The organism is Streptomyces sp. NPDC091377, from assembly GCF_044757045.1.
Taxonomy (GTDB): domain Bacteria; phylum Actinomycetota; class Actinomycetes; order Streptomycetales; family Streptomycetaceae; genus Streptomyces.
The window spans coordinates 623,609-680,023 of the sequence record NZ_JBIVUE010000002.1 but is presented as its reverse complement, the minus strand read 5'-3'; the positions used below and the strand labels follow the sequence as shown (position 1 = coordinate 680,023).

General features: G+C 70.4%; 50 protein-coding genes, 3 tRNA genes and 2 pseudogenes (1 of these 55 running past the window's edge). 30 read left to right on the top strand and 25 right to left on the bottom strand.

What is annotated here, in order from left to right; genetic code table 11:
• From ACIQNG_RS07085 to ACIQNG_RS07070, 4 genes and pseudogenes are all read left to right on the top strand, one after another.
• On the top strand, positions 1-1,260 hold the 3' portion of the coding sequence (locus tag ACIQNG_RS07085) for a DUF445 domain-containing protein (protein WP_401482955.1). The gene continues 147 nt to the left of window position 1, outside the view; the window shows 1,260 of its 1,407 coding nt (coding positions 148-1,407); its start codon lies beyond the left edge, outside the window; the stop codon is at positions 1,258-1,260.
• A 277-nt stretch (positions 1,261-1,537) separates the two neighbouring features.
• Positions 1,538-2,938: an MFS transporter gene (locus tag ACIQNG_RS07080; protein WP_401483070.1), complete on the top strand. Its 1,401-nt coding sequence runs from the start codon at positions 1,538-1,540 to the stop codon at positions 2,936-2,938.
• Positions 2,939-2,967: 29 nt separating this feature from the next.
• Entirely contained in the window at positions 2,968-3,339 is a 372-nt protein-coding gene (locus ACIQNG_RS07075) for a VOC family protein (RefSeq protein ID WP_401433438.1), read from the top strand.
• A gap of 24 nt (positions 3,340-3,363) precedes the next feature.
• A pseudogene (locus tag ACIQNG_RS07070) lies at positions 3,364-4,135 on the top strand (GlxA family transcriptional regulator).
• A 47-nt stretch (positions 4,136-4,182) separates the two neighbouring features.
• Here the strand turns inward: ACIQNG_RS07070 and ACIQNG_RS07065 are convergent.
• The 4 genes from ACIQNG_RS07065 to ACIQNG_RS07050 form a co-directional block, all read right to left on the bottom strand.
• Positions 4,183-4,485, bottom strand: coding sequence for a hypothetical protein (locus ACIQNG_RS07065; RefSeq protein WP_401433436.1), 303 nt, complete (start codon positions 4,483-4,485; stop codon positions 4,183-4,185).
• A 78-nt stretch (positions 4,486-4,563) separates the two neighbouring features.
• On the bottom strand, positions 4,564-4,914 hold the full coding sequence (locus tag ACIQNG_RS07060; RefSeq protein ID WP_401482954.1) for a hypothetical protein: 351 nt from the start codon (positions 4,912-4,914) through the stop codon (positions 4,564-4,566).
• Entirely contained in the window at positions 4,914-5,804 is an 891-nt protein-coding gene (locus ACIQNG_RS07055; protein WP_401482953.1) for a hypothetical protein, read from the bottom strand. The genes ACIQNG_RS07060 and ACIQNG_RS07055 overlap by 1 nt, the downstream gene beginning before the upstream one ends.
• The gene (locus ACIQNG_RS07050; RefSeq protein ID WP_401482952.1) at positions 5,801-6,046 is read right to left on the bottom strand and encodes a hypothetical protein; all 246 of its coding nucleotides are present in this window, start codon (positions 6,044-6,046) and stop codon (positions 5,801-5,803) included. The genes ACIQNG_RS07055 and ACIQNG_RS07050 overlap by 4 nt, the downstream gene beginning before the upstream one ends.
• Positions 6,047-6,247: 201 nt before the next feature.
• Here ACIQNG_RS07050 and ACIQNG_RS07045 point away from each other — a divergent pair, with 201 nt between their 5' ends.
• Positions 6,248-6,631 carry a DoxX family protein gene (locus ACIQNG_RS07045; protein WP_401433422.1) on the top strand — a complete coding sequence of 128 codons (384 nt, stop codon included), beginning with the start codon at positions 6,248-6,250 and terminating at the stop codon, positions 6,629-6,631.
• Positions 6,632-6,681: 50 nt separating this feature from the next.
• Here ACIQNG_RS07045 and ACIQNG_RS07040 read toward each other — a convergent pair whose 3' ends face one another.
• The 6 genes from ACIQNG_RS07040 to ACIQNG_RS07015 form a co-directional block, all read right to left on the bottom strand.
• A complete protein-coding gene (locus tag ACIQNG_RS07040; RefSeq protein WP_401433420.1) occupies positions 6,682-7,284 on the bottom strand; it encodes a hypothetical protein in 603 nt (200 codons plus the stop codon).
• Positions 7,285-7,561: 277 nt separating this feature from the next.
• Positions 7,562-8,461 carry a hypothetical protein gene (locus ACIQNG_RS07035; RefSeq protein WP_401482951.1) on the bottom strand — a complete coding sequence of 300 codons (900 nt, stop codon included), beginning with the start codon at positions 8,459-8,461 and terminating at the stop codon, positions 7,562-7,564.
• 77 nt (positions 8,462-8,538) lie between these two features.
• A complete protein-coding gene (locus tag ACIQNG_RS07030; protein WP_401482950.1) occupies positions 8,539-9,516 on the bottom strand; it encodes a hypothetical protein in 978 nt (325 codons plus the stop codon).
• A 42-nt stretch (positions 9,517-9,558) separates the two neighbouring features.
• The gene (locus ACIQNG_RS07025) at positions 9,559-12,768 is read right to left on the bottom strand and encodes a DUF3427 domain-containing protein (RefSeq protein WP_401482949.1); all 3,210 of its coding nucleotides are present in this window, start codon (positions 12,766-12,768) and stop codon (positions 9,559-9,561) included.
• Entirely contained in the window at positions 12,749-13,756 is a 1,008-nt protein-coding gene (locus ACIQNG_RS07020) for an SEC-C domain-containing protein (protein WP_401482948.1), read from the bottom strand. Before ACIQNG_RS07020 ends, ACIQNG_RS07025 begins: the two co-directional genes overlap by 20 nt.
• A 268-nt stretch (positions 13,757-14,024) precedes the next feature.
• A complete protein-coding gene (locus tag ACIQNG_RS07015; protein WP_401482947.1) occupies positions 14,025-15,449 on the bottom strand; it encodes an MFS transporter in 1,425 nt (474 codons plus the stop codon).
• Positions 15,450-15,517: 68 nt separating this feature from the next.
• Between ACIQNG_RS07015 and ACIQNG_RS07010 the strand changes: the two genes are divergently transcribed.
• The 4 genes from ACIQNG_RS07010 to ACIQNG_RS06995 all read left to right on the top strand — a co-directional run bounded on the left by ACIQNG_RS07010 (position 15,518) and on the right by ACIQNG_RS06995 (position 18,409).
• Positions 15,518-16,057, top strand: a complete 540-nt coding sequence (locus tag ACIQNG_RS07010; RefSeq protein WP_401433401.1) for a winged helix-turn-helix transcriptional regulator — start codon at positions 15,518-15,520, stop codon at positions 16,055-16,057.
• Between the two features lie 34 nt (positions 16,058-16,091).
• Entirely contained in the window at positions 16,092-16,487 is a 396-nt protein-coding gene (locus ACIQNG_RS07005; RefSeq protein WP_401482946.1) for a DUF6412 domain-containing protein, read from the top strand.
• A 118-nt stretch (positions 16,488-16,605) separates the two neighbouring features.
• Positions 16,606-17,367 (top strand): membrane protein insertase YidC, encoded by a 762-nt coding sequence (gene yidC, locus ACIQNG_RS07000; RefSeq protein ID WP_401482945.1) that lies wholly within the window; start codon positions 16,606-16,608, stop codon positions 17,365-17,367.
• A gap of 100 nt (positions 17,368-17,467) precedes the next feature.
• Positions 17,468-18,409 carry a fumarylacetoacetate hydrolase family protein gene (locus ACIQNG_RS06995; protein ID WP_401482944.1) on the top strand — a complete coding sequence of 314 codons (942 nt, stop codon included), beginning with the start codon at positions 17,468-17,470 and terminating at the stop codon, positions 18,407-18,409.
• Between the two features lie 126 nt (positions 18,410-18,535).
• On the opposite strand, the gene ACIQNG_RS06990 is transcribed toward ACIQNG_RS06995, so the two are convergent.
• Genes ACIQNG_RS06990 through ACIQNG_RS06980 form a run of 3 tightly spaced genes read right to left on the bottom strand, consistent with a single transcriptional unit; the run spans position 18,536 to position 20,950 of the window.
• Positions 18,536-19,441 (bottom strand): TIGR03620 family F420-dependent LLM class oxidoreductase, encoded by a 906-nt coding sequence (locus tag ACIQNG_RS06990; RefSeq protein WP_401482943.1) that lies wholly within the window; start codon positions 19,439-19,441, stop codon positions 18,536-18,538.
• Entirely contained in the window at positions 19,438-19,854 is a 417-nt protein-coding gene (locus ACIQNG_RS06985; RefSeq protein ID WP_401482942.1) for a heme-binding protein, read from the bottom strand. The genes ACIQNG_RS06990 and ACIQNG_RS06985 overlap by 4 nt, the downstream gene beginning before the upstream one ends.
• 4 nt (positions 19,855-19,858) lie before the next feature.
• On the bottom strand, positions 19,859-20,950 hold the full coding sequence (locus ACIQNG_RS06980; RefSeq protein WP_401482941.1) for a Gfo/Idh/MocA family oxidoreductase: 1,092 nt from the start codon (positions 20,948-20,950) through the stop codon (positions 19,859-19,861).
• Positions 20,951-21,039: 89 nt separating this feature from the next.
• Here ACIQNG_RS06980 and ACIQNG_RS06975 point away from each other — a divergent pair, with 89 nt between their 5' ends.
• From ACIQNG_RS06975 to ACIQNG_RS06920, 12 genes are all read left to right on the top strand, one after another.
• Complete coding sequence (locus ACIQNG_RS06975; protein WP_401482940.1) at positions 21,040-22,332, top strand: ROK family protein; 1,293 nt, start codon at positions 21,040-21,042, stop codon at positions 22,330-22,332.
• A 217-nt stretch (positions 22,333-22,549) separates the two neighbouring features.
• Positions 22,550-23,419, top strand: coding sequence for a hypothetical protein (locus ACIQNG_RS06970; protein ID WP_401482939.1), 870 nt, complete (start codon positions 22,550-22,552; stop codon positions 23,417-23,419).
• Positions 23,420-23,489: 70 nt separating this feature from the next.
• Entirely contained in the window at positions 23,490-24,245 is a 756-nt protein-coding gene (locus tag ACIQNG_RS06965) for a GntR family transcriptional regulator (RefSeq protein WP_401482938.1), read from the top strand.
• Positions 24,246-24,378: 133 nt separating this feature from the next.
• Positions 24,379-25,503, top strand: coding sequence for a TIGR03364 family FAD-dependent oxidoreductase (locus ACIQNG_RS06960; protein ID WP_401433374.1), 1,125 nt, complete (start codon positions 24,379-24,381; stop codon positions 25,501-25,503).
• Positions 25,504-25,674: 171 nt separating this feature from the next.
• On the top strand, positions 25,675-26,454 hold the full coding sequence (locus ACIQNG_RS06955) for a phosphonatase-like hydrolase (protein WP_401482937.1): 780 nt from the start codon (positions 25,675-25,677) through the stop codon (positions 26,452-26,454).
• Complete coding sequence (locus ACIQNG_RS06950) at positions 26,454-27,503, top strand: ABC transporter ATP-binding protein (protein ID WP_401433373.1); 1,050 nt, start codon at positions 26,454-26,456, stop codon at positions 27,501-27,503. Before ACIQNG_RS06955 ends, ACIQNG_RS06950 begins: the two co-directional genes overlap by 1 nt.
• Positions 27,496-28,407 carry a 2-aminoethylphosphonate ABC transporter permease subunit gene (locus tag ACIQNG_RS06945; protein ID WP_401482936.1) on the top strand — a complete coding sequence of 304 codons (912 nt, stop codon included), beginning with the start codon at positions 27,496-27,498 and terminating at the stop codon, positions 28,405-28,407. The genes ACIQNG_RS06950 and ACIQNG_RS06945 overlap by 8 nt, the downstream gene beginning before the upstream one ends.
• Positions 28,394-29,191 (top strand): ABC transporter permease, encoded by a 798-nt coding sequence (locus tag ACIQNG_RS06940; protein WP_401482935.1) that lies wholly within the window; start codon positions 28,394-28,396, stop codon positions 29,189-29,191. The genes ACIQNG_RS06945 and ACIQNG_RS06940 overlap by 14 nt, the downstream gene beginning before the upstream one ends.
• Positions 29,192-29,299: 108 nt before the next feature.
• Entirely contained in the window at positions 29,300-30,361 is a 1,062-nt protein-coding gene (locus tag ACIQNG_RS06935) for a 2-aminoethylphosphonate ABC transporter substrate-binding protein (protein ID WP_401482934.1), read from the top strand.
• Positions 30,362-30,458: 97 nt separating this feature from the next.
• Positions 30,459-31,238, top strand: coding sequence for an HAD-IIA family hydrolase (locus tag ACIQNG_RS06930; protein WP_401433363.1), 780 nt, complete (start codon positions 30,459-30,461; stop codon positions 31,236-31,238).
• 178 nt (positions 31,239-31,416) lie between these two features.
• Complete coding sequence (locus tag ACIQNG_RS06925) at positions 31,417-31,968, top strand: hypothetical protein (RefSeq protein ID WP_401482933.1); 552 nt, start codon at positions 31,417-31,419, stop codon at positions 31,966-31,968.
• Between the two features lie 7 nt (positions 31,969-31,975).
• The gene (locus ACIQNG_RS06920) at positions 31,976-32,641 is read left to right on the top strand and encodes a class F sortase (protein ID WP_401482932.1); all 666 of its coding nucleotides are present in this window, start codon (positions 31,976-31,978) and stop codon (positions 32,639-32,641) included.
• Between the two features lie 32 nt (positions 32,642-32,673).
• Here the strand turns inward: ACIQNG_RS06920 and ACIQNG_RS06915 are convergent, their stop codons facing one another.
• A complete protein-coding gene (locus ACIQNG_RS06915) occupies positions 32,674-34,008 on the bottom strand; it encodes a hypothetical protein (RefSeq protein ID WP_401483068.1) in 1,335 nt (444 codons plus the stop codon).
• A 188-nt stretch (positions 34,009-34,196) separates the two neighbouring features.
• Here ACIQNG_RS06915 and ACIQNG_RS06910 point away from each other — a divergent pair, with 188 nt between their 5' ends.
• Both ACIQNG_RS06910 and ACIQNG_RS06905 read left to right on the top strand, forming a co-directional pair.
• Positions 34,197-34,688, top strand: a complete 492-nt coding sequence (locus ACIQNG_RS06910; protein ID WP_401482931.1) for an ATP-binding protein — start codon at positions 34,197-34,199, stop codon at positions 34,686-34,688.
• A gap of 216 nt (positions 34,689-34,904) precedes the next feature.
• A complete protein-coding gene (locus tag ACIQNG_RS06905; protein ID WP_401482930.1) occupies positions 34,905-35,921 on the top strand; it encodes a glycoside hydrolase family 6 protein in 1,017 nt (338 codons plus the stop codon).
• A 112-nt stretch (positions 35,922-36,033) separates the two neighbouring features.
• On the opposite strand, the gene ACIQNG_RS06900 is transcribed toward ACIQNG_RS06905, so the two are convergent.
• The 3 genes from ACIQNG_RS06900 to ACIQNG_RS06890 form a co-directional block, all read right to left on the bottom strand.
• Positions 36,034-37,971 carry a galactose oxidase-like domain-containing protein gene (locus ACIQNG_RS06900; protein ID WP_401482929.1) on the bottom strand — a complete coding sequence of 646 codons (1,938 nt, stop codon included), beginning with the start codon at positions 37,969-37,971 and terminating at the stop codon, positions 36,034-36,036.
• Positions 37,968-39,977: a glycosyltransferase family 2 protein gene (locus ACIQNG_RS06895; RefSeq protein ID WP_401482928.1), complete on the bottom strand. Its 2,010-nt coding sequence runs from the start codon at positions 39,975-39,977 to the stop codon at positions 37,968-37,970. Before ACIQNG_RS06895 ends, ACIQNG_RS06900 begins: the two co-directional genes overlap by 4 nt.
• Before the next feature lie 263 nt (positions 39,978-40,240).
• Positions 40,241-40,314: transfer RNA gene (locus ACIQNG_RS06890), tRNA-Lys, on the bottom strand.
• Positions 40,315-40,531: 217 nt separating this feature from the next.
• Here ACIQNG_RS06890 and ACIQNG_RS06885 point away from each other — a divergent pair.
• The 4 genes and pseudogenes from ACIQNG_RS06885 (at position 40,532) to ACIQNG_RS06870 (ending at position 45,969) form a co-directional block, all read left to right on the top strand.
• The gene (locus ACIQNG_RS06885; RefSeq protein ID WP_401482927.1) at positions 40,532-41,926 is read left to right on the top strand and encodes a peptidoglycan-binding protein; all 1,395 of its coding nucleotides are present in this window, start codon (positions 40,532-40,534) and stop codon (positions 41,924-41,926) included.
• A 168-nt stretch (positions 41,927-42,094) separates the two neighbouring features.
• Entirely contained in the window at positions 42,095-43,267 is a 1,173-nt protein-coding gene (locus ACIQNG_RS06880; protein WP_401482926.1) for an SPFH domain-containing protein, read from the top strand.
• A 171-nt stretch (positions 43,268-43,438) separates the two neighbouring features.
• Positions 43,439-44,044 carry a lytic polysaccharide monooxygenase gene (locus ACIQNG_RS06875; RefSeq protein WP_401433337.1) on the top strand — a complete coding sequence of 202 codons (606 nt, stop codon included), beginning with the start codon at positions 43,439-43,441 and terminating at the stop codon, positions 44,042-44,044.
• Between the two features lie 135 nt (positions 44,045-44,179).
• Positions 44,180-45,969: pseudogene (locus ACIQNG_RS06870) on the top strand (AMP-binding protein).
• Here ACIQNG_RS06870 and ACIQNG_RS06865 read toward each other — a convergent pair.
• From ACIQNG_RS06865 to ehuB, 5 genes are all read right to left on the bottom strand, one after another.
• Positions 45,935-46,008: transfer RNA gene (locus tag ACIQNG_RS06865), tRNA-Lys, on the bottom strand. The pseudogene ACIQNG_RS06870 and the gene ACIQNG_RS06865 sit on opposite strands and share 35 nt — an antisense overlap.
• Positions 46,009-46,239: 231 nt before the next feature.
• Positions 46,240-47,100, bottom strand: a complete 861-nt coding sequence (ehuA, locus tag ACIQNG_RS06860; RefSeq protein WP_401482925.1) for an ectoine/hydroxyectoine ABC transporter ATP-binding protein EhuA — start codon at positions 47,098-47,100, stop codon at positions 46,240-46,242.
• A complete protein-coding gene (ehuD, locus tag ACIQNG_RS06855; protein WP_401433335.1) occupies positions 47,090-47,734 on the bottom strand; it encodes an ectoine/hydroxyectoine ABC transporter permease subunit EhuD in 645 nt (214 codons plus the stop codon). Before ehuD ends, ehuA begins: the two co-directional genes overlap by 11 nt.
• Positions 47,731-48,459 carry an ectoine/hydroxyectoine ABC transporter permease subunit EhuC gene (gene ehuC / locus ACIQNG_RS06850; RefSeq protein ID WP_401482924.1) on the bottom strand — a complete coding sequence of 243 codons (729 nt, stop codon included), beginning with the start codon at positions 48,457-48,459 and terminating at the stop codon, positions 47,731-47,733. The genes ehuD and ehuC overlap by 4 nt, the downstream gene beginning before the upstream one ends.
• A gap of 15 nt (positions 48,460-48,474) precedes the next feature.
• Positions 48,475-49,371: an ectoine/hydroxyectoine ABC transporter substrate-binding protein EhuB gene (ehuB, locus tag ACIQNG_RS06845; protein WP_401482923.1), complete on the bottom strand. Its 897-nt coding sequence runs from the start codon at positions 49,369-49,371 to the stop codon at positions 48,475-48,477.
• 259 nt (positions 49,372-49,630) lie between these two features.
• Here ehuB and ACIQNG_RS06840 point away from each other — a divergent pair, with 259 nt between their 5' ends.
• Both ACIQNG_RS06840 and ACIQNG_RS06835 read left to right on the top strand, forming a co-directional pair.
• Positions 49,631-50,284: a decarboxylase gene (locus tag ACIQNG_RS06840; protein WP_401433328.1), complete on the top strand. Its 654-nt coding sequence runs from the start codon at positions 49,631-49,633 to the stop codon at positions 50,282-50,284.
• A 299-nt stretch (positions 50,285-50,583) separates the two neighbouring features.
• Positions 50,584-51,672, top strand: a complete 1,089-nt coding sequence (locus ACIQNG_RS06835; RefSeq protein WP_401433325.1) for an LLM class flavin-dependent oxidoreductase — start codon at positions 50,584-50,586, stop codon at positions 51,670-51,672.
• Here ACIQNG_RS06835 and ACIQNG_RS06830 read toward each other — a convergent pair.
• Entirely contained in the window at positions 51,651-53,738 is a 2,088-nt protein-coding gene (locus tag ACIQNG_RS06830) for an EAL domain-containing protein (RefSeq protein ID WP_401482922.1), read from the bottom strand. The two genes, ACIQNG_RS06835 and ACIQNG_RS06830, sit on opposite strands and share 22 nt — an antisense overlap.
• Before the next feature lie 333 nt (positions 53,739-54,071).
• Here ACIQNG_RS06830 and ACIQNG_RS06825 point away from each other — a divergent pair, with 333 nt between their 5' ends.
• Positions 54,072-55,349: a M6 family metalloprotease domain-containing protein gene (locus ACIQNG_RS06825; RefSeq protein WP_401482921.1), complete on the top strand. Its 1,278-nt coding sequence runs from the start codon at positions 54,072-54,074 to the stop codon at positions 55,347-55,349.
• A gap of 71 nt (positions 55,350-55,420) precedes the next feature.
• On the opposite strand, the gene ACIQNG_RS06820 is transcribed toward ACIQNG_RS06825, so the two are convergent.
• Together ACIQNG_RS06820 and ACIQNG_RS06815 are read right to left on the bottom strand one after the other, a co-directional pair.
• Positions 55,421-55,494, bottom strand: a tRNA-Lys gene (locus tag ACIQNG_RS06820).
• Positions 55,485-56,228, bottom strand: a complete 744-nt coding sequence (locus ACIQNG_RS06815) for a hypothetical protein (protein ID WP_401482920.1) — start codon at positions 56,226-56,228, stop codon at positions 55,485-55,487. Before ACIQNG_RS06815 ends, ACIQNG_RS06820 begins: the two co-directional genes overlap by 10 nt.
• Positions 56,229-56,415 lie beyond the last annotated feature (187 nt).

Sequence of the window (56,415 nt, the reverse complement as noted above, 5' to 3'; positions counted from 1 at the left end):
ACCACCTTCAGCGCCGCCGACGAGGAGAAGCAGCGCGGCGTACGGCGGATGAAGCTCACCGCGACCGGGCTGCTGCTGTTCGTGGCCGTGGTCTACGTCCTCGCCAAGTGGGCCGCCAACTCGGGCGCCGGGGCGTGGGCGGGTTATGTCGCGGCGGCGGCCGAGGCGGGCATGGTCGGCGCGCTGGCCGACTGGTTCGCGGTCACGGCGCTGTTCCGCCATCCGCTGGGCATCCCCATCCCGCACACCGCGATCATCCCGAGGAAGAAGGACCAGCTCGGTGTCTCGCTGGGCGAGTTCGTCGGTGAGAACTTCCTCTCCGAGAGTGTCGTACGGCAGCGGCTGCGCTCGGTCGGCATCGGCAGCCGGCTCGGCGCCTGGCTGGCGGAGCCCGCGAACGCCGATCGGGTGACGGCCGAACTGGCGACGGCGCTGCGCGGCGCGCTGACGGTGCTGCGGGACTCCGATGTGCAGGCCGTGGTCGGGGAGGCGATCACCCGGCGGGCCGACGCGCAGGAGATCGGGCCCGGTCTGGGCAAGATGCTGGAGAAGGTCGTCGCCGACGGCGGGCACAACCGGGTGGTCGACCTGGTGGTGACCCGGGCGCACGACTGGCTGCTGCTGCACGGCGACTCCGTGATGGGCGCGGTGCAGGGCGGTGCCCCCGGCTGGACCCCGCGTTTCGTGGACCGCAAGGTCGGCGAGCGGGTCTACAAGGAGCTGGTGCGTTTCTGCGCCGAGATGCGGGACATGCCCTCCCATCCGGCGCGCGGCGCCCTGGACCGCTTCCTCACCGACTTCGCGTCCGACCTCCAGTCCGACACCGAGACCCGGGCCAAGGTGGAGCGGCTCAAGGGCGAGGTGCTGGGCCGTGGCGAGGTGCAGGATCTGATCGCGTCCGCCTGGACGGCCGTACGCACCATGATCGTGTCGGCGGCGGACGACGAGCGCAGTGAGCTGCGGCTGCGGGTGCGGGCGTCGCTGCTGTCGCTGGGGGCCCGGATGGCCTCGGAGCCGAACGTCCAGGAGAAGGTGGACTCCTGGGTGGAGGGCGCCGCGGTGCACGTGGTGACCACGTACCGCAATGAGATCACCTCCCTGATCACCGACACGGTGGCGGGCTGGGATCCCGAGCACACCACTCGCAAGATCGAGGCCAACATCGGTCGCGACCTGCAGTTCATCCGGATCAACGGCACGGTGGTGGGTTCGCTGGCCGGGCTGCTGATCTACACGGTCTCCCGCATGCTGGGGGCGTAGGGCGGGCCGGTCCGCGGCCGGCCCCCGGGCCAGGCCGCGGGTGGGCCCCCGCCGTCGCGCGGGGCATCCCGGGAGGGGTGGCCGCGACGGAGAGGGAACCATGTCCGAAGCGTCGTCCACACAGCCGCCGGGCCCGTCAGGCCGCTCCGACGGATCCGGCCGAGCGAGCAGATTCGGCACGTCAGGCCCATCGGACGGGCCGGGCGGACCCGGGGCGGTGGTCACGACCGCGGTCCCGGCCCGGCTGGACCGACTGCCCTGGTCGCGCTGGCACTGGATGATCGTGATCGGCCTCGGCACCGTCTGGATCCTGGACGGTCTTGAGGTCACCATCGTCGGCAATGTCGCCGGACGCCTGGCCGAGCAGGGCAGCGGGCTGGACATCACCGCCGCCCAGGTCACCGGGACCGCCGCCGCGCTCTATGTCGCGGGTGCCTGCTCGGGTGCGCTGTTCTTCGGCTGGCTGACCGACCGGTACGGCCGTAAGCGGCTCTTCATCGTCACTCTTGCGGTCTATCTGGCGGCCACCGCGATGACGGCGCTCTCCTTCGAAAGCTGGTGGTTCTTCCTCTTCCGCTTTCTGACCGGTTTCGGCATCGGCGGCGAGTACGCGGCCGTCAACTCGGCCATCGACGAACTGATCCCCTCGTTGTACCGGGGGCGGGTGGATCTGATCATCAACGGCAGCTACTGGCTCGGCGCGATCGGCGGGGCGCTGCTGTCGATCGTGATGCTGGACACCGCGATCTTCCCCAAGGACCTCGGCTGGCGGCTGAGCTTCGCTCTCGGTGTGGTGCTCGGCCTGGTGATCCTGCTGGTCAGACGGCATGTGCCGGAGAGTCCACGCTGGCAGTTCATCCACGGCCGGGGCGAGGACGCCGACGCCCTGGTCACCTCCGTCGAACAGGAGATCGAGCGGGAGCGCGGGAAGCCGCTGCCGCCGCCCGCCGCCGAGATCACCATCCACCAGCGCAAGAGCATCGGCTTCGGACTGATCGCCAGGACGGTGTTCCGCCGCTATCCGCGCCGCGCGGTCCTCGGACTGTCCCTCTTCATCGGGCAGGCGTTCCTGTACAACGCGATCACCTTCGGCTTCGGCACCATCCTGATCACCTTCTTCGATGTGCCGACCGGCGGTACCGGCTACTACTTCGCCGTCATCGCCGCGGGCAACTTCCTCGGCCCGCTGCTGCTCGGCAAGCTCTTCGACACGGTCGGCCGCCGGATCATGATCTCCTCCACCTACCTCCTGTCCGGCCTGCTGCTCTTCGGCACGGCCTGGCTCTTCGACCGGGGCTCGCTGTCCGCGACGACCATGACGGCCTGCTGGTGCGTGGTGCTGTTCTTCGCGTCGGCGGGCGCGTCCAGCGCGTACCTCACGGTCTCCGAGATCTTCCCGATGGAGACCCGCGCGATGGCCATCGCGTTCTTCTACGCCCTCGGCACCGCCGCCGGAGGGATCAGCGGGCCGCTGCTCTTCGCCGAACTCACCGCGACCGGGGTGGTCGGGGACACGGTGATCGCCTTCCAGATCGGGGCGGCGCTGATGTGCGCGGCGGGACTGGTGGCCGCGTTCCTCGCCGTCAACGCGGAACGACGGTCGCTGGAGGACATCGCGACGCCGTTGTCAGTGGCGTCGGCCAAGATGGGCTCGAAAGGACCGAAAGCCGTCCCGTGATGAGTCACGTAGGCGCGAAGGGGGCCGACATGAGCGTGCGCAGGGTCATGCCCGACGTCCGGGTGGAGTCGCAGGAGGAGATGCGGGAGCACCGCGACTTCTATGGACTGCTGGGGCTGGAGGAGGTCATGGACATGGGCTGGGTGATGACGCTGGCCTCGCCGTCCAACCCCACCGCCCAGATCAGCTTCTTCACCGAGGACCGCGGCGCGTCCGTCGTCCCCGACCTGAGCGTGGAGGTCGAGGACGTCGACGCGGTGTACGCCCGGGTGCGGGCGGCGGGCGCGGAGATCGTCCGCGAACTGCGGGACGAGGAGTGGGGCGTACGACGGTTCTTCGCGCGGGCGCCCAACGGATGGGTGGTGAACGTGGTGACCCACCGGACGGGCGCGGGCCGCTAGACCCGGGCGGCGTACGGACCGGAACTGCTCGCCGAGGCGGACACGAGCGTGCTGCCCGAGGTCGCGGACCCGCCCGAGACCCTGCCGCCCGGGGTCGCGGAGGCGCTGCGCGAGGCGGCGGCGAACGGGACGCGGATCGCGTCGGTGTGCGTCGGCGCGTTCCTCTTCGCGGCGACCGGGCTGCTGGACGGGCTACGGGCCACCACCCACTGGTTCGCCGCGCCGGACCTGGCGGCCCGTCATCCGAAGGCCACGGTCGACCCGGAGGCGCTGTACGTCGACAACGGCCAGCTCCTCACCTCGGCGGGCGCGTCGGCGGCGCTGGACATGTGCCTGCGCATGATCCGCGAGGACTACGGCTCGGCGGTGGCCGCGCACACGGCCCGGATGTCGGTGATGCCGCTGGAACGGGAGGGCGGACAGGCCCAGTTCATCGTGCGCGACCCGCCGCCGACGCCCGCGGGCGGGACGCTGGAGCCGCTGCTGTGCTGGATGGAGGAGCACTGCGAGCGTGATCTCGCCCTGGAGGAGATCGCGGCGCACGCCGGGACGAGCCACCCGTACCCTCAACCGCCTTTCCGCGAGCAGACCGGCACGACGCCGGTGCGGCGGCTCCAGCGGGCGCGGGTGCGGCGGGCCCAGCATCTGCTGGAGACGACGTCGTACTCCGTGGACCGGATCGCGGGCCAGGCCGGTTCGGCTCACCCACCGCCTTCCGGGACGTTTCCGCCGAGTGGTGGGGACGAGCCCGCAGGGATATCGCAGGGCGTTCAGATCGCGGCAGCGGGAGGGGTGAGGCACCAGGACGCCGATCCAGGCGGACCAGACCAGACCAGTTCAGGTTCAGGCGTGGCGGTCGGCGACCGCCCAGGAGGCGAGGGCGACTGCTCCGGCGACCCCGAGGACGGCGGGCCAGGCGCCGACCTTCTTGGCCAGCGGGTGGGAGACGCCGAACGCGGCCACGTACCCGGCGGTCAGGGCGCCCGCGGCGACCCCACCGGCGCGGGCCCGCCACTGGGTGGCGGCGGCGGCCCCGGCGACGGCCAGCACGGCGCCGCCCAGCTCCCGCTTCTTGGTCCAGCGGGCGACACCGTACCCACCGACGAGTCCGCTCGCGGCGGTGAGCGCGCTGGGGACCTTGGCCATCGTTGCCTCCTGACACGTACCGGGCTGGTGCGACGAGGCTAACCGAGCACGCCCCGCCGACCGGCCCCGGCCCGGCCCTCAGGTGCCCGTGCCCCACCGCACCGCCGCCACCGCGGCCAGCGCCAGCGCGGGCGTCAGCCACCGCCACCCGATCACCTTCCGCACGGAGGGCAGGAGCCACAGCCCGACGACGGCGACGGCCGCCGCGAGGGCCAGGGCGCAGGCCAGGGCGATGGCCGCGTACGCCTCGTCGTCCCAGGGCCCGTCCGGTGCGGTGACCAGGGCGGCCCAGCAGAAGAAGGCGGCGATGAGGGTGAGCAGGGTGAAGGGCACGGCGAACACGAGACGCAGCCAGCGACGGTCGCCGTCGGGGTCGTAGAAGGTCGTGCCGGGGTTACTGGGGTTTCTGGGGTTGCTGGGGGTGTTCATCAGCGCAGGGCGTTCCTCGCGTGGTCCAGGTTGTCGGTGAAGTCCCGGCCGTGGTTCTGGGCCTGAGGGGACTGCCAGTACGGTCCGCCGTGGTACCGCGAGGCCGGCTCCTGGTACTGCTCCGGGGTCATCTCCTCCGCCGGTACATCGGCGAAGTCGCTCTCCGCCTTCGGCTGCGCCAGGTACTCCGAGGCGACGAAGATGTTCTGCGCCGGGTCCTGGAGGGAGTCCTCGATGATGCCGCGCTGCTGGTCGCTGAGGTGGTCGGGGTCGTAGCCGAGGACCTCGGCGCCGCGCCGGATCTGGATGGCGATGGGCCCCATGGAGGTGTTGTCCGACTCGCCGCGCAGCCGCCAGGGCAGGCTCTCGGGGGCGATCGGGCTGAGCGGGGACTCGGCCTGTTCACGGAGGGTGTCGGTGAGATCGTCCATGATGCCGGGCTGGCCGGCGACCTCCTTCCACGCGATGCCCGCGACCGTGTCGGGCGGCAGCCCGGAGCTGCGGGCGGCGGCCTGCTGGGCCTCGCCGCTGATGGCGACGCCCTTCGTCCCGATCAGGTCGGCGAGGGCCTGCTCGCTGACCGTGCCGTTGGTGTAGTGCGTCTTGGCGGTCTGGAGCGCGTACGAGTAGGCGCGCAGGGCGCCGGCCGCCTTCTCGTAGCCGTCGGCGAGCCCGGCGAGCAGCTTGCGGGACTCGGCGAGCCGCTCCTCGTACGGCCGGCTGCCCTCGCTCTTCCACCGGGTGTGCTTCTCGGCGCGCTCGGCGGACGGGTCGACCGCCACCAGGAGGTCGTGCAGCCGCTTGAGTTCGTCCGCGTTGCGTTCGACCAGCGGGGCGCTGCGGCTCTCCAGGAACTCGACGTCCTTGCGGTAGCTCCTGCCGGTTCTCATCGGGCCTGCGGGGAGACGTACTGGCCCTGGAGCACAGGGTCGAGGAAGCGCCGGGCGGTGTCGTCGTCGACCCGGACGAACTCCCCGCCCGCGCCGCGCAGTCGGGTGGACAGGGCCGAGAACAGGGCGACGGCGTCCAGGTACTGGTCCCCGGCGAAGCTCGCGAACCGGATCACCTGGGTGGCCACGTCCTCATGGGCCCGGGGATCGCGGGCCAGGGTGGCCAGTTCGGCGTCGCCCATTCCTCCGCGAAGGACCCTTCCGTGGACATGAACTTCCCCCGTTCCGCCGCTTGCCCGCCACAACGCGTCAAACGAACCGATTCTTCCATCGGGGCGGCATGTCACCGGGGCGGGAGCTGTCTCGTCGTAGGAGGTAGGAGCGCAGGAACGCGACTGACCCCGGACGGGAGAGACGGACGGGGGAGACGAAGGAGCCCGACGATGAATCTCGCGCTGTGGATCGCCACCGGACTGCTCGCCGCGGTGGCCGTGACCGGTGGCGCCACCAAGGCGTTCGTACCGAAGGCGAGGCTGGAGGCGGCGCACGGCGGGGGCTGGACGGCGGACGTCGGGCCGGGCCCGGTGAAGGCGCTGGGCGTGCTGGAACTGCTGGCCGCGGCGGGCCTGATCCTGCCCGCCGCGCTCGACACCGCCCCGGACCTGGTCCCGGTGACGGCCGCCTGCTGGGTTCTGCTGATGATCGGCGCGATGGTCACCCACGGGCGCCGCGGGGAGTCGGCGTTCGTGGCGTTGAACGCGGTCTATCTCGGGGTGGCGGTGTTCGTGGCATGGGGCCGTACGGCCCTGGAGCCGTTCACGGCGTGACGGAACAAGAGCGGGAGCGGGAGCCGGAACGGGAGCCGTGGGCCGCTCCCTCACACCACGAAGTCCGTCCACACGGCGACGGAGGGTTCGGGGTCCCAGGGCCCGCCGTCATCGGCGAGCCCGCCTAACTCACGGTCGACGAAATCGACGAGATGCTCGCTGTGGCAGCGGATGCCGGTGCCCCACATGGACAGCACGGGATGCCCGTACGAGCCGGCGCCGGCGGGCAGGAAGCGGTGCCCGTGGAGCGGCACCATGACCGGAGCCTGGGCGAGCTTGCGCCGGGCGGTGTCGACGGCCGCCCGCGCGCCACGGGGCCGCGCGCCGAACGCCCCGGTGTGCCAGCCCCCCAGCTCCACCTCCCGCAGCACCTCCCGCACCGGCCACTCCAGCCGGTACCGCAGATCCTCGGGATCACCGTGACGCCAGTCGGGCCAGGGCCGCTCCCACGCGCTCCCGCGTCTGGGCGGGGAGGAGACCGGCAGACCTTCGGCGAGAAATGCACGGTGATCGGCGGAGAACTCGAAGCCGTACGTGCTCTCGACCCTCCGCAACTCGGCGTCACTCAACCCGGCCGCGACCTCACACCCGGGAATCGCCGCGAGCCGCCGAGCCGCTTCCTTCCCCAACCGAGCGCCATCAGTGTCAGCCATCCGGGAACGGTACACAGCGAACCCCAACCCAACATCGGCATTCCGGACACCCGAGCCCCCACCCGGCGCCCGCCCGGTCCTCACTCGGCCACCCCCTCCCGACCCCCGCCCCACCCATCACCTGAAGCCCCGACGCCGAAGCACCCCTCAGACTTCCGGAAGTCACCCCTGCTCACTCCATTCAAGGGGACGGAGCACCGCATCGCGGCGGGCTGCAATTGCATGGATGGTGGGCAAGGGGGCGCCTCGCATGCCGAGGCAGTCTTGCCAAGAGTCGCTACATGCTGGGCAACGCAAAGTAGGGCTGCGGCCAGGTGACGGAGCCATCAGCATCAGCCTGGGCCACGTGCTGGAGCAGCAGCGCTGTCGGATTTTGCAGGTCTACCTTGTTGCGGATGCCCAACGGCGTGGTATGCGGTATTGAAGGGTAGTGGATGCCGAGTATTCGACACACATGCTCCAACTCTTTATTCCTATTGCCTCCGCCTAGATTTCCGCGTAGGTAGTCGCACAATCGTGAGCAGATATCCAGAATGGCATTTCCGCTATCGGTTATTCGGTATATTCCTCCTTGTAGGCTATCGCTCTCTATGAGGCCTATTATGAAGAGCCGATCAGTTTCCTCGCGGACTGCCGACTTGGTGAATCCGAGCCTATTTCCAGTGTCGCTAATGCTTCGATATCCGTACTCTCTGATGAAAGAGAGAAGTGTGATCGGGCGTCCGGGGTGCTTGGATGCTGCGAAACGCGTTACGTCTTGACGGGTGAGTCCGCCGAGGGCCACCTGAAGGAGGAGATCTTCTGTCATTTCCTGCTTCAGGGTGTTGAAGATTGTCTCCCTTGCCTTCTCGTTGTCGGCGTCAAAGTCTCCAGGTATCCAGAACACTCGTAGGCGAGAAAGTCGATCCTCCAGGCCGGCGTTACGGTAGCTCTCGGTTACTTCGGCGAGTCGTACCTTGTTCTGCTGCGAGTGGCGCGCTATATAGACAGCTGCGGCGATATCTTTTTCCGTTACTAGGGTTCTGAGGTCTTTGTCAACTCCATCCCTATCGTGCCGCCAAAGCGTCTGCCCAGATATTATCTTTGACCAGTCTTTTTTGAGATCACAAGAGAAATCGAAGAGCTTTCGCTTTCCTTCCTTGTATGTGAAGAGTCCAGACTTCGAGGCGCTCTCCATGATCTCTAGTGCGGACGTAGAAAGAAACTCATGCTCCGGTGAGTGCGACATGAGGCCCCTTTGTGTTGGTAATTTCCTTAACGAGCGGAAGCCTTGACGTATCCGGCATTGCCGGGGAATATGACGTCTATTCCTTCATGATGCAGCAGGTCAAGCAAGTCGTCGATGGGCTTCTCTGGTAGGAGAACCCTCAGGCGTGGATTGGACGGCTTAACGTGACGCACGCAATCCTTTAGCTGGCCAATTGCAATGCGCACCTCCTCGCGACTGCTATCGCCGCGTATGGAGTGCAAAACGTGATCGGTTGCATCGTAGAGGTCGGTCTTGAATACCTTAGTCGTGCCTGAAATTTTGATCTGGAGGGTGAAAACCTCATGGCCGGACTTTTCTAGTTCAGAAAGGTACTTCTCGCGAAGTTGAGATTGGCGGAGATCGGCTATTACGCTTGGCTGTGCTGCCCTTCTGCTTTCGACGGCGCGTTTCCGCTTCGGCTCCACTATTTTAGTGTTGGCAATCGTCGCAGAGACCCGCTCAATAGACGTTTGCGGCGCCCGCGATATGGTGTCGTCTGCTAGCCGCTGGTAGGATCCTTTGGGTCGCATTCGGAACACAATGATGCGGCGTGGCTCATGGTTCTTATCGACTGCTTCGCGGATGGTGTATGGCTGCTCTGAATCCAGCTCGAATTCTCCAACATAGCGCTGTTGCTTTGCGGAGGAGTTCGAGTTAGGAATCTTTCCTTGAGCGATGAAGATGCGCAGGGACTTCTTGTTCGCAACATGCTGAAGTATCGCCTTGTTGCGGGAGCCAGCCAGCCCCAGGAAAGTCTGGTGCCCTACAGCGCCTCGGCCTGTGTACTCGAAGACAGGCCCCAGGCCGTCCTCTTCCTCTAGCCAGCCATCCTCGTAGCCGTACTTGCCGCCGCTGTGGTGATCGACGTAGATCAGGATGCTGGAAGGAGTCGAGATGATCCCTTCCTGTATCCCTCCGCCGAACATGCGTTGCATGTCAGCACGCGTCGTCAGTGCTCCGGGCTCTATCGAAGATGTGTCCATGCTTTGACGTTAGCTGATCGCACTGACACTGCTCGTGATCCACTAGTGTGTGGCGATGGTCGCATATGTCCATACATCGGCGGGCAATTCATGCTCCAGCTGCCATGTGATCCCCATAGGCTTGCTGCCCGTGTGCTGCACATACGTGGCAGGGCCGAGAAGCATCCACGGGTGTGACTTACCGATGTCGGTGTTCTTATAGCGGCGCATGAAGAGCAGCACATGGCTGCCTTGCGCTTCATGGTGCTGATAACGCAGGCCGGTGCTTGAGTTCTCGGCTACAGCGTTCTGAGACTCCCAGTGGAAGAGCTGAGGGCTCAGCGCGTAGTCCTTGTAGCGAACCGAGGGAGAGAAGTCCCGATCATTCTTCTCCAAAGTGACAAGTAGTGCGTCCGTTTGAAGGTCATCTACCCACCGCACACCCTGTGCGAAAGATCTCGGCATTTGCCCGCCGAAGCGAGCGACCCCCAGCGCAGCTAGGATCTCGGACCGGTTGTAAGAGCAGTGGACCTTCAGCGGCAACTCGGCATGCGGTCCGGCAAGATCGATGGGAAAGTGATCTATCTGCTCCCTCGCATACGAGAGCACTTGCTGTAGTTCATCCCGAAATGCCCGTTGGGGTCGTAGTGAAGCTAGGGCTTCTTGAAAGCTAGTGAATCCGCCGGCGTCATCCCACAGGTTGAAGAAGAGCATGCGGGCGTAAGCTTGATCAGCCTTGGTGAGGTCGCTGTAATGGGCAGTGTCGTCGGCCAAGAGCCGGAGGTAGGCTGACGAGCGCTCCATGTCGTCTACGTGGAGGAAGGCGTGCACCCGCTTGAGGAGCGAGGCCTCCCCGTCTGGAGCACGTTCCTTGACGAGGCCCGCTCGTCGTAGAACGGCGGTCCACGAGTTGCTGCTCCGGTAAAGCTCCTTGAGTTCTCTGCGGCTTTCCTGGAGATAGGTCGCCAGTTTCGGGGTGCGGTAGTCCCTAGCCTCCTTCGCCAATGTGTTGATGGTGGCGCTCAGTTGTGTGCGAATGTTATCTAGGACGAGATCCTTGGACTTGCCCTCCAGTAGGATCTGACACCCTGAGGGCAGTTGAGGGAAGTCATGCGCGATGTGATCCAAGAGCCGATTACGGGAGAGGTTGGTCAAGGCGCGAAACTGCTCCTCGAATCGGAACTCAGCGCGGTGTTGCCCAATAAAGTCCAGTACTGTGAGCACGGGCTTCGACTCGGTTCGACGTAGCCCTCGACCGAGTTGCTGAAGGAAGACAGTCGCACTGCTGGTGGGGCGCAGTAGCAGCAGGGTGTCGACCCCAGGAATGTCGAGCCCTTCATTGAAGAGATCAACTGAGAAGATCACTTGAACCGCGCCCTCACGGAGATCGCTGAGTGCCTTGGTTCGCACTTCGGGGGAAGAATCACTGTCCAGGGCAACTGCTTGAAAGCCGGCTGCGCAGAAGGATTCTGCCATAAACGCGGCGTGCTTCTTGGAGACGCAGAATCCCAGAGCGCGCATAGTGCCGGGATGCGAGATCTTAGCGCGAACCTGCTTGAGAACGATCCTGGCCCGGGCATCGTTTCCGGTGTACACCGCGTCAAGGTCCTGATCTGTGTATGAACCTCGAGTCCATGTAAGTTGTGTGAGATCAGTTCCGTCGGGGATTCCGAAGTAATGGAACGGACACAGGAGATCATTTTCCAGCGCCTCCCAGAGCCTTAGCTCTGCGGCGATGCGGCCTTCAAAGAACTCATCCTGAACATTACGGCCATCCATGCGTTCTGGCGTGGCTGTCAGCCCCAGGAGTTGCTTTGGTTTAAAATGATCAATGACTCGGCGATAGGTGGAAGCCGTCGCGTGATGGAATTCATCGATGACGATGATGTCGAAATGGTCGGGGGTAAGTTGCTCTAGCCGTTGGACGTTCAATGATTGGACACTGGCGAACAAATGTGTCCACTCGCGAGGCTCTTGTCCCCCGTAGAGCAGTTCTCCGAAAGAGGCGTCATCGAGGACTTCGCGGTACGTGCGCATGGACTGCTTGAGTATCTCTTTACGGTGAGCTACAAACAACAACTTTGGATTGTCACCCGGCCTCGTGCGTAGACTCCGGTAGTCTAGCGCCGCCATTACGGTCTTTCCGGTCCCGGTCGCTGCAACAAGGAGATTGTGACTTCGGCCGCGAATCTCTCGCTCGATGCGAAGTCGCTCCAGCATGTCTTGTTGATGTGGGAAGGGGCGAACTTCAAGCCCTGAGAGGTTGATTTTCATATCCATAGAGGGTCCGCTCCCACCGGCTCGGGCGAGCGCCAAATCGAGACGCTCCTGATCCGTTTCAGGGTTGTACAACTCGAAGGTACTGTCGTTCCAGTAGGCGTCGAAGGTCGCCTCAAATTTGTTCAGTACGGCTGGAGTAGCGATTGATGACAGGCGTACATTCCATTCCAAGCCATCAAGCAGGGCAGCCTTGGAAAGGTTGGAACTACCGACATACGCCGTGTCGAATCCACTGTCCCGTCGAAGCAGCCATGCCTTGGCGTGCAAACGAGTCGAACGAGTCTCATAGTTGACCTTCACCTGAGCCCCGAAGTCACGCACCAGACGATCGAGCGCTTGGCGGTCGGTGGCACCGATGTACGTGGTGGTGACGACGCGGATGGGGACACCGCGCTCCTTTGCTGCGCGCAGCGAGTCTTCCAAGATGCGCAGGCCGTGCCACTTGACGAAGGCACACAGCAGATCGACGCGGTTGGCCGTTGCTAACTCGGCTCGTAGTTCACTGCCGAGGCTGGGATCTTCGGGGGAGTTGGTGATGAGTGCGGTCTCAGAGAGCGGGGTGAGTGGCCGAACTGCGTAGACACCTGGGGCTTCCTGCTCCGCGAGGGCCAGGAGTTGTCTAGGTCCATCGATGATGGTGCTGAGGGCCTCTGTCAGATCTCTGTCGGTGGTGACCGAGGCCAGCGACTTCAAGACGCGGTTCGCGGCGGCGACTTGCTGCCCATGCGGGAGTTGACTCAATGTCCGTGCCACAGTCTCGCCGATATGGCGCGCCAGCACATGAGGTGTGGATTCGACGCTGACCTCGCTGTCGATCGATTTCCACCCAAGAGCTTGGAGCCGGTCGAGGTCGTCCTGGACGCTTTGAGTGATTAGCCGTTCATAGATGCCAGCCGGTGGTTGTTCCCAGTCCGCTGCCTCGGCCACATGCCCCCCAAGTAACCCTGCTCCGCATCGTTCGGTTGTATATGTCTTAGCCGTGGCACCCCCCATAACTCCTCCCCGACCCGCACCAGCATGTCGTTGTCGGTTCCGGGGGCCAGGGGGTGGCGCGGCCTCGGGCTGCGAGGGTGGTGGCGTACTGGGGGAGGAGGGCGGGGTCGGTGGGGGAGGCGGCTTCCGAGGCGGCGAAGGCTTCGTAGGACGGGAGGGTGCCGGTCACGATGCCGAGGTTCGGGGTGCCGGAGGAGGCGAGTTCGCGCAGGGACGCCTCTATGGTCGACAGGTGGTGCTCGTGGGACGGGTACTCCGTCTCCAGGTCCGGGTACGCCGCCAGCAGTTCCGTCAGTTCCCGGGTCGGCCAGTGCAGGACCGCCACCGGGTACGGGCGGGACAGGGCCTCCCGGTAGGCGCCCAGTTCGGCCCGCAGGCGGGAGATCTCCGCCGCCAGTTCCGCCGGGTTGTCCGACCCCAGGGACCAGACGCGTTTCGGGTCGTGGAGTTCGTCCAGCGACACCGGCATCGAGTGCAGGGTGTCCGCCAGGGTGTCCCACGCGTCGTGCGCGAGGCCCAGCATGCGGCGGACTCTGTGCCGGCCGAAGAGGAGCGGGTGCGTCGGTCGCGGTGGGACGTCCGCCTCGCCCACCAGTACCGTCACCCCCTGCGTGAACGCCTCCTGCGCCGCCTCCAACTCGTCGTGCGCCTCCAGCGCCTCCGCGACGATCACCCACGACGCCGGGTCCCTCGGCGCCGCCGCCCGCAGGCCCTCGATGATCGCCCTCGCCTCCGCCTCATGCCCGTACTCCCACAGGTTCGACGCCTTCAGCGCGCGCACCAGGTGCGGGTGGTCCAGCGTCGTCGCCGACGCGAGCAGACGGTCGTAGAGAGCCGTGGCGGCGGGGCGGTCGCCGGACAGTTCACGGTGTGCGGCGGCCCTCAGCAACAGGGCCTCGGCATCCTCCGGGTACAGGTCGGCGGTCCGCTCCAGGCGGGCCGCCTCGGCGGGATGGTCGACGTTCTCGGCAGGCGTGTCGGGGCGCATGCATGACACCGTACTGCCGAGCGCCCACCGGACCGCCGCCCGGTGGGCAGACCCACTCCCAAGAGGCCACCGCCCCGCTCCGGAGACCTCGCGCCGTTCCCCTTGCCGTGCGGGTCCCACCCCGACGCCGGCAACCGACGACAACGCCGCAGATCCGCGGGCCAGACCCCGCGACGCCGGGATGATCCGAACGACAGGCCCTACCTCCCCCTCACCACCCGCACCCCGGAGTACAGCTCCGCCCACCGGCTGATCCTCTGGGGCAAGCTCACCTCCCTGCGCCCGAGGTGAGCGCTCTCCTGCCCCGTCCCACGCTCAGCGCCCCCAGCCCCGCCAGCCCGGCGGACACCAGCAGCGCCACGTCCATCCCGCCCCCGGACGCCGTCCCCAGCGCGATCGTCAGGGCCACGCCCGCACACGAACCCACATAGCGCACCGTCTGCTGGGCACCCGACCCCATCGCCGCCCGCCCCGCCGGCACCGACTCCACCGCCAGCAGGGGCAGGGCCGCGTTCAGCAGACCGCCCCCGACACCGCCCAGGACCAGCCCGGGCAGCAGCCGCGCCCAGGAGTCCGCGCCGGGGGCGAACGCGCCCAGCATGGTCAGTACGCCCACCAGATGCAGCACAAAGCCGATCGCCAACCGGTGGCGCGGCGACACCCGGCCCGACAGATGACGGGCCTGGAGCGCGACCGTGAACGACAGCCCCGACCACAGCAGGAACAGCAACGCCGTCATCAGCGGCGACAGCCCGAACGTCCGCTGCATCACCGTCGGCAGGAAACTGAACAGTCCGATCACCGCGAGCCCCATGAACAGCCCGCCCGCCGAGGACACCCGGAACTCCGGGCGCCGCAGCAGCGACAGATCGATCATCGGCGCCCGCACCCGGCGCTCCACCACCACGAACGCCCCCGCCGACACCACCGCCGCCAGCAGCAGCCACCCCACCGGCGCCCGCAGCCAGCCGTCCCGGCCCAGCGTCAGCGCCGCGATCAGCGCCACCAGCGCCGACGCGAACGTCACCGCGCCCAGCAGATCCGGCCGCGCGCCCCTCGGGGAACGGGACTCCGTCAACGTACGAAGTCCCAGTCCCGCCACCACCAGCGCCCCCGCGCCCAGCACCAGGTACACCCACCGCCAGTGCGGCAGCGCCCCGCTCAGCAGCGGGCCCACCGCTATGCCGCCGCTCACGAACGCGCCCCACGTCCCCGTCGCCCGTACCCGGCCCCGCGCGTCCGGGAACGCGTGCGCGATCAGGCCCAGCGCGCTCGCCAGCAGCGCCGCGCTCGCCGCGCCCTGCGCCACCCGGGCCAGGGTGAACTGCCAGGTCGTGCTCGCCGCGGCGCCGAGCAGCGTCGTCAGGCCGAGACCCAGGGTGCCCAGCAGGAAGACCCGGCGGCGGCCGTGGTCGTCGGCCAGCGTGCCGGCCACCAGCAGCAGGGCCGCCAGGCCCAGCGGGGTGCCGTTCAGCAGCCACGCCTGCGCCGACTGCGGGGTGTGCAGATCCGCCGCCGTGTCCGCGAGCGTCACCATCGGCGCCGTGTACGTCATGAGGGCCAGGGCGGTCGCGGCGCTGGTCAGCGCCAGGGTGGCCCGGGGGTTCACCCCCGGGGGCCGTCCCCCTTCAGGTCCCTGCCCGGGTGCGGGCTCTGTCGCCTGCTCTACGGTTCGTTCAGTGAACCTATCCATGTCGGCACCGTAGCACCATAGGTTCGGTCATTGAACCAACCCGGGGGAAAGTCGCTACAGTGGATGCCATGGCTCTCGGCAAGGACTACACCCAGCAGCAGTGCACGATCGCCCGCGCGCTGGAGCTGGTCGGCGAGCGCTGGACCCTGCTCGTCATCCGCGACGCGCTCTACGGCGTCCGGCGCTACAACGACTTCCTCGTCCACCTCGGCATCCCGCGCGCCGTCCTCGCCACCCGCCTCCAGGCGCTGACCAGCGAGGGCCTCCTCGAAAAGCGCCGGTACCAGGAGTCACCGCCGCGCGAGGAGTACGTCCTCACCGAGCGCGGCATCGGCCTGTGGCCCGTCCTGCGCTCGCTGGCCCTCTGGAGCGTCGAGCACAACGGGCAGGCCGTCCTGCGCCACTTCCGGCACGCCGCCTGCGGCACCGAACTCGGCTCGTACGGCGAATGTCCCGTCTGCGGAACCGTGGTGCCGGTGCCGGACGTTGAGATGGTGCCGGGACCGGGTCTGAACCCCGATCCGGCCGATCCGGTCAGCCGCGCCCTGCTCACGCCGAGGCGACTGCTCCAGCCGATCGAGACGGAAGCCGCAGCCAGGGCCGAGTGACCGGGCAGGTGAGAAGAGAGGGGGGCCGGTCGTGATGCCGACGTACGTACGGGTGTGCCGTGGGGATGAGCGCGCGCGGAGTCCGCGCTCCCTCTCCGTCCCCCTCTCCGTCCCCTTCTACGTCCGCCTCCTCGTCCTCCTCTCGCTGTTCTCGCTGTTCTCGCTGTTCTCCCTCGCGCTGCTCGACACCGGTGGGCTCTTCGGCGCCCTCGCGCTCGCCGTGAGCGTCACCGCCGTGGCCGGGACCGCGCTCGCCGTCTGCTCGCTGATCGGCTCGCGCCGCGCCCCCGCCGTGCCACCGACGCGCGTGCGCACGGCACTTCGGGACCGCAGGCGGCGTACGGCCTTCCTGCCGCAGCGAGACCCCGACGCGAAGGGGCGAAGACGCCCCAGAGCGCCCGGACACGCCCTGCCGACGACCGTCGCGTAGGGCAGCACCACCCGCCTGATCTCGTACGTTCCGTGCCCCGCGTGGGTCGTCATGCCGTCCTTCCCGCACCGCTGACCCCGGTGCTCCCGGCACGACGAGACCCCCGGAGGGCTCACCCATGTCCGTCTTCGCGCAGTTGGTCGAACAGCTCGCCGAACTGCTCCAGCCCCTCTTCGCCACCTCCGCGGCAGCCGCCGCGATCGTCCTGCTCACCCTGCTCGTACGGCTGCTGGTGCACCCCCTGTCCCGGGCCGCGGCGCGCGGCCAGAAGGCACGGGCCCGGCTCCAGCCGCGCCTCGCCGAACTGCGCGAGCGCCACCGCCGCGATCCCCAACGGCTCCGGCGGGCGGTGCTGGAACTCCACAGGAAGGAGAACGTGTCCCCGCTCGCCGGTCTGCTGCCCGGGCTGCTGCAACTCCCCGCGTTCTTCGTCCTCTACCACGTCTTCTCCAGCCCCACCGTCGGCGGCTCCGCCAATGGACTGCTGACCCATGAACTGCTTGGCGCGCCCCTCGGGGACCGGTGGTTCGACGCGCTGGCCGCGGACGGGCTCCTCGGTCCGGCGGGGCTGGTGTACCTCGGCCTCTTCGTGCTCGTGACGGTCGTCGCCGCGTTCAGCTCCGTACAGACCAAGCGGATGACCGCCCGGAGCGGGGGTGTCATGGCCGAGGTGGGCGCGGCCGGTGGTGGGGGTGAGCGGGTGCCGGGGCTCGGGCTCGCGGCGGTCGGCAAGGTGCTGCCGTTCATGTCCTTCCTCACCCTGGTCACCGTGGCGGTCGTGCCGCTGGCCGCCGCGCTGTACGTCGTGACCAGTACGGCGTGGAGCGCGATCGAGCGGGCCGCGCTCCATCGGCCCCCGGTCTCCGAGTCCAGTGGATGAACCGGGTATTGCGGAGTGGACCTCGACCTTGGAGGATCGACCAGTCCTCCGATGTCCGCACACGTCGGCGGAGTGCCCGTGATCAAGGGAGATGAGGACCATGAAGCTGCTGCGAGTCGGTACGGCCGGGGCGGAGCGGCCCGCGTTGCTGGACGCCGACGGGGTGCTGCGCGATCTGTCCGGGCTGGTGCCCGACATCGACGGGGCGCTGCTCTCCGACGACGCCGCGCTCGGCCGGATCCGCGAGGCGGCCGGTGCGGGTGCCGCTGCCGCTGCGGGTGCCGGTGCGGGTGCCGGTGTCGGTGCGGGGGCGGGTGCCGGTGCGGGGGCGGGTGCCGCGGCCGGTGGGCTGCCGGTGTTGGATGCGGACGGGTTGCGGATCGGGCCGCCGGTGGGGCGGATCGGCAAGATCGTGTGCATCGGGCTGAACTACCACGACCACGCCCGTGAGACCGGGGCCCAGCCGCCGAGCGAACCGGTGCTCTTCTTCAAGGCGCCGGACACCGTCGTCGGCCCCCATGACGACGTGCTGGTGCCGCGCGGGTCCGAGAAGACGGACTGGGAGGTCGAACTGGCCGTCGTCATCGGCCGTACGGCCCGCTACCTGGAGTCCGCCGAGGACGCGCTCACCCATGTCGCCGGGTACGCGGTGGCGCACGACGTGTCCGAGCGGGAGTTCCAGATCGAGCGGGGCGGCACCTGGGACAAGGGCAAGAACTGCGAGACCTTCAATCCGCTCGGGCCCTGGCTGGTGACGGCGGACGAGGTGCCGGACCCGCAGGCACTCTCGCTGCGGTTGTGGGTGAACGGGGAGTTGAAGCAGGACGGTACGACGGCCCAGCAGATCTTCCCGGTGGGTGAGGTCGTGCGGTATCTCAGTCACTTCATGACGCTCTACCCCGGTGACGTCATCAACACCGGTACGCCCGCGGGGGTTGCCCTCGGGCAGCCCGAGCCCAAGCCGTATCTGCGGGGCGGGGATGTGGTGGAGCTGGAGGTCGAGGGGCTGGGGAGGCAGCGGCAGCGGCTTGTGAACGCGTAAGCGTTCCACGAGGGGGGCTTTGGGTGCCGGGGGGTGCGGGGTGTTTGTGGCTGCGGGTCGGGGGTGGTTGGTCGCGCAGTTCCCCGCGCCCCTGGGGGGTTTCGGTGGGCGGGGTGGAGGGGTGGGTCAGGTCAGTAGGGTGGACAGGTGGTGCCAGGCTGGGCGCGGGAGGGTGTCCCGGGGGGACGGGTCGATCAGTTGGAGGGCCACGTGGTCCGCGCCTGCCTCCAGGAAGGCGTCGATGCGGCTGCGCAGGCGGGTGTCGTCGCCCCAGGCGAAGACCGCGTCCACCAGACGGTCGCTGCCGCCGTCGGTGAAGTCGTCCTCGGTGAAGCCGTGCCGGAGGAAGTTGTTCGTGTAGTTGGGCAGGCCCAGATAGGGCGCCAGCCGCTCACGGGCCAGTGCGCGGGCCGCCGCCGGGTCCGCGTCGAGGATCACCTTCAGCTCCGGGGCGAGCAGCGGGGCCGCGCCCAGGATCTCGCGGGCGCTCGCGGTGTGTTCCGGGGTGACGAGGTACGGGATCGTGCCCGCGGTCCGTTCCGCGGTCAGCTTGAGCGTCCTCGGGCCGAGCGCCGCGACGACCCGCCGCTCGGCGGGCAGCCCGGCCGCGTCCAGGGCGTCGAGGTACGCGACCAGTGCCCCGTACGGGCGGCGGTAGCCGTCCACCAGCCGGGCGTGGCCCACGCCCAGGCCGAGCAGGAAGCGGCCGGGGTGGCTCTTCTCCAGCTCGGCCGAGGCCGCGGCGGAGGCGGTGGCGTCGTGCTGCCAGATGTTCTGGACGCTGGTGGCGACCGTCACCGACCGGGTGGCGGCGAGGAGGGGCGCGGCGTTGGCCGCCGAGGTGTTGCTGCCGAGCCACAGCGCGCCGAAGCCGAGTTCCTCCAGTTCGGCGGCGGACTCGTTCACCTCGGCGCGGCGGCCCGGCTCCTCCGAGCGCAGGCCGATGCTCCAGATGCCGTACCGCCCGACCCGCTCCTTGAGAGCGGCCAGGGCGTCCGGTGCGGCTGTGTGCTGCGGTTCCGTGGCGTTCATCGGATCCGTTCCTCCGGGGCTCGACGACCGATGGGGCGACCGGTCAACGACCGGCGCGGTGCACCGGTACGCGGGTGCCAACGGGAGGGACGGCCCGGGTAGTCCCGGGGGCCTGGACTTGGCCGGAAATCGGCCGCGCCCGTCTCAGAGCCGATGACGCCGATCTCCGCCACGGTGATCGGGAACGAACCGCCGTGTGCCGTGCAGTGGTCCGGGTCGAGTGGTGAGGACTCCTCGAAGGTCGTGCCCTTGGCCCGGCAGCGGGCGCCGACCAGGTACGACGCCGAACCGTACCGCTCCACCACCCGCCGCTTGCGGTCGATCCAGGCGTCGTCATGGGTGAACGTACGGAAGACCAGGCGCCGTTCCTGCCCCTCCAGCTCATGGATGGCCGGGGTCAGCTCGGCGGTCACAGCGTCACAGCGTCACCGCCACCGCGTCGCGCGCCGAACGCCGGGCCGCTTCCAGTACGTCCAGGGCGGCGGCGGCCTCCAGCGCGGTCACCGGGTTGGCGCCACCGTCGCGCAGGGCGGCGGCCACGGCGGCGTAGTAGGCGGGATAGTCGCCCGGCAGCGTCGGCTCGACCCGGCCGCCCCCGGTCAGCGGGCTCTCTCCGGAGCCGACCCGGCCCCACAGCGCCTCGGGCTCCACGCCCCACGCCCCGTCCCCGTCGGCTGCGCCGGGGCGTCTGCCCTCGCGCAGGGCGGCTTCCTGCGGGTCGAGCCCGTACTTCACATAGCCGGCGGACGAGCCGAGCACCCGGAAGCGGGGGCCGAGCTGGGCGGTGGTGGCGGAGACGTACAGATGGGAGCGGACCCCGTTGGCGTGGGTGAGGGCGATGAAGGTGTCGTCGTCCGTACGGGCCCCGGGGCGGCGGATGTCCGACTCGGCGTACACCGAGGCGGCCGGGCCGAAGAGGACCAGCGCCTGGTCCACGACATGGCTGCCGAGGTCGTACAGCAGACCTCCGATCTCTGTGGGGTCGCCGGATTCGCGCCAGCCGCCCTTGAGTTGGGGGCGCCAGCGTTCGAAGCGGGATTCAAAGCGCCATACGTCGCCCAGCTCACCGTCCGAGAGCAGCTTGCGCAGGGTGAGGAAGTCGTTGTCCCAGCGGCGGTTCTGGAAGACCGAGAGCAGCAGGCCCCGTTGGTCCGCGAGGGCGGCCAGCTCACGTGCCTCGGCCGCCGTGCCCGCGATCGGCTTGTCCACGACGACCGGCAGTCCGGACGTGAGGGCGGCGGTGGCGAGCGGGACATGGGTGCGGTTGGGCGAGGCGAGGGCGATGAGGTCGAGTTCGTCGGCGCGCTCGAAGAGTTCGTCCACGGTACGCAGGGTGCGTACGTCCGGGAACTCGGCGCGGGCCTGTTCCTGCCGCTCGGGGTTGGCCGTGACCACCGTGTCCAGGACCAGCCCCTCGGTCGCGGCGATCAGCGGGGCGTGGAAGACGGAGCCCGCGAGGCCGTAACCGACCAGACCTACGCGGAGGGGGGTGCCAGGCTTGCCAGTCATGGACCCACTTTGGCAACGCCGTTGCCAAAGTGCAAGCACAGGGGAGAATGAGGGGGTGGACGGACGCGGGACCGGAGGGCGGCGGGGCGATGGGCGACGAAGCGAACGGCGGCAGCGGGGGCGTGGCCCCGGACCGGGGGACCGGGTTCCGCGCCCGTGCCGGAGGGGCCGGTCCGCTCGCCCCGCGCAGCCACAGCACCGCCCTCGTGCTCGATCTGCTCCGCACGGCCGGCACCGACGGCATGACCCGGATCAAGCTCGCCGAACGGACCGGGCTCACCCCCCAGGCCGTCAGTAAGATCACCGCCCGGCTGCGCGCCGACGGCCTGGCGACCGAGGCCGGCCACCGCCGGTCGACCGGGGGCAAACCCCGTACCGTCCTGCGCCTGGTGCCCGGCGCCGGGCACGCTGTCGGGGCCCACCTCGAACGGGACGCCCTGCGCGCGGTGCTCGTGGACCTCACCGGGACCGTCGTCCGGGAGACGTCCCGGCCGCTGGCCCTGACGGCGGGGACGGGGGCCGAAGCCGTACCGGCGGCCGTGGAGGCAGCGGTGGCGGAGGTGGCGGAGGCGGCCGGAGCGGCCCGCACGCTGCTGGGGGTCGGGGTGGCCCTGCCGGGGCCGCTCGATCACCGCCGGGGTGTGCTCCATCGCGTCACCGGGTTCCCCGAGTGGGACGGTTTTCCGCTGCGGGACGCGCTGGGTGAGCGGCTCGGGCTGCCGGTGGTGGTGGACAAGGACACCAACGCGGCGGCCCTGCGGCTCGCGGTCGGCGGCACGGCACCGGCGTTCGTGCCACGGTCGTCGTTCGCCTACCTCCATCTCGGTACCGGTCTCGGGGCGGGGCTGGTGCTCGACGGGGCCGTGCACCGGGGGGCGCGGACCGGGGCGGGGGAGTTCGGACACCAGGTCGTCCAGCTCGACGGACCCGAGTGCTCCTGCGGCAACCGCGGGTGCGTGGAGGCGCTGTGTCTGGCGGCGGTACGGCGGGGCGACTTGGGGGAGGCCGCGCGCGTGCTGGGGGTCGGGGCCGCGAACCTGGTCGCACTGCTCGACATCGACCTCGTGCTGCTGGGCGGACGGACGGTCACCGCCGCACCGGAGGTGTTCGTGCGCGGAGTGACGGAGGTACTGGACGCACGGGCCCGGCGGGAGGGCGGAGGCGATCCCCGGCACGCGCACGGGCAGGGGATCGGACAGGGGCAGGGCCGCGGGCGCGGGCGCGGCCTTGGTTTCGGCTCCGGCTCCGGCGCTGGCTCCGGCCTCAGCCCCGAGGGCGGGGTGCCCGTGCGGATCGCCTCCGGCGGTGAGCGAGGGGTCGCGGAAGGGGCGGCCCAACTGGTGCTGGGGCCGCTGTTCGGGCACGGACAGGCGCACGGGTAGGCCCGCGGGGCAGACCAGGACGGAGACCCGGAGGGAGACGCGGGGGGAGACGCGGAGGGAGACCCGGAGAGAGGCGCGGGGAGACGGCTGAGGTACATACGGAGCCGGGGACGGACAGGGCCGAGCGGGGCAATGAAGGCGGGCCGTCCGGGCGGACCCGGCCCGCCCCCGGGGGTGGCGGCTTGCGCTCGGCCCCGCCCCGCACGGTGATGTGGTCATGCGACTGGTCCCCGCCGCTCTCACCCTCACCGCCTTCACCACCCTCACTTCCCTCACCGCCGTCACCCCCCTCGCCGCCGCCCCCGCCCAGGCCGCCGCCCCCACCCCCGCGCCCGCCTGCGCCGCGTCGGACGGCCGGGACTTCCCGCTCCGCACCCGGGTGCACGGCGGTCCCGACACCTATCTCGCCGGTGGGGGGTTCGGCACCTGGTACGTCGATGTCACCAACACCACCGACCGGACCTGCTCCGGCATCTACCCCGTCGTCGTCCTCGTGGACGAGCAGCGTGAGCTGACGGCCGCTCAGCCGAGGCTGGAGTTCTACGAGGGGCGGCGACCGCACCCCGTACGGTTCGAGTCGACCGACGAGGACGAGCTGGTCGGCGTCTTCGAGGCGGGGAAGTTCGCCGGGTTCAGCGTCGCCCCCGGCCGCACCACCCGCGTCAAGGTGCGCCTCTCCCTCACCTCCGACGCCGTGGCCAACGAGATCACCGCCGCCGCCGCGGTCGTCCAGCGCCAGGACGACGACGGCGACTGGGTGGGGGAGTCCAACGACTACCGGTTCACCGTCGTCCGCACCGGCCCCGACGAGACCGCCTCCCGCCCCGAGTCCGGGACGGAGCCCCGCTCCGACACGGCCGACGGCACCGACCCCGGCACCGACCCCGGCACCGACCCCGCTCCCGACCCCGGCACCCACCCCGGCTCCGGCACCCTCGCCCCCACCCCCTCCCCGGACCGCCCCACCACCCTCGCCGAGGAACTGGCCCGTACCGGACTGGGCTCCCCGAACCAGGCCCTCGGCCTGACCCTCGCCCTCCTCGCGTCCGGCGTCGCCCTCCTCCTGGCCCGTCGCCGCCGCCGCTGAGCCCAGCCCCCCCCAGACACCCCGTCCCACCCCGTCCCACCCCGTCACCCGCGTCTGGCACGATCCCCAGGTGGACTACCCGAACGACCAGGCCCCCGGCGCCCCCGTCCGCCAGGGCATCCCGGAGCACGGCAGAATTCCCAAGTACTACGCGGTCAAGGCACGGTTGGACCAACTGGTGGAGGGGATGAGCGAGGGGGACCCGGTGCCCACCGAGCGCGATCTCTCCGAGCGCTACGACGTCGCCCGCGAGACCGTCCGCCAGGCACTGCGCGAACTCCTCCTGGAGGGCAAGCTCCGCCGCCGGGGCCGGGGCACCGTCGTCGCCGGCCCCAAGCTGGAGCAGCCGCTCTCCCTCGCCAGCTACACCGAGGGCGTACGGCGCCAGGGACGTGCCCCGGGCCGGAACCTGGTCACCATGGACCGCTTCCCGTGCCCCGACGCGCTCGCCGCGGAGACGGGGCTGCGGCGCGGGGAACCGGTCTGGCACATGGAGCGGGTGCTGCTCGCGGACGACGAGCGGGTGGGCCTGGAGAGCACCTACATCGCCGTCGCGCGCGTGCCCCGGCTGGATACCGACTTCGAACCCGACTCCTCCTTCTACGACTACCTCCACACCCGGGGCATCGGCTTCGGCGACGCCGACGAACGGCTGGAGACGGTACTGGCCACGCCCCGCGAGGCCCTGCTGGTGGGGACACCCCCGGGACTGCCGATGCTGCTGATCCACCGGGTCTCCCGGGACACCGAGGGCGCCCCGCTGGAACGCGTCCGCTCCCTCTACCGAGGAGACCGCTTCTCCTTCACGACCCACTTGCAGGGCTGAAAACGACACCCTCACGCGCACCCGCGTAGCATAACAAAACGGTAACGGGTCTAGCCCTAACGTGATGCCCAGTTCACGCTCTCGTAGACAGCCGGACCCCTCCGGTTCGCCGAGCGCGAGGAGCGTTGCCGCCGTGAGAGTGATAATCGTCGGAGCCGGGGTGCTGGGCACCATGCACGCCTGGCACGCAGTGGAACGCGGCCACGAGGTCGTACAGATCGAACGCGAGGCGGAGGCGCGCGGCGCCTCGGTGCGCAACTTCGGACTGGTCTGGGTGGGCGGTCGCGCCGCCGGACCGGAACTGGAGACCGCGCTGCGGGCCCGCGAACTGTGGGAGGAGATCGGCGGCCGGGTCCCGGCCCTCGGCTTCCGCCCCAACGGCTCGCTGACCGTCGTCCGCGGCCCCCTCGAACGGGCCGTGGCCGAGGCGGCGCTGGCCCGTACGGACGCCGCCTCCCGCGGGTACCGGCTCCTCGACCCCGAGGAGGCCCGCGCCCTCAATCCCGCCCTGCGCGGCGACTTCGACGCGGCCCTGCACTGCGAGCGGGACGCCGCCGTGGAGCCCCGTACCGCCCAACGGGCCCTGCGCGCGGCGCTCCTGAGCCACCCGAACTACACCTTCCTGCCCGGCCGCGAGGTCCGCGAGGTGGTCGGCGAGCGGGCCGTGCGTGACGACCACGGCGACACCCACCACGGCGACACGGTCGTCCTGTGCACCGGCGCCTGGCTCGGCGGCCTGGTCCGCGAACTGGCCGGCCCCGACCTGCCGGTACGCCGCGTCCGGCTCCAGATGATGCAGACCGACCCGCTGGACACCCCGCTGACGACCTCGGTCGCCGACGCCGACAGCTTCCGTTACTACCCGGCCTACGCCTCACCCGCCCTGGACGCGCTGAGCGCAGGGCAGCCGCAGCCCCCGACGGCCGCGGAACACCGTATGCAACTCCTGCTGGTGCAGCGCGCCGACGGCTCGCTGACCGTCGGAGACACCCATGAGTACGAGCACCCCTTCGCCTTCGACACCGTCGAGGATCCCTACGACCATCTCGCCGAGGTCGCCGCGGCGGTCCTCGGCCGGCCGCTGCCGAGGATCCGGCGCCGCTGGGCGGGCGTGTACGCGCAGTGCGCGGAGCCGGGCCGGGTCGTGCACCGGCAGCGGGTGCGGGACGGGGTGTGGCTGGTGACCGGTCCGGGCGGACGCGGGATGACCTGCTCGCCCGCGATCGCCGAGACGACCGCCGACGCCCTGGACTGGTGACAGCACATGCCCCCACAACACATGCCCACGCGGCACCCGACCCCACAGCACATGACCACGCGGCACCCGACCGAACAAGCCACGACCACGACCAGCCAAGCCACGACCAGGCAAGCCACGACCAGGCAAGCCACGACCACGCCCGCGAAAGCCAAGGCCAAAGCCACGACCATGCGCACCCCGACCACCGACACCCCCGGCATACGCCTGATCGTGCTCGACATGGCCGGCACCACCGTCGCCGACGGCGGACTGGTCGAGCGGGCCTTCTCCCGGGCCGCCGCCACCCTCGGCGTCGAACCGGGCAGCCCCGACCACACCGCGCAACTCGACTACGTCCGCGCCACCATGGGCGAGTCGAAGATCTCCGTCTTCCGGCACCTGTTCGCCGACGAGGATCTCGCCCAGCGCGCCAACACCGCCTTCGAGCAGGCGTACGGCGATCTCGTCGACGCCGGTCACATCGCGCCCGTGCCCGGCGCCCGCGAGGCCGTCGAGGAACTGCGCGCGGCCGGCCGTACCGTCGTCCTCACCACCGGCTTCTCCCGGGTCACCCAGGACGCCGTCCTGGCCGCGCTCGGCTGGCGGGACCTGGCCGCGCTCACCCTGTGCCCGGCCGACGCCGGGGGCCGAGGACGGCCGTACCCGGACATGGTCCTCCAGGCGTTCCTGCGCACCGGCGCCGCCGCCGACGTACGCCAGATCGCAGTCGTCGGAGACACCTCCTACGACATGCTCAGCGGCGTCCGTGCCGGAGCGGGCCTGGTCGTCGGGGTGCGTACCGGCGCGCACGGCGAGGACGCCCTGCGCGCGGCCGGCGCGGGACACGTCATCGACTCGGTCGCCGACCTGCCCGCACTCACCCTGCCCACACCCGCACCCCCCGCACCCCCCGCACCCCCCGCACCCGCACCCGCCCTGCCAGCCCCGCTGGGCGAGGCGGCCGGCTGATGGGCATCCGCTTCGACTCGGTCACGGTCGCCTACGACGGCCAGGTCGTCCTGGACGCCCTGGACCTCACCGTCGCCCCGGGCGAGGTGATGGCGCTGCTCGGGCCGTCCGGCTCGGGCAAGACGACCGCGCTGCGGGCGGTCGCCGGGTTCGTCCGCCCCGTCTCCGGACGGGTCTTCCTCGGCGACCGGGACGTGACGGGGCTGCCGCCGCACGCGCGCGGCATCGGGATGGTCGTCCAGCAGTACGCGCTCTTCCCGCATCTGCGGGTCGAGGACAACGTGGCGTTCGGGCTCAAGGCCCGCCGCACCCCGAAGGCCGAGGTACGGACGCGGGTCGCCGAGGCGCTGGAGCTGACCGGCATGGCGGCCTACGCGCGCCGCCACCCCCGGGAGCTGTCCGGCGGCCAGCAGCAGCGGGTCGCCATCGCGCGGGCCCTCGCCATCCGGCCGGACGTGCTCCTCCTGGACGAGCCGCTGTCCGCGCTCGACGCCCGGCTCCGCTCCGGGATGCTCGCCGAACTCGCCCGGCTGCACCGGGAGTTGCCGGAGGTCTCCATCCTCTACGTCACCCACGACCAGGTCGAGGCGCTCACCCTCGCCGACCGGATCGCCGTGATGGACAAGGCCCGGCTGCGGGCCCTGGGGACACCGCGCGAGCTGTACCGGGCGCCCGCGAACGCGTTCACGGCGGACTTCGTCGGCAACGCCAATCTGCTGCCGGTGACGGTGGTCCCGGGCGGGGTGGCCTTCGCCGGCACCGAGCTGGAGGCCGACACCGCGGGGGCCGTGCCGGGCGCGCGGGCCACCCTGTGCGTACGGCCGCATCTCGTCGGGCTCGGCGACGGACCCAACCTGCTGTCCGGGACCCTGGCGGAGGTGCAGTGGCGGGGCGCGACCCACCGACTGTACGTCGATGTCGCCGGGCACCGGGTGATGGCGGACCTGCGGGAACTGCGGGAGCCACCCGCCCTCGGCGACCGGGTCGGCCTGCACTTCGCACCCGAGGACGCGGTCCTCCTGCCGGCCGGGACGGACGAACATGGCTAGCGCCACGGAGCACCCCACGGAAACGCCGGTCACCCCGGAGATGCCGGGTCCGGCAAGGCGCCCGGGCACCACGAGGACGGTGCGCGCCTCACGCGCCTGGCTCTGGGCCCTGCCCCCCGTCGCCCTGCTCTCCCTCGTCTTCCTCTACCCCCTCGCCCTCGTCGTCCAGCAGTCCTTCCAGCCCGACTCCGGGGGCACCTCGCTGGAGCCGTACGCGGACGTCTTCGCCTCCGCCGCCTTCCGGGAGGCGCTGTGGACCACCGTCTGGCTGGCGCTCGCCTCCACCGCCGGCTGTCTGGTCCTCGGCTTCGTCCTCGCGCTGGTCATCGCGTTCGTGCCGTTCCCCGGGGCGCGGGCGGTGTCGAAGTTCATCGACGTGTTCCTCTCCTTCCCGTCCTTCCTGATCACCCTCGCCCTGCTGTTCGTCTACGGCTCGGTGGGGATGGCCAACGGGCTGTGGACCGACCTGACGGGCGCCGCCGAAGGGCCCTTCCAGTTCCTCACCACCCCCTGGGGCGTGGTCCTCGCGGAGATCACCTTCTTCACCCCGTTCGTCGTACGACCGCTCCTCGCCGCCTTCTCGCACCTGGACACCGCCCAACTGGAGGCGGCCAGTTCGCTGGGGGCGCGGGCGCCGCGGATCATCGGCCGGGTGATCCTGCCGGAGGCGCTCCCGGCGCTGGCCGCCGGCGGCAGCCTCGTGCTGGTGCTCTGCCTCAACGAGTTCGGCATCGTCCTGTTCACCGGCGCCAAGGGTGTCACCACCCTGCCGACCCTCGTCTACGCCAAGGCGATCCTGGAGTCCGACTACCCGGGCGCCTGTGTCGTCGCCGTCGTCAACGTCCTGATCTCCGTGGGGCTCTACGCCCTCTACCGGGTGGTGAGCCGCCGTGCTGGTGCATAGCGACAAGGCGAGGCGGATCGTATGGGCCGTCTTCTTCGTGCTCTTCCTGCCGCTCTTCGCGCTGCCCCTGCTGGTGGTGCTGGCCGCGTCCCTCGCCACCCACTGGTCCGGCGCCCTGCCCTCGGACCTGACCCTCGACCACTACCGGGCCGCGACCCGCGGCGAGGCCCTCCAGGCGCTCACCACCAGCCTGTTCACCGCCCTCGCGGCGAGTGCGCTGGCGCTGGCCGCCGGGACCTGGGCCGCGCTCGCCGCCTCCGCCCTGCCGCGCCGTCCGCGCCGGGTGCTGGACGCCCTGTTCGTGCTGCCGGTCGCCGTGCCCTCGGTGGTGGTCGGCCTCGCCGTGCTGGTGGCGTTCTCGCAGCCGCCGTTCCTGCTCAATGGCACCCGCTGGATCGTCGTCGCCGCCCACGCGGTGCTCGTCACCGCCTTCGCCCACCAGTCCGTCTCCGCCGCCCTCGCCCGTCTCGACCCGGCGTACGAGCAGGCCGCCGCCTCCCTCGGCGCCCGGCCCGGCTACATCCTGTGGCGGGTCCGCCTGCCCCTGCTGCTGCCGTCGCTCACCGCCGCCGCCGGTCTCTGCTTCGCCCTGTCCATGGGTGAGCTGAGCGCCACGATGATGCTCTACCCGCCCGACTGGACGCCCCTGCCGGTCCTCATCTACGCGGCCACCGACCGCGGCGCCCTGTTCACCGGCTCCGCCCTCGCCGTCGTCCTCATGACAGCCACCCTGCTCGTGCTGCTCGCCGTCTCCCGGATCCGCACCCGCGCCTCCTACCGGTGAGCCCAGCCGCCCCACCGCGGTCCGCCCCGTTCCGTCCTTCCCCTTCCGTCCTTCCCCTTCCGTCCGCCCCGTTCCGTCCTTCCCCTTCCGTGAGGAGTGCACCTCGCCATGTCCCTACCGCACCTCAAGCCGCTCGCCGCGACCCTCGGCGCCCTCGCCCTCGCCGGTTCCCTCACCGCCTGCGGTGGCGGCTCCGCCGCCTCCGACGCCGATGTCGTCACCGTCTACAGCGCCGACGGCCTCAAGGGCGAGAGCGGCGACGGCTGGTACGACCGGCTCTTCGCCGACTTCGAGAAGGAGACCGGGATCGAGGTCCGGTACGTGGAGGGCGGCTCCGGCGAGATGGTCCAGCGGGCCGCCCGGGAGAAGAACAACACCCAGGCCGACGTCCTGGTGACCCTGCCCCCGTTCATCCAGCAGGCCGACGGCAAGGGACTGCTCCAGAAGTACGCCCCGGCCGGCGCGGACCAGGTCAACGGCGCCGACAAGGCCGCCGACGGCACCTGGACCTCCGTCGTCAACAACTACTTCGGCTTCGTCTACAACAAGAAGGAGCTGAAGCAGGCCCCGACGACCTGGGAGGAACTCCTCGACGGGGCGTACAAGGGCAAGGTCCAGTACTCCACCCCCGGAATCGCCGGTGACGGCACCGCCGTCGTCATCAAGGCCATGCACGACTTCGGCGGCGAGAAGCCCGCCATGGAGTACCTCGGCAAGCTCCAGGCCAACAACGTCGGCCCCTCCGCCTCCACCGGCAAGCTCGGCCCCAAGGTCGACAAGGGCGAACTGCATGTCGCCAACGGCGATGTCCAGATGAGCTACGCCCAGTCCCGCACCATGCCCAACCTCGGCCTCTGGTTCCCGGCCCGCGAGGGCGGCCGGCCCACCACCTTCGCCCTGCCCTACGCGGCCGGGCTGGTCAGCGGCGCCCCGCACACCGAGAACGGCAAGAAGCTCCTCGACTTCATGCTCACCCCCGAGGCCCAGCGGCAGGTCAGCGAGATCGGCGGCGGCTTCAGCGCCCGCCAGGACGTCAAGGCCACCGACGAGACCGCCATCGCCCTCACCCGGATCATGGACGGCGTCGAGATCTTCGAGCCCGACTGGAACGACATCGACACCCGGCTGAGCCGGTACGTCGACGCCTGGAAGTCGGCGACCGGCGGCTGAACCGGTCGACGGGGGCGCTGGCTACCCTGGGGGGCGTCGGTACGCCGTGGTTCCGGCGCCCAGCCCATCCGTCACGCACCAGGAGTGATCGACGCACATGGCAGAACGCAAGCCCATCGAGTCATGGCTGACCGACATGGACGGAGTGCTCATCCACGAGGGTGTGCCGATCCCCGGCGCCGACGCCTTCATCAAGAAGCTCCGTGAGTCCGGCAAGCCCTTCCTGGTCCTGACCAACAACTCCATCTACACCGCCCGCGACCTGCACGCCCGGCTCAACCGCATGGGCCTGGACGTGCCGGTCGACAACATCTGGACCTCGGCGCTCGCCACCGCCGAGTTCCTGGACGACCAGCGCCCCGGCGGCTCCGCGTACGTCATCGGCGAGGCCGGACTGACCACCGCGCTGCACGACATCGGCTACATCCTCACCGACCACGACCCGGACTACGTCGTCCTCGGCGAGACCCGGACGTACTCCTTCGAGGCGATGACCAAGGCGGTCCGGCTGATCAACGACGGGGCCCGGTTCATCTGCACCAACCCCGACGAGACCGGCCCCTCCGCCGAGGGCCCGCTCCCCGCCACCGGTGCCGTCGCCGCGCTGATCACCAAGGCCACCGGCAAGCAGCCGTACTTCGCGGGCAAGCCCAACCCGCTGATGATGCGCACCGGCCTCAACGCGATCGGCGCCCACTCCGAGACCAGCGCGATGATCGGCGACCGGATGGACACCGACGTCCTCGCGGGCATCGAGGCGGGCATGCGCACCTTCCTGGTGCTGACCGGGCTCACCGGGCCCACGCAGATCGAGGGCTTCCCGTACCGCCCGTCCGAGGTGGTCGACTCCATCGCGGACCTGGTGGACCTGATCTGACCGCCCGCCCCCCCGCACATGGGCCGCCGGACCCCCCACCGGTCGGAAGATCGGACCGGCCGAGCGGCCCGCGAAACCTTGATCGGCCCGGAAACAACCCGTACGGACCAGCCGGACCCCGCTCCGGGATGCGTGGTCCGGCCGCACGGGGGAGTCTCCAGACATCTGGAGGTTCACGATGGGTTCACTTCGCGTCACTCTCGGTACCGGACTCCTGGTCGTCCTGGCTCCGCTCACCGCCCTCGCCACCGCCCCGGCGGCCCACGCGGCGGACGGCACCGTCTCCATCAGCCCGTCGGCCCCGGAGCCCGGCGGTGACCTCGCCCTGAGGGTCACGGGCTGCCGGGTCGAGAGCGCCGTCGCGGTCTCCGCGGCCTTCGTCTCCGACGCCCGCCTCAGCGGCTCCGACGGGACCCTCTCCGGCCGGGCCCGGGTCCGCACCTCGCTGGAGGCGGGGGCCTACGCCGTGCGGATCAGCTGCGGCGACCGTAGGGCCCGGGGTGACATCAGGGTCGTCGACGGCTTCGCCCGGCCGTCCGCGCCCGCCTCCCCCACCGCCCCGGTCCGCGCGGGCGGCGGCGGGGCCTCGTCCGGTCAGCTCGCCGGCGCCGGGGACGGCGACCGCGAGGGACCCGGCACCGCACATGCCGTCACCGGACTGCTGCTGGCCGGTGCCGCCGCGGTCGCCTTCGTGCTGCGCGGCGCCCGCAAGAGCCGCCGCGGCCGGTGAGCCGGCCGTGTCCGACCGCATACGCGCCTCCGGCACCGGACGGCTGCTGACCGGCACGGCCTGGGCGCTGCTGCTGCTCGGACTCTGGCTGTGGGGCCGCCAGATGGCCGATCCCGACCCCGGCATCTCCTCGCCCACGACCGGCGACGTGGCCGCCGTCGGACGCCCCCCGGACGCCGAACTCCCGCCCCCCGCACCGCCGTTGGGTGACGCGGGACCGCGCCGCATCGACATCCCCGGCATAGGGGTCCAGGCCCCCGTCGTCGCCCGCGGACTCGACCGGGACGGCGCCGTCGACCCGCCCCCCTTCGACCAGGCGGGTGCCGTCGGCTGGTGGTCGGCCGGCGCCACCCCCGGAGCCGTCGGCACCGCGGTACTGGTGGGCCATGTCGACACCGAGACCCGCCCGGCCGTCTTCTACAAGGTCAGCACCCTCACCCCCGGCGAGCGGGTCAGGGTGGCCCGCGAGGACGGCAAGGTCGCCGAGTTCACCGTGGACGACGTCCAGGTCCTCACCCGCGACCGCTTCGACGCCCAGCAGGCGTACGGCCCCCACCGGTCGGGCCGCGCCGAACTCCGCCTCATCACCTGCGGCGGCACCTTCGACCACAGGACCCGCAGCTACACGGCCAACGTCATCGTCTCCGCCTACCTGACCCACACCACGACCTGACCCGGCCCGGCCTGGCAGCAATGTGGTGCGGATCAGGCGGCCTTGAGGGCAGCCACGTGCCGGGCGCGTTCCTCAAGCGCTCGCACACCTGCTACAGCGCGATGGGCGGGCAGCGCCTTGAGCATCGTCTTGAGGTGCTTGTCCCCCCGTGCGGAGGACAGCGTCAGGTGGTTGTCCAGGAATGTGCCCCAAGTGGCACACGCGGCTTCCACGTGACGCATGCGAAGCTGCCGTTGCGCGGTCACCCCGAGGCAGTGCAGACGGCCTTCCCGCTCCAGCGGTGAGCGGGCGGCGTTCGAACGGCGCAGAGAGCCGATGGACTTCTCCCGGTCGCCCAGGTGCCAGCGCACATGGGCCTCGTGGAAGAAGTAGGCGGCGGTGTCGTATCCCCCCACCGCGTCCCGGCGATCGTCCGCGCTGGACAGCGCTGTCTCGGCCTCCCGGAGACGGGCGAGTGCGGTGCGTCGGTCGTTGGTCATGGCGGCGGCTGCCGCTTGCTGTCCCCGGAGGAACGCGACCAGGCGCGGTCCCGCGGCGGGTGCGGCTTCGGCGGCTGCGTCGGCCAGCTCCAGCCCTTTGGCTCCGTGTCCCAGATGCGTGGCCTGAAGGCTCATGCCGCGGAGCGTGCGGCAGTAGGTCACGTGGTCCTCGGCCGCGCCGGCAAGCTCAAGGGCGCGCTGGTAGTACTTCTGCCCGAGGCCCTGCTGATCCTCGTACATCGCCATCCAGCCGGTGAGGTACACGAAGTCGGCGACGGCGGCCCGCAGGTCGCGCATGACGGCGTCCGTGCCGGTCGCGCGAAGGTAGGGGCCCGCGGTGTTGACGAGGAAGGCGGCTGCCATCGGGCGGGCGTGCCCGGCTCCGACCTGGTCGAGAATGTCGGCGACCTTGTCCGTCATGGTGCGGACCGTCTCGACGTCGGAGCGACCGACGTGCACGGTACGTCCGCTCGCGGCGGCTTCCAGCCGTGGGGCCACATCCTCGAAATGGGGTACAGCCAGCACCGCTGCGTACATTCCGCCCTTGAGGACCCCTCGGCGCGAGGGGTCCATGTCTGCTCGGCTCAGGTCGATCACTCCCGTCACTACGTCCTGGTCATCGGTCGGCTCCGGTGGCCAGCCGATCTCTCCGCACGTCACGGGCCGTCCCACCACGCGGGAGAGCGCTTCGGCCACAGCGGGCCGTACTTCGGGCCGGGGAACAGACCCGGCAAGCCAGTGGGACACGGATGATTTGTCGTAGCGCAGGCGCAGCCCGAGTTCACGGCCGGTGTCATTCACCCGGCGGGCGAGCTGCTCGTTCTCCACTCCTTCCGACTGCATGAGGGCAGCCAGAGCGGCGTTCGGTGTTCGCAGGCGTCGAACCATCGATGACCCCCGGGGTGCGTTCAACCAGTTCAACCGATACCCCACTCTGCTCCCTTACCCCGGATCGCGCACAGAGGTTGAGTACATACCAGCCGCTCGGAGTTGCTTCCTGCGGCTGCTGACGGTCTGGCCTGCTCACCGCTCCCCTGGGGCGGCAGGCCAGGCACCAGGACGACGAAGAGGCTCACATGACGACTGCCGTGGACGGGACGGTACTGGACCGACGCATCCTGGTCGCGCCACGAGCCCCTGAGGCTCAGCTCGCCGACGCGGAGGCTCGATCTGTCCGCGTTCTCCGCCGCGAAGTGGCCGCGCTGCTCCGCCACATCGGTCTGGCGGAGCTGATCGACTCGACATCGCTGGTCGTGTCCGAGCTGATGACCAACGCCATGCTGCACAGCGGCACCGAGGAGATCCGCCTGACGATCGTCGTTCAGAACGGATTCCTGCACATCGTCGTCATCGACGGCATGCCGGGCCGCGCGGCGCCGACACCAGCGGCGGTGACCGCCGAGTCCGGGCGCGGTCTGCTGCTCGTGCAGAGCGTGGCCGAGGACCACGGTGGAACCTGGGGGGTCTCGGATGCCGGCGCCCGGACGTGGTGTCGGCTCGCCGTCCCGACAAACCCCGGCCCCACCCTGCCCCAGGCAGACGGCCTGACGAGACCGCGTTCGGCATGACCGTGAACGACTGGGACCAGGTCGTCTGGCTGGGCGACCCCGACGGGCCGCAGTGGCGCCTGCCCGTCTGAACCAACCGACGCCGACCGTGCGGGAGCCCCCCACCACCCGGTGTCGCTGTCACAGCTCTGGGACAGCTGTGGCTGGTGTCTCGTGGGTGTCGCGGGACGTATGTCAGGATTGAGTCTTGGAACAGGCCACCCGAGGGGGAGTTGGATGTACCGCAACAGGAGGGTCGGCCGACTGCGCGCGCCCATGGCCGCGCTGGGGGCGGCGCTGCTGATAGCGGGATGCTCGTCGGGGGACGGCGACGGCGACGAGCCGGGCTCGAAGATATCCCAGCAGCCCAAGGGCGCCGACCCGTTCTGGGTCAATCCGGACAGCAACGCGGCGGACCAGGTCGCGGCCTACGAGAAGGACGGCAAGAAGTCCGAGGCGGAGGCGATCCGGAAGATCGCCGAGTATCCGACCGGTGAGTGGATCAAGCCGGAGAACCCCGAGGAACAGGCCCGGGGCTTCACCGAGGCCGCCGACCAGGCCGACCGCACGGCCCTGCTGGTCCTCTACAACATCCCGCACCGCGACTGCGGCCAGTACTCGGACGGCGGTGCCGCCGACGGCAACGCCTACCGCTCCTTCGTCGACGGCGTCGCCGCGGGCATCGGGTCCCGCTCGGCGACCGTCATCCTGGAGCCGGACGCCGTACTGCACCTGGTCGACGGCTGCACCCCGGGCGAGTTCCACGAGGAGCGCTACGACCTCCTCAACTACGCGATCGGCAAGCTCGGCGGTCTGGCCGGCACCAAGGTCTACCTGGACGCGGGCAACGCGGGCTGGGGCCACCCCGACCAGATCTTCGACCCGCTGAACCGCGCGGGCATCGCCCAGGCCGACGGCTTCTCGGTGAACGTCTCGAACTTCTACACCACCGAGGACTCCATCGCCTACGGCAAGCAGCTCTCGGCGAAGATAGGCAACAAGCCCTTCGTCATCGACACCAGCCGCAACGGCAAGGGCCCCTACACCGAGGGCGACCCCAACGAACGCTGGTGCAACCCGCCCGGCCGCTCGCTGGGCGAGACCCCCACCACCAAGACGGCCGACCCGCTGGTGGACGCCTACGTCTGGGTGAAGCGCCCCGGGGAGTCCGACGGCGAGTGCAAGGGCGGCCCGGCGGCGGGGGAGTGGTGGCCGGAGTACGCGATGAAGCTGGCGGAGGCGACCACCCCGTAGCGCCACTGCGTACCGGTACGTCCTGGTGGTGCCGGGCATCGCAAACGCAGAACGCTCCCGCGGCCGGACGGTCGGCCGCGGGAGCGTTCTCATGGGGTGAGGCGGGTCCGGGTCAGGGAACCCGCACCCACTGCGCCTTGCTGGGCGTCCCCCGCTCGTCGGTGACGAACAGCATGTACCAGCCGGCCTGCACCAGATTCCGGCTCTCCGGCACGGTCACCGTCACCTTGTCCCCCTCCACCTCCATGTCCAGCGCGATGGACCGCTGGTCCACGTCGGTGACATGGGTCGAGGCGCTGGGGCGGATGAGCCGCGCGGTCTTCAGGGACGCCGCGTCCTTGGACGTGAACGTCCCCGACTCCCCCCGCTCGATGCTGTCCGGCCCCCCGGACAGCGCCGGCTGCGCCCCCTGGTACAGATACGGCGGGGTGTAGATCTCGATCCGCTGCTCGAACTCACCGGGCTTGGAGTTCGCCTTGTCCGCGTAGAGCGAGTCGGAGCCGAAGAACATCACCCGCCCGTCGGGCAGCAGGATCGACCCGGAGTGGTAGTTGCGTCCCACCAGCGGATCGGCGACCCGGTCCATGGTGCCGGACCGCGCGTCGTACCTGTGGGCCTGGAGGATGTCGGTGGCGCCCCGGCCCCGGTAGTCCTCGGAGCCACCGGAGATCAGCACGCTGTCGTCCGGCAGCACGGACGCCATCGGATAGCGCGTCCCCTTCTCCAGCGACGGCCCGTCCACGAACTTTGGGTCGTCGGCCTTGAGGTCGGCGATCCGGGTCTTCTCGCTGGCCAGCCGGGACTCACCGACCCCGCCGCCACCGATCACCATGTACTTCTCGTCCTGCGCCGGCGGCAGCAGCACACTGTTCGCGGTCTCCAGCATGTTGGCGTCGCTCATGCCGGGCACCTTGGTGAACTTGTTCGTGTCCACATCCCAGATGCCCGGGTCGCGCCCCACGTCGTCCGGCCCGTACCCGGCGTTCGCGCCCGAGTAGAAGATCTTCCCGTTCTGCATCAGGAACAGCGCGGGATAGGTCGGGAACTGCCGGACCTGCTCGGTGTACTCCCAGCTCTGGGTCTCGGGGTCGTAGACCTCGTTCTTGCCCGGCACCAACTGGCCGATGTCGTCGAGGCCGGAGACGCTCAGCACCTTTCCGTCGCTCAGTGTGGTGAGCGTCGGATACCAGCGGGCCTCGTTCATCGGGTCGACCTTGATGTACTTCTCGGCGACCGGATCGAATTCGAAGGCATCGCGGATGCCCTGGAAGTCCTTCTTGTCCAGGGCGAGTTTCTCGGCGATCCCGTACGTGTTGCGCGTGTCGGCGCCGCCGAGGCCCTGCACCCGGTAGTTGTCCTGGGTGCCGGTCTCGTACCTGGCGCCGCTCTTCTGCGCCTCGACGTAGATCCGGCCGACCCCCGGGTCGTTGCGCAGGAACGCGCCTGTCACCGGGTCGAAGACCTTCTCGGCCCGCGGCACCAGGACCGGGTCCTTGGAGACGAACGTCTTGCCGTTCTCCTTGCCGGAGAACTTGGTGCCCGCGGGCAGGGTGATCGGCTTGTCCGGGTTCTCGTTGTGGACGATCATCAGGCCGCCGGCCTTGGTGACATCACCCTTGAGCTTCTCGTACCGCTTGGTGCCGCCCGCGATCAGCAGATTGCCGTTGCCGAGTTGCGTATGCCCCGTGCAGAACAGGTCGGTGGGGGTCGGCACCTTCTTGATCGTGCCCTTGACCGGGTCCCAGATCCGGGTGTCGAACTTCTTCGCGTCGAAGTTGTCCTGATCGTTCCCCGACCCGGCGACCAGCAGCACCTTCCCGGTCCGCAGCAGCGCCGCGTGAATGGTGTTCTGCTTGTACTCGTCGGGGAATTCGACGATCTCCCACTTGCCGTTGTCGGCTTTGTACTCCGGTCGGTTGATCTGGTACTGGTGGTATTTCTCGGTCCCGAAGCGGTAGAGCCACGGACCGTTCATCCCGGCCAGCGCGAGTACCACCGCCGTGCCTATCGCGAGTCGACGGGCTCGACGGCGGCCTGCACGGTCCTTCATTCCTTACGTCCCCCAAGTCCACCCAGGGCGATTTTCATGGTCTGGTCGTTCCCTCCGCCGCCCGCGTCCCGGCCCGGTCCGCCCGGTGGCTGACCGGCCCCGGCCCAGGTGGGCCGCGACTGCGGGGTGTGTGCTCCGGCGGGCCCCGCCGCCGTGGCCGTGGGCAACGGCTGCGGCTGCTGCTGCGGCGGGAGCGCCCCCGGCCCGGCGGGCTTCTTCTTCTCCTCCCGCAGCGACCACCGCCACGCGAAGATCGGCGTCGCGGTGATCAGCATGGCGAAGGTGCCCCAGATGATCATCGCGGGGTGCGCATGGCCGAAGGCGAACCCGGCCCCGATCGAGGCGCCGAAGATCAGGATGAAGTACCAGTGGTAGCGGAAGGTCCCGAACCAGCGGTCGGGGCTGGCCGAGTCGCCCTTCGGCGTCACCACGAACTTGCTCTTGCGCCGCAGCACCGAGTCGATCAGCGCCTTCGCGTACAGCGGGGCGGACAGCGCGGACATCACCATGCCGGCCACCCCGCCGGAGCCCTCCGGCTCGTGCGGCGACACATTGTGGCGGCGGTTCCAGACGTACAGGCCGATCTGGAGGGCCGAGGCGTTGCCGTAGAGCATCAGCCAGACCACCGGGTCGATGTTCACACCCGAGGCGCCCAGCCCCAGGAACAGGGCGCAGCTCAGCGCCGCCAGGATCCAGTTGAGGGCCGACATCGGGTAGAAGATGATCATCATGGTGTAGTTGAAGAGCTTGCTCGGCGGCAGCGAGTACCAGCCCTTCCAGTACTGCTTGAGGATCGTCTCGTACGTGCCCCGGGACCAGCGCATCTGCTGGGTGAAGAAGTCCGTCCAGGCGCTCGGGCCCTCGCCGACGGCGAGCACGTCGGGGGTGTAGACCGAGCGCCACTTGTTGCCGGTCGCCGGGTTCTTGGCGCGGTGGATCTCGAACCCGGTCGCCATGTCCTCGGTGATCGAGTCGTACAGCCCGCCGATCTGCTTGAGCGCCCGGATCCGTACGGCGTTGGAGGTGCCGACGAACATCGGGGAGCCGTACTTGTTGCCGGCGCGCTGGATCAGGGCGTGGAAGAGGAACTGCTGGGACTCGGCGGCCTTGGTGACGAAGGAGTCGTAGTTGCCGTAGACCTGCGGGCCGATGACGAAGCCGACGTCCGGGTCGCGGAAGAAGCCGAGCATCCGCTCCAGGTAGTTCGCCATCGGCACGTGGTCGGTGTCGACGGAGGCGAAGAAGTCGTAGCCGTCGCCGTGCGCCTCCAGCCAGGCGTTGTAGTTGCCGTGCTTGGTCTTGGCGCGGTGCGGGCCCTTGGCCTGGTTCCACTTGGCGACGCCCTTGCGGGAGAAGTGGTGCACTCCGAGGCGGGCGCACACCTCCTTGACGTCCGGGTCGTCGCCCTCGTCCAGCAGCCAGACGTGCATCAGACCCCGGTGACGGAGCTTGACCGCCGCCTCCAGGGTCTTGGTCACCATCTCCAGCGGTTCCTTGCCGGGCACGAAGGAGGTGAGGAAGGCGACCCGGGTGCCGGTCTCGGGCACCACCGGGACGGGGTCGCGGGCGACGAGGGTGGCGTGCGCGTTGGACAGCACGTTCATACAGCGGAAGAACTCGATCAGACCGATCGAGACCAGCATGACGACGTCCAGCGCGGGCAGGAAGTCGTAGGCGGGGTAGTCGCGTTCGGTCCAGTGCTCGGGCTGGAGCAGCCAGGCGAGCAGGACCAGGGAGAGCAGCGGGGCGGCGGCGAGCATCAGCGCCACGCGTATCCGGTGCGGTTCCTGGGAGATCAGCGACCGGTACTGGACCTTGTACGGTTTGTTCGGGTCCGGCTGGGTGAGGGGCCCGGCGAGCCGGCTGTAGTGCTCGTAGTCGTACCGCGGCAGGGTCTTCTTGATCCGGCGGAAGGCGCCGGTGTTGCCGGTGCGGTGCGACGGCACCCTGAGCTGAGTGGTCTGGGACGGGTCGGAGTCCTGTCCGCCCGTCGGCCTCGACGTCATGTCGTCATCCCCCCACACGTGGGTCGCCCCGGGTGTATGTCGGTTGCTTTTCGGCCCGCGCGGGTCCCCCTCGACCGTCACAGGCGTGTCAGTGGTGGGCACGGTCACCACGTCGTCCACACCTTATAGACATGGCACACCGCCCCTGCGGTTGCATGATGCCCCTCTCGGCATCGGTTCAGAAACGGGACGTGATCTGATCGCAAGACACTCCGTGCCGGAAACGGAACAGGCCCCCTCGCCGGAGGGGGCCTGCCGTGTCGTGCGCCGCCAGGGACTCGAACCCCGGACCCGCTGATTAAGAGTCAGCTGCTCTAACCAACTGAGCTAGCGGCGCCTGCTGACCTCGGAAACTTTACAGGACCGGCGGACGTGCTCCCGACCACCGGCGGCGGCCCGGGGCCCGGAAGGGGGTCCGGAGGGGTTCCGGAAAGCCCGTCGGGCGGGGCGTGTACATCATTCGGACCGTCAGAATGCGCGTCGGGCGGACAGTTGGGAAACTGATCTCTGTGCACAGGCTCGGATATTTTCCACAGAAGTGTGAGGCGTATCGCATGGAGTCTCCGGTATTCGAGGAAATCGATCCGGCGGGTGACTGCGACTGCCCCGATTGCCGGGTACGCAGGTCCGCCCCGCCGCGTTCCTCACAGACCCTCCTCCCCCCGTTCGGCTTTCCCGGCCGGGGCGTCCACCGGGCCGTGGTGGTCGTCGCCGCGGCCTCGGCCGCACTCGGCGCCGGCTGCTCCCTGCCCGCCGTCGCCGCCCCCCACGCCCCCGACCGTCCCGGCGTTCCCGCAGGTGGCGAGCCCGATACCCCGCAGGGAGGCCAGTCTCCGCTGTACGGCCGGGACGGGCGCCCGGTGCCCCAGACGACCCCCACCCCCGGCTCGATCACCCGTACGGAGATCATCGACCGGGCCAAGACCTGGGTGGCCGCGAAGGTGCCGTACAGCATGTCGGCCTACTGGAGCGACGGTTACCGGCAGGACTGCTCGGGCTTTGTCTCGATGGCCTGGAAACTGGCGGGCAACGAATGGACGGGCTCCCTCCATCAGTACGGGGTGAAGATTTCCAAGGAGGAACTCCAGCCCGGCGACATGCTGCTCTTCCACAATCCCGCGAATCCCGAGAACGGCTCGCACGTCACTCTTTTCGGCGGCTGGACGGACTCCGCCCGCACGCAGTACCTGGCCTACGAATCCACCCGCCCGCACGCCCGCAGTCAGAGCACGCCCTACGCCTACTGGTCCAACGCCGACCGGTACGTCCCCTACCGCTACAAGGGCGTCGCCGTCGAGAGCGGCGAGGGCTCCGGGGGCGTCGAGGGCACCGGGGGCACCGGCGGTTCCGGGGGTACGGATCCGGTCACCGCGAAGCCGGGGGGCGCCCCGAAGCCCGGGGACCCCGCGACGACCCCGTTCCCGGGTGCGGCCTCCTTCGGTCCGGGCGCCGACAACACGTACGTCACCCAGCTCGGGCAGATGCTGGTCAAGCGCGGCGGCGGGCGTTTCTACACCACGGGCCCCGGCCCGCGCTGGAGCGACGCCGACCGCCGGGCGACCCAGGCGTTCCAGCAGGCCCAGGGCTGGACCGGTACCGCCGCCGACGGCATCCCCGGGCCCCGGACCTGGGACCTGCTGGTCACCGGGAAGGGCCGGAACATCCCCTCGGCCGCCGCGGCGGGCCCGGTTCCCGCCGCCGCACCGAGGGCGCCCGCGTACCCGGGCGCGGCGATGTTCCGCCCCGGCGCGGACAACCCGTACGTCACCCAGCTGGGGAAACGGCTGGTGAAGAAGGGGTACGGCCGGTTCTACGGCACCGGGCCCGGCCCGCGCTGGAGCGAGTCGGACCGCCGTGCCGTCGCCGCGTTCCAGCAGCGGCAGGGCTGGCGCGGCGCGGCTGCCGACGGCTACCCGGGCCCGGAGACCTGGCGCCGCCTCTTCCTCTGACGCCCCCGAACAGCCCCCCACTCACCCCCGAACACCCCCTCATTCCCGGCCCCCCCCGCTCACCCCCGAACCCCGCTCACCCCCGACCCCCCCTCACCCCTCCCCCCTCCCCCCTCACCCCCGACCCCCCACTGTCATGAGCATCTGGCGCGGAGGCTGGAAGCACCCATGAGTACGAATCCCGACGCGAGCACCTCACCCCGCCCCGAGCCCGGCGGCGGCCCCGAGCCGTCCGCCCCGACGGGGGGCCGTCCCGCCCCCGCGGCCGTCCGCCCGATGCCCCGGCTGATCCAGAACGAGGCCACCACCGAGATCCCGGTGCATCTCCTCTTCCGGGACGAACCCGACCCCCAGCCGGTGCCGCTGCGCCCGGCGGTGGTGAACCGCCGGCAGGGCACCGGTGAGCAGCCCCGCACCCGGCGTCCGATGCCCGCGCGGGCGCGGCCGGTGGCGCAGGTGGACCCGGAGCTGGGGGAGTGCCCGGCGCGGGTGCTGCCCGCCTCGGCGGGGGTGGCGGCCGGGTTCGGCGGGGCGGCCGGATGTGTGGCGACCTCGTGGTGGGCGGGGGTCCTGCCGCCGCTCGCACAGGCGGCGCTCGGACTGCCCGCGACCGTCGGCGCGGGCCTCGGTCCGGCGCAGTGGGCGGCGTACGCGGGGGCGGGCGCGCTCGGTCTGTTCGGCTTCGGCGGGCTGGCGCGCGGGCGCACCGGCCGGGCCTGGGTGCTGGGCCTGTTCGGCCGCTACCGGGGGACGGTCCGGCGCACCGGTCTGATGTGGGTGAACCCGCTGCTGCTGCGCCGCGGGGTGGACGTACGGCTGCGGCACTGGCGCAGTGAGCCGATGCCGGCGGCCGACGGCAGCGGGGTCGCGCTGCGGGTGGTGGTGCTGGTGGTGTGGCGGGTGCGGGACACCGCGCGGGCCGTGCTGGGCGTCGAGGACCACGAGGGATATGTGCGGGAGTGTGTGGAGGCGGCGCTGGTCAGGGTCCCGGTGGAGCCGCCGGGCGGGGCGCGGTCGTCGGTCGCGGCGGCGGGGGAGACGCTGACCCGGCTGGTGGCGGCGGACGCGGCGGCGGTGGGGGTGGAGGTGTACTCGGTGCAGCCGGTGCGGGTGGAGTACGCGCCGGAGGTGGCCGCCGCGATGCACCGGCGCCGGATCGCCGCGCTGGACGCGCAGCAGCGGGCGACCATGCTCACCTCGGTGGTGGACTCGGTCGAGGACACGGTGACCCGGCTGACCATGCGCGGTCTGGTCGAGCTGGACGACTACGAACGGAAGGTGCTGGTACGGGACTTGACGGTGGCGTTCTGCTCGGGACGGGCGGGGGACACCGCGCACTGAGCGCGTGCGGGGGGCCGCGGAGGGCCGCGGGGGGCCGCGGGGGGCCACGGAGGGCGGAATGGCCGGTTCTGCGGTTGGTATGGACATGTTCAACTAACGGCCATACATTAAAGCTTGGTCTAGACCTGCACGTCTCACTGAACCTCCCCCACGTTCCGAGGAGCGGCAGATATGCGCACCAGGACCAAGATTTCCGCCGCCGCGGTGGGACTGGCGACCACCGGAGCCCTTGTGCTCTCCTCCGGTGCCGCGTCCAGCCACGGCTACACCGACTCACCGATCAGCCGTCAGAAGCTCTGCCAGAACGGCGGCGTGTCCGGATGCGGTGCCATCCAGTGGGAGCCGCAGAGCGTCGAGGGCCGCAAGGGCTTCCCGGCGTCCGGTCCGGCCGACGGCTCGATCTGCAACGGCGGCCTCGCCGGCTTCGCCCCGCTCAGCGCGCCCCGTACGCCGTCCGGCGCACAGTGGCCCACGACCAAGGTCAACGGCGGTCAGAGCTACACGTTCCGCTGGCAGTTCACCGCCATGCACGCCACGACCGACTTCAAGTACTACATCACCAAGCCGGGCTGGAACCAGAACCACAACCTGGCCCGGTCCGACCTCAACCTCACGCCGTTCTTCACCGTCCCGTACAACGGCCAGCGCCCGCCGCAGACCCTGTCCCACAGCGGCACCATCCCCTCGGGTCTGAGCGGACGCCATGTCATCGTGGCGGTCTGGACGATCGCCGACACCCAGAACGCCTTCTACGCCTGCTCGGACGTCACCTTCTGACGCGGGCGCGGACCACACCTCCGCGCACCGGCGCCGGCCGGCCAGGTCCGGTGCGCGGGGGCCCGGCCCGCCGCCGCGGGTGAGGGCGTACGGGACCCTCCACATCTGACGCCATGTCAGTTACCGTGCGCCCTCATGGAGCCCACCCCCGCCACCGTCGCCGCGCTCGTCCGCGCGCGATGGGGCGACCACCGGCCCGGACTGTGGTACGAGAACCGGACCCTGACCCATCACCAGATCGCCTCCGGCGCCGCCGCGCGGGCCGCGCTCCTGGCCGACCTGCTGCCGCCGGACGCCGTACCGCACCTCGGGGTGCTGCTCGACAACACCCCCGAGTACCCCCTCTGGCTCAGCGCCGCCGCCCTCGCCTCGGCCGCCGTCGCCGGGATCAACCCCACCCGCAGGGGCCCCGAACTCGTACGCGACATTCTGCACACCGAGTGCCGGATCCTGGTCACCGAACCGGCCCACCTGCCCCTGCTCTCCGGCCTGGACCTGCCCGGCGGCCGCCTCCTGGTCACCGGCACCCCGGCCTACGACGATCTGCTCGCGCCGTACGCCGGGGCCGTACCGGACGACTCGCGCGCCGCCCCGGGCGACCGGCTGCTGCTCACCTTCACCTCCGGCTCGACCGGCGCCCCCAAGGCCACCGTGTGCACCCAGGGCCGGCTCGCCGCCGCGGGCCACTCGCTCGCCGGGCACTTCGGCCTCGGCCCCGACGACGTCCACTACGTCTGCATGCCGATGTTCCACGGCAACGCGGTGATCGCCGACTGGGCCCCCGCCCTCACCACCGGCGCCCGCGTCGCCCTGCGCCGCCGCTTCTCCGCCTCCGGGTTCCTGCCGGACGTCCGGGCCAGCGGCGCCACCTACTTCACCTATGTGGGCCGGGCCGTCCAGTACGTCCTCGCCACCGGGCCCCGCCCCGACGACCGTGACCACCGGCTCCGGCTGGGCTTCGGCACCGAGGCCGGGGCGGTGGACGCGGCGGCGTTCCGGGAGCGGTTCGGGGTACGGCTGGTGGAGGGGTACGGGTCGAGCGAGGGCGGCGCGGCGGTGCAGTGGAGGCCCGGGACCCCGGCGGGCGCGGTCGGCCCGGCGACCCCCGGCCTCGTCGTCCTGGACCGGGAGACCGGCGCCGAGTGCCCGCCCGGCGTCCTCGACCCGCACGGACGGCTGCTGAACGGGGACGCGGCCATAGGAGAGCTGGTCAACCGCGCCCCGAACCCCTTCGAGGGCTACTGGCGCAACCCCGCCGCCGAGGCCGAGCGCCGCAGATCCGGCTGGTACTGGACCGGCGACCTCTTCTACCGCGACGGCGACGGCTACCTCTACTTCGCGGGCCGCGCGGGCGACCGGCTGCGCGTCGACAGCGAGAACCTGTCCGCCGCGATGATCGAGAACATCCTCGCCCGGTACGAGGGCGCGGACGCCGTCGCCGTGTACGCGGTGCCGGACCCGGTCACCGGCGACCAGGTCATGGCCACGATCGCCGGGCGCTTCGAGCCGGCGGGATTCGCCCGCTTCCTCGCCGCCCAGCCGGACCTCGGCACCAAGATGGCGCCCCGGTTCGTCCGGGTGGTGGAGTCGATGCCGGTCACCGCCACCCACAAGATCCGCCGCGCCGCACTGCGCGAGGAGGGCTTCCGGTGCGCCGACCCGGTGTGGTGGCGCCCGGTGGGGGAGACGAGAGAACGAGGAGAGCCGGGAGAGCCGGAGGAGCCGGTAGAGCCAGGGGAGCCGGGAGAGCCGGAGGAGCCGGTAGAGCCAGGGGAGCCGGGAGAGCCGGGGGAGAAGGGCGCGGGCGGGCTGTCGTACCGGCGGCTGACCGAGGCGGACGCCCGCGCCTACGCCGAAGGGCCTCCCGCTCCCACGAGAGGCCCTTCTCGGTGCGCCGCCAGGGACTCGAACCCCGGACCCGCTGATTAAGAGTCAGCTGCTCTAACCAACTGAGCTAGCGGCGCATGACTCGCGCCGACCGCGTGATGCTGCTCCCGCGGCGGCGACGAAGAAAATACTACCCGCTTCCCGACCGTGCTCAGGACCACCGGCGCACGGGTGGGAGGGCGGCGCCCCGACCGCTCGGACCCGGGCCGGCCGGCCCCACCGCGGTGACGGCACCGCGCCTCAGAACACCCCCGCCCGCGCCCCCGCCCCTGCTCCCGCGCCCGTTTCCACTTCCGCGCCGGCCCTCGTCACAGCACCGCGCCCAGGAACGACCGGGTCCGCTCGTGCTCCGGGTCGCCGAAGATCTTCTCCGGCGGGCCCGACTCGATCACCCGGCCCGCGTCGAACATCAGGACCCGGTCCGAGATGTCCTTGGCGAAGCTCATCTCATGGGTCACACACAGCATGGTGATCTCCGTGCTCCGGGCGATGTCCCGCAGCACGTCCAGCACCCCGGCCACCAGCTCCGGGTCCAGCGCCGAGGTCACCTCGTCCAGCAGCAGGATCTCCGGGCGCATGGCCAGCGCGCGGGCGATCGCCACCCGCTGCTGCTGTCCGCCGGAGAGCTGGGTGGGATGCGCGGTGACCTTGTCCCCCAGACCGACCAGGTCCAGCAGCTCCCGGGCCCGCTCCTCGGCCTCGGCGCGCTCCATGCCGAGCACATTGACCGGGGCCTCGGTGATGTTCCGCAGGACGTTCATGTTGGGGAACAGATTGAACTGCTGGAAGACCATCCCGATCTTTTTGCGCGGCTCACGCTGGTACTTCTCGGTCGCGGGCTTGAGGGTGCCGTTCGGTCCCGGCATGTGGGAGAGCGGGGTGCCGTCCACGGTGATGGTCCCGGAGGTCACCTGCTCCAGGGTCATCAGCAGCCGCAGGATCGTGGTCTTGCCCGAGCCGCTCGGCCCGATCAGCGTCACATGCTGTCCGCGCTCTACGGTGAAGTCCAGATGGTCGAGCACCACCTGGTCGCCGAACTTCTTGACGACCTGGTCGAACTCCACCAGATGGCTCACCGGGGCGGCGCCGGACGCCGGTACGGCCGCGTCGGCCGGGTCCGTCCCCTGGTTCTCGGTCAGGGCTGTCTTCTGCAACGGATCAGTGTCCAAGGCGCTTCTCCAGCTTTCTCATCAGAAGCGAGGTCGGATAGCTCGCCAGCAGGAAGATCAGGCCGGCGAGGGTGAAGGTCTCGACGTACGCGAAGTTGTAGGCCCCGAACTCCCGGGCCTCGGCGACCAGCTCGGTCACCGTGATCACGGCCAGGAACGGCGTCTCCTTGAACATGGAGATCGCGTAGTTCCCGAGCGCGGGCAGCACATTGCGCACCGCCTGCGGCAGGATCACCGCCTGCCAGGTCCGCCACGGCGACATCGACAGCGCGCGGCACGCCTCCCACTGGCCCTTCGGCACACCGTCGATACCGGCCCGGTAGACCTCCGACATGTAGGTGGCGTAGTGGATGCCGAGCACGGCGACGCCGATGGTCAGCGCGTCGACGGTGTTGAACACCGCGTACGCCCCCACCAGCTGCACCAGCAGCGGGGTGGACCGCACGAACTCCATGACGGCCTTGACCGGCACCGTCACCAGCCGGGTCGGAGCCCGTCCGGCGACCGCCACCACCAGCCCGAGGACGGCGGCGACCAGCGTGCCGAGCACGGTGGCCAGCAGCGTCGTCTGGAAGCCCTCCCACAGCAGCGGCAGCGACTCGCGTACGGCGTCCCAGTCCCAGTTGTAGTTCACCGCGCCCCTCCCGTCGTCGCGCCGGCCTTCTCCACGCGCAGCGGCCGGGGCTTCTTCGTGCGCCCGGTCAGCCGTGCCTTCGCGTGCCGCTCCAGGGCGTTCATCAGCAGGGTGAGGGTGTAGGCCAGCACGAAGTACATGACCAGCAGGGTCAGATACGCGGCGGACGACTCACCGGTGCGGTCGCGCATCTGCTGCACCACGGTCGTCAGATCGGCCGCCGAGATCAGCCACAGCAGCGGGGTGCACTTCAGCAGCTGGATCAGCAGATTGGTGAAGGACGGGATCATCTGCGGCCACGCCTGCGGCAGGATCACCCGCCACATCCGCTGGGCCGGGGTCATGTTCAGCGCGACGGCCGCCTCCCGCTGGGCCGTCGGTACGGCGTTCAGCCCGCCGCGCACCACCTCGGAGCCGTACGCCCCGTAGTTGATGCCGAAGGCCACCACACCGCAGAACAGCGGGGACAGCTCGTAGCCGGTGAGGATGGGCAGGGCGTAGTAGAGCCAGAAGAGCTGGACGTACAGCGAGGTGCCGCGGAAGAACTCCACGACCACCCGGGCGGTGCCGCGCACCAGGACCAGGCGGCTGTCCGCCATGAAACCGAGGACGAAGGCGAGGACCAGGGCGACGGCCGAGCCCATCAGGGTGGCCGAGACCGTGACCCCGAGGCCCGACCAGACGTCGGGCATATGGTCGAAGAAGTACGAGAGGAAGTCACCCATGCCGGCGGTGTCCCGTCACGCCTTGCACAGGTCGGCGGTCTTCAGATCGGCCGGCGGGATGGTGTCCTCGCCGAAACCGTACTCGCCGATCAGCTGGACGTACCGCCCCGAGTCCGAGGTGATCTTCTTCAGCTCGCGGTTGAAGGCGTCCCGCAGATCCTCGCTGCCCTGCCGGAACACGGCCCCGCCGGGGCTGTACTGCTTGACCCCGTCCACCTCGGGCACGAAGGACTCGGTCACCTCCAGGCCGCTGTTGTTCTTCGCGAGCCAGTTCAGCGAGATACCGGTCAGCAGGAACGCGTCGATCCGGCCGGCCTTGACCGCGTCGGCCCCGTCCTGCGGCTTCTGCAAGGTCTTGATGTCGTCCTCGGAGATCCCGGCGCCGGTCGCGTAGCCCTTCTCCACCGCGCCCGACATCACTCCGATGGTCACTCCCGCCTCCTTGGCCGCGGCCAGATCGGTGATCTTCTTCGGGTTGCCCTTCTTCACCATCAGCGCGGTCGGCGAGATGAACTCGGGCTCGGAGAACAGCGCCTTCTCGCAGCGCTCCGGGATGATCGCCATGCCGGCGCTGATGACGTCGTACTTCCCCGCCTGCAAGCCGGGAATCAGCCCGTCCCACTCGGAGAAGGCGGGCCGCAGCTCATCGACCCCGAGCGCCTTGAAGATCTCCCGGTGCAGCGTGGGCGCCTCGCCCTTGAGCTGCCCGTCCTCCTCGTAGCCGTACGGCGCCTCGTTGGCGTAGGCCACCCGGACGTAGCCCTGCTCCTTCAGCTTGTCCAGACCCGCCGGCGCGCCGCCCCCCTCGGTCTTGCTGCACGCGGTCAGCACTCCGGGCACGGCGATCGCGCCCCCGACGACGGCCGTTCTCGTGAGGAAACCCCTGCGGGACAGGTGCGGGAATGTAGACATGGACGTGCCTCCAGATGTCGTGCCTGCGAACCGGTCGCGACCAGTTCTCCCTCCTGCCCGGTGACCGAGGGTTATGCGCGATCATCGACTGATGTGACGGAAAAGTGACTGGAACGAGACCTTCCCGATTCCGTCGGTCTCTGACAACCCATCGGTCTCTGCCAACCAGGTGACACCCGGAGCGATACGGCGCCGCGCGGGTACCCGCCCGGTGGAGGCTTCTCCCCACGGCTCCCGAAGCGCAGCAGGAAGGCTGGACATGACCGCACTCGGTTTCCTCTATCCGGGCCACACCGCGGAGGACGACTATCCCCGTATCGAGCAGCTGCTGGGCAGCGACATCCGCCTCGACGTGGTCCGCACCGATCCCGCCGACCCCGAGCGGCTCGCCGTCACCGGCGAACAGCTGAGGCTGACCGGCGCGGAGGCCGTCGTACGCGTCGGCGGCGCCCCCGCCCCCGATCTGCGCACCGCCCACGAGCAGGTCCGTGCCCTGGCCCTCATCACCGGTATGCCCGCCTCCTCCACCTCCTTCGCCTTCGTCCACGCCGCCAAGGAACTCGGAGTGACCAGGCTGGCACTCGCGGCGACGTCCGGCGAGTCGGAGACGGACGCGGTCACCACGTTCCTCGGCGAATGCGGCCTGGAGGTGACCCGGGTCCACGCGGGCGCCGGGGACGATCTGCTGGCCCTGGCCCGGGACGCCGACACCCCCGACGCCCAGGCCGTGCTGTTCCCGGACCCCTCCCTGCGGACGGCGGCCCACCTCCACTCCCTGGAGGACGCCCTCGGCAAACCGGTCCTCACCGCCAGCCAGGCCACCGTCTGGGAGGCCCTGCGCCTGACCGACAGAAGGGTGAACGCCCCCAAACTGGGATCCCTCTTCACCAGAGAACCAATCGTCCAGGTCTGACGCCCCAGGGGGCGCGGGGAACCGCGCGAAGGCCCCCACCCACCCGCACCCTCCCCAGGGGCGCGGGGAACCGCGCACAGAGCCCTCACTCACCCGCACTCTCAGCCGCCGCCCAGGCCACCTCCCCAGGGGCGCGGGGAACTGCGCGACAAGCCCCCACCCACCCGCACCCGCACCCTCCCCACCGGCCAGGCCCACCCCCACCCCCCACCCCCTCCCCTCCAGGGGAATAAACCGGAGACACTCCCCGTTAAAGGAGCGGCCAGCTCAAGGCACACATACCCCGCAGGAGGCCCCCGGTGGCGGCACAAGACATCCACGGCACCACACAAGGAACCGCCCCCGTCCCCCTCTCCGTCCTGGACCTGGCAACCGTCGGCGCCGGCACCACCGCCACGGACGCCCTCACCACCAGCGTCCACCTCGCCCGCCTCGCGGAGACCCGCCACTTCCACCGCTACTGGGTCGCCGAGCACCACTCCATGCCCGGCGTCGCCAGCACCTCCCCGGCGGTGATCCTGGCCCACCTCGCCGCCCACACCACCCGCATCCGCCTCGGCTCCGGCGGCGTCATGCTCCCCAACCACGCCCCCCTGGTCATCGCGGAGCAGTTCGGCACGCTGGAGGCGATGGCCCCCGGCCGCATCGACCTCGGCCTCGGCCGCGCCCCCGGCACGGACGGCGCCACCGCCGCGGCCCTGCGCCGCAGCGACACCCTCAACGAGGGCGCCGACGACTTCCCCCAGCAGCTCGCCGAACTGACCCGCTTCCTGGACGACGACTTCCCCGACGGCCACCCCTACCGCCGGATCCACGCCGTCCCCGGCCCGGTCCAGGCCACCTCACCCGGCGGCGTCCAATCCCCGCACCGCCCGCCGATCTGGCTGCTCGGCTCCTCCGGCTTCAGCGCCCGGCTGGCCGCGCTGCTGGGTCTGCCGTTCGCCTTCGCCCACCACTTCTCCTCCCGGAACACGATCCCCGCCCTGGACCTGTACCGCGACACCTTCCGGCCCTCCGCCCTGCTGGCCGAGCCCTACGCCCTCATCGGCGTCTCCGCGCTCGCCACCGAGGACCCGGCCGAGGCCCGCCGCCAGGTACGGGCCGCCGCCCTGAGCATGGTCCGGCTGCGCACCGGCCGCCCGGGGCTCGTCCCCACCCCGGAGGAGGCCGCGGCCCATGTCTTCAGCCCCATGGAGCAGGAGTTCCTGGACTCCTGGAACGCCGATGTCGTGCACGGCACCCCCGACGAGGTGGTGGCCGGGCTCGACGACCTCCACAAGCGCACCGGCGCCGACGAGCTGATGCTCACCGCCAACGCCCACACCGGCGCCGTACGGCTGAGGTCGTACGAGCTGATCGCCGACGCCTACGGTTTCCCGACGGCCTGACCGCTCGGACAGGCCAGCAGCTCGGAGATACGATCTGGCGACACCGGGCGCGAGTACAGCCAGCCCTGTCCGGTGTCGCACCCGATCCGCCGCAGCCGCCCGGCCTGCGCCGAGGTCTCCACGCACTCGGCGGTCACGGTCAGCCCCAGCCGGTGCGCGAGCTGGATCATCGCCTCGACCACCACCTCGTCGGCCGGGTTGGTCCCCGCCGCGGCCCCGGCCTCCCGGTCGTCGTACTGGAAGCCCCGGACGAACGACCCGTCCAGCTTCAGCGTCGACACCGGTAGCCGGCTCAGATAGGCGAGGTTGGAGTAGCCGGTGCCGAAGTCGTCGATGGCGATGCGTACGCCCATGTCGCTGAGGGCCTGAAGGGCCTGGAGCGGGCGGCCCGAGGAGCCCATGACGGCGGACTCGGTCAGCTCCAGTTGCAGCAGATGCGGGGCGAGTTGGGTCTCGGCGAGGATCCGCGCCACATCGGCGACCAGGTCGGAGTCCCAGACCTGGCGCACGGCCACGTTGACGCTGACGAAGATGGGCTCCTCGTCGGGGTGGTCGAGCTGCCAGCGCCGGGCCTGGCGGCAGGCGGTGGCCAGCACCCAGCGGCCCAGCGGCACGATCGCGCCGTCCTCCTCGGCCAGGGTGATGAAGCGATTCGGCGTCAGCATGCCGAACTGCGGATGGTTCCAGCGCACCAGCGCCTCCACCCCGCTCAGCCTGCCGTCGGCCATCCCGACCAGCGGCTGGTACTCCAGCACGAACTCACCGCGCTCGATGGCGGGCCGCAGGGTGGAGGCCAGTGCCTGACGGGTCATCCGGTGGGCGTTGCGCTCCGGGTCGAAGAGGGTCCAGCGGTCCTTGCCGTCGGCCTTCGCCCAGTACAGCGTGGTGTCGGCGGCCTGCATCAGCCCGGTCGCGGTGGTCCCGGCGGCGAGCCGCTCCACCACCCCGATCGACGCCGACACCGACAGCCGCCGCCCGGCGAGGTCGAACGGGGCCTGGAGCGCGGTGAGCACCGACTCGGCGAGGTCGGCGAGTTGCTCGGTGCCGGTGGAGTCCTCCACCATCAGCGCGAACTCGTCGCCGCCGAGCCGGGCGACCAGCGGCGCGCTGGCCCGGGTGACCCCCGCCAGGTCCGCGCAGCGGGTCAGCCGCTCGGCGACAGCGCCGAGCAGCCGGTCCCCGACCCGGTGGCCGAGGGTGTCGTTGATGGCCTTGAAGCCGTCGAGGTCCAGGTAGCACAGCCCGATCCGCCCGGTGCCGCCGGTCACCTCCGGCTCCGCCTCCAGGGCGGCGGTGAGCCGCTCGAAGAACAGTGTGCGGTTGGGCAGCCGGGTCACCGCGTCGTGCATCTGCAAGTGCCGCAGCCGGGCCTGGAGTTCCCGCCGGGCGCTGATGTCCCCGGCGGACAGCAGGACCGTGCGCGGCTTGCCGGGCAGCGGCGCCACGGTGAGCTGGACCCATACGGCGTGTCCGTCGTCGGGGTGCTTGATGCGGCGGGTGCAGCGCAGTCGCGCCTGTCGGCCGCGCAGCACCTCGCGGTAGGAGTGCCAGGTGCGGGCGTCGGAGGTCAGATCGAACAACTCGGCGGCGACCCGCCCGGTCAGCCGTTCGGAGGTGGTGCCCAGCAGTTCGCCGAACGCCTCGTTGGCGACCGTGACCTGTCCGTCGCGGTCCACCACCGCCATCGCGAGCGGCGCGGACTCGAACGCCGACAGATAGGGGTGGGCGGCACTCCGACGCCCGCGCCCCGACGCCGCTCCGCCGTTCCCGGACGTCTCCGCGCCGTTCCCGGACGCCTCCGCGCCGTTCCCGGGAACCTCTCGACCGTTCCCCGGCGCCTCTGTGTCGCTTCCCGAAGTCTTCCGACCGTTCCCTGACGCCTCTTTGCTGTTCCCCGGCACCACTCGACTGTTCCCCGGCACCTCTCCGTTCTTCTCGGGCTTCCCGTTCTTCTCGGGCTCCCCGGGCCCCCCTCCGGCACGACGCGCCGCTTGGTTCTCACGCTCTGTGACGGCCGGCCGGATGAGGTCTGCCGCGGGCGTCGGCCCTTCGGACGTTCCGCTCACCGCTCGCTCCCGCAGTGCACTCGATCCGCTCGATCTCTGTCCGGGCAGGAAAGTGTCAGGAAAGTGTGCCGATCATAGAGGTTGGTCCCCGGCCCTTCCAGCCACTGTCCAGTGTCGCCGACCGCCTCACTGTCCTGACAGATCGTTTCTGCCCGTGCGAGGACCGGTTTCCACAATCACCGACCGATTGTGACGGACCGTGAACATTCCGGGGGTGTCGATCGAGCCGAGGTGACCGTCTCCTCACTCATCCGGGGCAGACAAACAGGGCATAAAACATGAAAGTCCCACAGGCTGGATGCGGTGTCCCATGTTCCGCATCCGGAGGTCCCTGTGCCGCGTCCGCTTCCGCGCCCCCGACTTCGCAGCGCCGCGGCCGTGTTCACCACCATGTCGGCCGTCGCCGCCACCTCCTTCATCACCGCCCCCTCCATCGCCGAGCCCTTCGCCGCCTCACCCTGTGCGCTCACCCGCACCGAGGCGCATCACTCCGAGGGTCTCGACACCTGGAACGCCGGCTATCCGCGGCCGACCCGCGCCCTTGACGCGGTGATGGTCTTCCTCTCCTTCCCGGACGCGGCCCCGCGGACCACCCCGGCCCAGCTGACCGCCGATCACTTCCCCGCCACCACGGACTTCTTCGCCCGCGCCTCCTACGGCCGCTTCACGCTCCGCGCCCACCCCGGCAAGCACTGGATCCGTATGCCGCGCCCTTCCACGGCGTACGCCATGCAGCGTGACTGGAACGCCTCCCACCGCGCCGCCTATCTGCGGGACGCACTTGCCGCGGCCGACGCCGAGGTGGACTTCTCGCGCTACGACGTCGTCTACTTCGTCGCCGATCCGGACGCGCCGGGTGTGGACTCCGACGCGACGAAGGTGGTGAACCTGGATACTCCGCTGCGGGCCGACGGCACGGACATCCGCCGGGTCGTCACGGTCTTCGAGCAGCACCCGCCGGACCGTCTTGTCCTGGCCCATGAGACGGGCCATGTCTTCGATCTGCCGGACCTGTACCACCGCCCCGAGGACGGCCGTGGTGACTGGGACACCCATGTGGGGGACTGGGATCTGATGGGCAGCCAGTTCGGACTCGCCCCGGACCTCTTCGCCTGGCACAAGTGGAAGCTGGGCTGGCTGGAGGACCGCCAGGTGGTGTGCGTGCCGGGCAGCGGGCCCGCGCGGCTGACCCTGGAGTCCCTCGGCGCGGGCCCGGACGCCCCGGCCGCGGGCGCGGCGGGCGCCCCCGCCTTCGGTACCGGCCGCGGCGCCAAGCTCGCGGTGGTCCGCACCGGCCCCGACTCGGCCCTCGCCTTCGAGGCGCGGGGCGCCGTCGGCAACGACAGCTCGACCTGCCGCCAGGGCGTCCTCGTCTACCGTGTCCGGGCCACCGCCCCGTCCGGCACCGGGCCCGTCCAGGTCGTCGACGCCCACCCCGGCACCGAGGCGTGCTGGCGCCACTCGGTCTACCCCCCGCTGGCGGACGCCCCCGTCGAACTGGGCGAGAGCTTCACGGTCCCCGACGACCAGGTCCGCGTGGAGGTGCAGGGCCGCACGGCATCGGGCGCCTGGACCCTGAAGATCACCCCGGCGCGGACGGAACCCGTCTGAGGGGGAGGTGCGAACACAACAATGGCGAGACGGTTCACGTTGTCCATGAACCCGTCTCGCCATCGTCACCGTGCGCCGCCAGGGACTCGAACCCCGGACCCGCTGATTAAGAGTCAGCTGCTCTAACCAACTGAGCTAGCGGCGCCTGCTGACGTCGTAGACCTTAGCACCCTGGTCCTGGGGACGAGAAATCGATATCCGTACGGCGGCGCGGGCGGCCTGGACGGCGGCCCAGAGCAGCACCTCCGGCCCCGGCAGCCAGGGGTGACGGGTGTCCGGGGCGACGAGCCAGCGGTTGTCGAAGGGCTCGCCGCAACTGTCGGTGCCGGTGAGTGCGGGGACCGTCACGGCGTCGCCGGTGCCGTGACAGAGCAGCGGCGGGATCCCTCCGGTACGGCCACCGCAGTCGTCGTCGGCTCGGTGGCCGGCGCCGGGGGGCCGGGAGTCGCCGGCGCGGGCGCCCCACTCCTCCCAGTGCAGCAGCGAGGGCAGCCGCTGGGCGGTGCCGGAGGCGGCGAAGAGCAGGACGCGGCCCCGGAACACGGCGACCGGGCCCGAGCCGGGCCCCTCGTCCCAGAGCTGGTCCAGCATCCGCCGTCCGAAGATCGCGGGCGCGCTGACGACGTCGAAGGCCGTGCCGCAGGGCAGGACGACGGGGGCGTCCGGGCGCTCCTCCCAGTGGGCGAGGGTGCTGCGCGGATAGGTTCCGGCGGAGGCGAGCCAGGCGGCGCCGTCCGCGGTGACACCGGCGACTCCGCCGACCCCGGAGACGCCTGAGACCTCGATGTCGGTGGCGTCGGCGGAGAACGGGGGTGCGGGGAAGGCGGCGAAGATGGTGGTGGGGGCTGTGGAGAAAGGTTCATTCCCGGCGCTGCTCATGGGGTCCAGATCTACCTGGTGTAAGCAATCAGTTCCGCTGGGTTTCCGAAATCCGGGACAGGAGTCCGGGTGAGGGGGTATCTTGCCCACCCGGCATATGCCAGACGACCTCCTCGGGAGACGAACCGCCCCGGATCCCCGTAGCCCCGAACCGACTCGACCCAACCTGGATCACCCCGGCTCCGCT

Coding starts and splice junctions, on each gene's coding strand:
- ACIQNG_RS07080 (WP_401483070.1), top strand. CDS start 1,538: ATGATCGTGATCGGCCTCGGCACCGTCTGGATCCTGGACGGTCTTGAG.
- ACIQNG_RS07075 (WP_401433438.1), top strand. CDS start 2,968: ATGAGCGTGCGCAGGGTCATGCCCGACGTCCGGGTGGAGTCGCAGGAG.
- ACIQNG_RS07065 (WP_401433436.1), bottom strand. CDS start 4,485: ATGGCCAAGGTCCCCAGCGCGCTCACCGCCGCGAGCGGACTCGTCGGT.
- ACIQNG_RS07060 (WP_401482954.1), bottom strand. CDS start 4,914: ATGAACACCCCCAGCAACCCCAGAAACCCCAGTAACCCCGGCACGACC.
- ACIQNG_RS07055 (WP_401482953.1), bottom strand. CDS start 5,804: ATGAGAACCGGCAGGAGCTACCGCAAGGACGTCGAGTTCCTGGAGAGC.
- ACIQNG_RS07050 (WP_401482952.1), bottom strand. CDS start 6,046: ATGGGCGACGCCGAACTGGCCACCCTGGCCCGCGATCCCCGGGCCCAT.
- ACIQNG_RS07045 (WP_401433422.1), top strand. CDS start 6,248: ATGAATCTCGCGCTGTGGATCGCCACCGGACTGCTCGCCGCGGTGGCC.
- ACIQNG_RS07040 (WP_401433420.1), bottom strand. CDS start 7,284: ATGGCTGACACTGATGGCGCTCGGTTGGGGAAGGAAGCGGCTCGGCGG.
- ACIQNG_RS07035 (WP_401482951.1), bottom strand. CDS start 8,461: ATGGAGAGCGCCTCGAAGTCTGGACTCTTCACATACAAGGAAGGAAAG.
- ACIQNG_RS07030 (WP_401482950.1), bottom strand. CDS start 9,516: ATGGACACATCTTCGATAGAGCCCGGAGCACTGACGACGCGTGCTGAC.
- ACIQNG_RS07025 (WP_401482949.1), bottom strand. CDS start 12,768: ATGGGGGGTGCCACGGCTAAGACATATACAACCGAACGATGCGGAGCA.
- ACIQNG_RS07020 (WP_401482948.1), bottom strand. CDS start 13,756: ATGCGCCCCGACACGCCTGCCGAGAACGTCGACCATCCCGCCGAGGCG.
- ACIQNG_RS07015 (WP_401482947.1), bottom strand. CDS start 15,449: ATGGATAGGTTCACTGAACGAACCGTAGAGCAGGCGACAGAGCCCGCA.
- ACIQNG_RS07010 (WP_401433401.1), top strand. CDS start 15,518: ATGGCTCTCGGCAAGGACTACACCCAGCAGCAGTGCACGATCGCCCGC.
- ACIQNG_RS07005 (WP_401482946.1), top strand. CDS start 16,092: ATGCCGACGTACGTACGGGTGTGCCGTGGGGATGAGCGCGCGCGGAGT.
- yidC (WP_401482945.1), top strand. CDS start 16,606: ATGTCCGTCTTCGCGCAGTTGGTCGAACAGCTCGCCGAACTGCTCCAG.
- ACIQNG_RS06995 (WP_401482944.1), top strand. CDS start 17,468: ATGAAGCTGCTGCGAGTCGGTACGGCCGGGGCGGAGCGGCCCGCGTTG.
- ACIQNG_RS06990 (WP_401482943.1), bottom strand. CDS start 19,441: ATGAACGCCACGGAACCGCAGCACACAGCCGCACCGGACGCCCTGGCC.
- ACIQNG_RS06980 (WP_401482941.1), bottom strand. CDS start 20,950: ATGACTGGCAAGCCTGGCACCCCCCTCCGCGTAGGTCTGGTCGGTTAC.
- ACIQNG_RS06975 (WP_401482940.1), top strand. CDS start 21,040: ATGGGCGACGAAGCGAACGGCGGCAGCGGGGGCGTGGCCCCGGACCGG.
- ACIQNG_RS06970 (WP_401482939.1), top strand. CDS start 22,550: ATGCGACTGGTCCCCGCCGCTCTCACCCTCACCGCCTTCACCACCCTC.
- ACIQNG_RS06955 (WP_401482937.1), top strand. CDS start 25,675: ATGCGCACCCCGACCACCGACACCCCCGGCATACGCCTGATCGTGCTC.
- ACIQNG_RS06950 (WP_401433373.1), top strand. CDS start 26,454: ATGGGCATCCGCTTCGACTCGGTCACGGTCGCCTACGACGGCCAGGTC.
- ACIQNG_RS06945 (WP_401482936.1), top strand. CDS start 27,496: ATGGCTAGCGCCACGGAGCACCCCACGGAAACGCCGGTCACCCCGGAG.
- ACIQNG_RS06935 (WP_401482934.1), top strand. CDS start 29,300: ATGTCCCTACCGCACCTCAAGCCGCTCGCCGCGACCCTCGGCGCCCTC.
- ACIQNG_RS06930 (WP_401433363.1), top strand. CDS start 30,459: ATGGCAGAACGCAAGCCCATCGAGTCATGGCTGACCGACATGGACGGA.
- ACIQNG_RS06925 (WP_401482933.1), top strand. CDS start 31,417: ATGGGTTCACTTCGCGTCACTCTCGGTACCGGACTCCTGGTCGTCCTG.
- ACIQNG_RS06915 (WP_401483068.1), bottom strand. CDS start 34,008: ATGGTTCGACGCCTGCGAACACCGAACGCCGCTCTGGCTGCCCTCATG.
- ACIQNG_RS06910 (WP_401482931.1), top strand. CDS start 34,197: ATGACGACTGCCGTGGACGGGACGGTACTGGACCGACGCATCCTGGTC.
- ACIQNG_RS06905 (WP_401482930.1), top strand. CDS start 34,905: ATGTACCGCAACAGGAGGGTCGGCCGACTGCGCGCGCCCATGGCCGCG.
- ACIQNG_RS06900 (WP_401482929.1), bottom strand. CDS start 37,971: ATGAAGGACCGTGCAGGCCGCCGTCGAGCCCGTCGACTCGCGATAGGC.
- ACIQNG_RS06895 (WP_401482928.1), bottom strand. CDS start 39,977: ATGACGTCGAGGCCGACGGGCGGACAGGACTCCGACCCGTCCCAGACC.
- ACIQNG_RS06885 (WP_401482927.1), top strand. CDS start 40,532: ATGGAGTCTCCGGTATTCGAGGAAATCGATCCGGCGGGTGACTGCGAC.
- ACIQNG_RS06880 (WP_401482926.1), top strand. CDS start 42,095: ATGAGTACGAATCCCGACGCGAGCACCTCACCCCGCCCCGAGCCCGGC.
- ACIQNG_RS06875 (WP_401433337.1), top strand. CDS start 43,439: ATGCGCACCAGGACCAAGATTTCCGCCGCCGCGGTGGGACTGGCGACC.
- ehuC (WP_401482924.1), bottom strand. CDS start 48,459: ATGGGTGACTTCCTCTCGTACTTCTTCGACCATATGCCCGACGTCTGG.
- ehuB (WP_401482923.1), bottom strand. CDS start 49,371: ATGTCTACATTCCCGCACCTGTCCCGCAGGGGTTTCCTCACGAGAACG.
- ACIQNG_RS06840 (WP_401433328.1), top strand. CDS start 49,631: ATGACCGCACTCGGTTTCCTCTATCCGGGCCACACCGCGGAGGACGAC.
- ACIQNG_RS06815 (WP_401482920.1), bottom strand. CDS start 56,228: ATGAGCAGCGCCGGGAATGAACCTTTCTCCACAGCCCCCACCACCATC.